The organism is Actinoplanes sp. NPDC049316 (assembly GCF_040677315.1).
Lineage (GTDB): Bacteria > Actinomycetota > Actinomycetes > Mycobacteriales > Micromonosporaceae > Actinoplanes.
Genome location: NZ_JBFAQM010000025.1, coordinates 89,712 through 133,179, shown reverse-complemented (window position 1 = coordinate 133,179; position 43,468 = coordinate 89,712). Strand labels below are relative to the sequence as shown.

The window sequence follows — 43,468 nt, the reverse complement described above, 5'->3', positions numbered from 1 at the left end:
GCCGACGACGAGGGCGACCGCGACATCTCCGTGGACTCCACCACGACCGGCCTGAACGCCTTCCGCAAGGTCGCCGCCGACCCGATGTTCAACGTCACCCTCAAGTAACCCCCCGGGGCATTCGGGCCGGTCTCCACCACGGAGGCCGGCCCGATGTCTATCGCGGCCAGGGCACGGTCAGCTCGCCCCGCCGCCACCGCGCCGGCCCGTCGAGCACCGGCCGGGACGAGCGGAACCGGTCCACGGTCGCGAGCCAGCGCTGCCGCGGCCCGAACGGCGTGGCGCTGGCCTCCCACGCCGCGCCCAGCGTCGCGAGCAGCTCGTGGACGGGATGGCCCGGCACGTTGTGATGGATGAGCGCCTTGGGCAGCCGCTCCGCGAACGTCGCCGGATGGTCCAGATCGGACAGCCGGGCCGACAGCGTGAGCGTCCGCGGCGTGCCGTCCTCGACCACCGCCCACGTGGCGATCCGGCCCAGCTCGTCGCAGGTGCCCTCGACCAGCAGCGCCCCGGTCGCGGTCATCGTGCGCCAGGCCTCGGCCACCTCGTCCTCGGCGTACTGGCGCAGGACGTTGAACGCCCGGACCACCACCGGGCGCAGGCCGGCCAGCTCGAACCCGCCGCGGTGGAACTCGAGCCGGGGCGGGTCCGCGTACGGTTGCGCCGCGGCCACCCGTACCGGATCGATCTCGAGGCCGGCCACCCGCACGTCGGAGCGGACCGCGGCCGCGAGCCGGGCCCGCAGCTCGATCGCGGTGATCGGCGTCGCGCCGTAGCCCAGGTCCACGACGAGCGGCCGCTCCGCGGACGCCAGCAGTCCGCCGCACCGGTACGCGATGAAGTTGTCCACCCGGCGCAGCCGGTTGGGGTTGGTCGTGCCCCTTGTGATCGCGCCCAGCGGCTTGGTCACGGCTACTTCTCGCGGACGACCTTGTGCTGCGCGGCCTGTGCGATCGGCCGGACCACCAGCCGGTCGACGTTGACGTGCTGCGGACGGGTGGCCGCCCACGCGATGCAGTCGGCGATGTCCTCGGCGACCAGCGGCTCGCGGACGCCGGCGTACACCGCGTCGGCCTTGTCCGGGTCGCCGAAGCGGTTGAGGGAGAACTCCTCGGTCCGCACCATGCCGGGGTCGATCTCCACGACCCGGACCGGCCTGCCGGCCAGCTCCAGCCGCAGGGTGCCGACCAGCGCGGTCTGGGCGTGCTTCGCGGCCGTGTACCCGGCGCCGCCCTCGTAGACCGTGAAGGCCGCCGTCGAGCCGACCGTCACGACCGTGCCCGCGCCGCTCGCCTCCAGGGCCGGCAGCAGCGCCTTGGTGACCCGCAGGGTGCCGAGCACGTTCACGTCGTACATCCACTGCCAGTTGTCGACCGAGCCGTCGGCGACGGGCTCCATCCCGCGCGCGCCGCCCGCGTTGTTGACCAGCAGGGTGACCGGACCGCCCAGCCCGTCCACCGCTGCGGCCAGCGACGTGACCGATTCCGCCGAGGTGATGTCGCAGGCCACGGCGGTCGCCGACGCCTCGCCTACCTCCTTGACGAAGGCCTCGAGCCGGTCCGCGCGGCGGGCCGCGGCGACCACGTGGAAACCCTCGGCGACGAGCCGGCGGGCGGTCGCCGCGCCGATGCCGCTGGACGCGCCGGTGACGACGGCGATGTTCTTCTGCACCATGCCTAGATCCTGCCTCATGACCTGAGTCACGCCCGGCCGCCCGAATTGGGTTCGGGCGGTCCGGACGGGGAAGATGAACGACGGCGTAACAGTTCGTCGTTACGTTCGACCGCTTTTGAAGGGACACGACGTGGCTGATCCGTGGGCCGCAGGCCACTGGCCGACTCCCCGGCGCATCGCCACCCTCTCCGTGCACACCTCGCCGCTGGAGCAGCCCGGCACCGGCGACGCGGGTGGCATGAACGTCTACATCGTCGAGGTCTCCCGGCGGCTCGCCCAGCGCGGGGTCGAGGTAGAGATCTTCACGCGGGCCACGTCGAGCGAGCTTCCGCCGGTCGTCGAGATGGCGCCCGGCGTCAGCGTGCGCCACGTCACCGCGGGGCCCTTCGAGGGCCTGTCGAAGGAAGAGTTGCCGTCGCAGCTGTGCGCTTTCACCAACGGGGTGCTGCGCGCCGAGGCCGCGAACCCGCCGGGCTACTACGACCTCATCCACTCGCACTACTGGATGTCGGGCCAGGTCGGCTGGCTCGCCCGGGAACGCTGGGGTGTCCCGCACGTGCACACCGCGCACACCCTGGCCAAGGTCAAGAACAGGCTCATCGCCGACGGTGACCGGCCGGAGCCCAAGGCCCGCGTGATCGGTGAGGAACAGGTCGTCGCGGAGTCCGACCGGCTCGTCGCGAACACCCGCTTCGAGGCGCAGGACCTCGTCACCTGCTACGAGGCCGACCCGACGCGCCTGTCCGTGGTGCAGCCCGGGGTGGACCTCGACCGGTTCCGCCCCGGCGCCGGCCAGGCCGCCGACCGCCGCCGGCTCGGCCTGCCGGAGCGCGGGCACGTGGTCGCGTTCGTCGGCCGCATCCAGCCCCTCAAGGGCCCGGACGTGCTGATCCGCGCGCTCGCCGCCGAGCCGATGCGCGACGCCGACGTCACCGTGGTGATCTGCGGCGGTCCCAGCGGCAGCGGCCTCGACCGGCCCACCTCGCTCATCGAGCTGGCGGCGTCGCTGGGCGTCTCGCACAAGGTGCGGTTCCTCCCGCCGCAGACCGGCGACGCGCTCGCCGCGCTCTACCGGTCGGCCGACCTGGTCGCCGTCCCCTCGCACAACGAGTCGTTCGGGCTGGTCGCGCTCGAGGCGCAGGCCTGCGGCACGCCGGTGGTCGCGGCCGCCGTCGGGGGCCTCGTCACGGCCGTCACGGACGGCGTCAGCGGCGTCCTGGTCGACGGGCACGACCCCGCCGACTGGTCGGCGGTGCTGGGCCGGCTGCTGCGCTCGCCGGCCCGGCGGTTGCGGCTGTCGGTCGGCGCGGTGCGGCACGCGTCGAACTTCTCCTGGGACCGTACGGCGGAAGGCCTGCTGCGCGTCTACCGCGAGGCCGTGTCCGAGCACCGTGCGCTCATCGCCGCGCGTCTGGCAGGCTCCTTCTCGTGGTGAACGACGTCGGAGCCCTCATCGAGCGCGTCTGCGCGGAGCGCGAGCTGCCGTGCGAATCGACCGGCGACTCGTCATGGGTCGTCACGATGCCCGGTACGCACAAGCTCAAGACCGCCTGCAACCTGATCGTCGGTGAGCACGCGCTGCGCATCGAGGCGTTCGTCATGCGCCACCCCGATGAGAACGACGAGCAGCTGTGGGCCTGGCTGCTGCGCCGTAACGCCCGCATGTACGGCGTCGCCTTCTCCATCGACGCGGCTGGTGACGTGTACCTGACCGGCCGGGTGTCGCTGAAGGGCCTCGACGAGGACGAGCTCGACCGGCTGCTCGGGTCGGTGCTGACATACGCGGACGAGTCGTTCGACTCGATGCTGGAGATCGGCTTCGGCACGGCCATCCGCCGCGAGTGGGAGTGGCGGGCCAAGCGCGGCGAATCGCTGGCCAACCTGCAGGCCTTCGCCCACTTCGCGGATCCCTCGACGAGCGACTGACCCCGCGCCGGATAACCTGGTCAATGCAATAGTTAAGAGCATTGCCAGTTGGAGGGCCGGTGCCGAAGGCGCGCGCGTGGTGGTCGGAGGCGGTCGGGGGGTTGCCGCCCACGTACTGGTACCTCTGGACCGGGCTGCTCATCAACCGCGTCGGTGGCTTCACGGTCCTGTTCCTGTCGCTGTACCTGACGGCGCAGCGGGGGGCGAGCACAGCGCTGGCCGGGCTCATCGTCGGCGCGTACGGCATCGGCGGCGTGGCCGGGACCCTGCTCGGCGGCGTCCTCACCGACCGCTGGGGCCGCCGCTCCACCTTGCTGGCCTCACATCTGGCCACGGCGGTGCTGCTCGTGGCGCTGGCGTTGAGCACCGAGCTGCACATGATCGCCTTCTTCGCGCTGCTCCTGGGCCTGGCGCAGGCGATGCCGGGCCCCGCGTTCGTCGCAGCGATCATCGACGTGGTGCCCGCGGAGAACCGTTCCCGCGCCTTCAACCTGCAGTTCTGGGCGTTCAACCTGGGCATGGCGGGCGCATCGCTGCTCGCCGGGGTGCTGGCCGAGTGGAGCTACGTCGGCCTGTTCCTCATCGACGCGGCGTCGACGGCGCTGACCTGCGTACTCATCTTCTGGAAGGTGCCGGAGACCCGGCAGCGCACGACCCTGCCGCAGGCCGAGATCGGCGGAATGCGCACGGCGCTGACCGACCGGATCTTCCTGGCCTTCGTCGGGCTCACCCTCCTGCAGGCGCTGCTCTACAGCCAGACCAACACGATCGTGCCGCTGGCCATGCGCGACGACGGCCTGAGCCCGGCCGGCTACGGCCTGCTCACCGCGCTGAGCGGAGCGTTGATCGTGACCGGTCAGCTCTTCGTCCCCAAGCTCATCGACCGGCACCGCAAGGCCCGCGTCCTCGCCGTCTCGCTGGCTGTGATGGCCGCCGGCTTCGCGGTGCTGGCCGCGGCGGACAGCCTGCCCTTCTACCTGCTCGCCGGAGCGGTCTGGACGATCGGCTCGATGCTCGCGGCGCCGCCGAACGCCGAGATCAACTCCGAGCTGGCCCCGCCGGAGCTGCGGGGGCGCTACCAGGCGGTGTTCTTCCTGACGTTCCCGGCGGCGTCGTTCCTGGCGCCGGCGCTGGGCGGGGCGAGCCTGCAGGCGTTCGGCCCGGCACACTGGCTGATCGTCGCGGCGGTGGGTGCCATCGGGGCTGCGCTGCACCTGGTCGCCGGGCCGGCGCGGGAGCGGCGGGTGGCGGCGACGGCCGCCCGAACCCGCCAGACCACCACCCACTGACCGCCGGCCGGACCCGCGAGGCCCGACGCGGGCGGCGGGTCTCGCGCGAGCCCGGCACGCGGTCGGGCCTGGACACGCGGTCGGGGCCGGGCACGCGGTCGGGGCCGGGCGGGCGTTCGGGCCCGGACATGCGGAAGCCCGGCGCTCCGGCCGGGCTGATGATCACGATTGGCGCCGGCGGCGGCGGGCGACACCCATCCCCATAGGCGTCGCCCGCACATACCGCCGGTCTCGGGTCGCGCCGTCCCCCAACGGCTCATGCCACCCGTCCCCGAACACCGATCCGCGGCGGCCCCGGAGGGCAACCCGTTCCCCGAACTAACGGTTCGGCGTCCATCGACCACGCTAGTTGGGGCCGTCAAGCCTCACAAGCCACTTGGCACTCTGCCATCTGTCGGGACCGTCACACCCGGCAACTCAAACCTCACGGACGATGCCCAACTCGCCCTTAAGGCCAATTGCCCGCGGAACGTGCGGGCGGGCTCAGCCCCTCCGGTCATCGGCCGAACGGGTAGGTGACGTCCCGGAAACGATCTCCAGGAGCAGCCCAGATGGCTCAGTCCTCCGCCCCGCTCGCCTCGGATCCCGTGCTTCAGCAAGCCTCCCTCGCGCTGCTGCTGCACGAGCGTTTGATCGCCACGGTCAACGCCAGGTCCGGCGTGGTGGTGGCGGCCAACGACCGGTTCTGCGACCTGGTCGGCCGGGACGGGAGCGACGTGGCCGGGCAGCGGCTGAGCGAGCTGTGGAACACCTCCGCGAGCGCGGTGGACCGGATGCTGGACGCCGCGCGTGGCGGCGAGTACCTGGAGCAGGTCATCGAGGTCGTCGATCACGCCGACCGGCACAAGTGGCTGCGGCTCAACTGCGGGCCGGTGCCGATGGAGCCGGGCGTACGGCAGGCCGACGGTCAGCTGGTGCTGGTGACGGCGTACGACATCACCGAGGACCGGCGGCACCTCACCGAGCTCAAGGGCAAGAACGCCGCGATCGACCGGACCCAGGCGGTCATCGAGTTCGATCTCAACGGCGTCATCCTGTCCGCCAACGAGAACTTCCTGGAGCTGGTCGGCTATTCGCTCGGCGACCTGGTCGGCCAGCACCACCGCATGCTGTGCGAGGAGCGGTACGCCGACAGCCCCGAGTACGAGCAGTTCTGGGAGCGGCTGCGCACCGGCGAGGCGGAGTCCGGTGAGTACAAGCGGGTCGGCCGGGGCGGGCGGGAGGTCTACATCCGGGCCACGTACAACCCGATCCTCAACCTGGACGGGCGGCCGTACAAGATCGTGAAGTACGCCCTCGACATGACCGGGACGAAGCTGCGCAACGCCGAGTACGAGGGCAAGGTCACCGCGATCGGCCGGGCGCAGGCGGTGGTCGAGTTCGACCTGGCCGGCACGATCCTCGACGCCAATCAGAACTTCCTCAACACGATGGGCTACACGCTCGACGAGATCCGGGGCCAGCACCACCGGATCTTCGTCGACGAGCAGGAGGCGCGCGGCGCCCAGTACCGCAACTTCTGGCAGGCGCTCTCCCGCGGCGAGTTCGAGTCCGGCGAGTACAAGCGGGTGGCCAAGGGCGGCCGCGAGGTGTGGCTGCAGGCGTCGTACAACCCGATCTTCGACCTGGACGGCCGGCCGTTCAAGGTGGTGAAGTACGCGACCGACGTCACCGAGGCCAAGCTGCGCAGCGCCGAGTACGTCGGCAAGGTCACCGCGATCGGCCGGGCGCAGGCGGTCGTCGAGTTCGACCTCGAGGGCCACATCCTCGACGCCAACGAGAACTTCCTCGCCGTGGTCGGCTACAAGCTCGATGAGGTACGCGGCCAGCACCATCGCCTGCTCGTGGAGCCCGAGGCGGCCCGCAGCCCCGAGTACCGGCGCTTCTGGGAACGGCTGTCCCGCGGCGAGTTCGAGTCCGGCGAGTACAAGCGGATCGGTAAGGACGGCAAGGAGGTGTGGCTGCTGGCGTCGTACAACCCGATCTTCGACCTGGACGGCCGGCCCTTCAAGATCGTCAAGTACGCCACCGACGTCACCGACGGCAAGCTGCGCAACGCCGAGTACGAGGGCAAGGTGGAGGCGATCAGCCGCGCGCAGGCGGTCGTCGAGTTCGACCTGCAGGGCCGGGTGCTGGCCGCCAACCGCAACTTCCTCGACGTGGTCGGCTACTCCATCGAGGAGGTACGAGGTCAGCACCACCGGATGTTCGTCGGCAAGGAGGACGCGGCCGGTGCCGAGTACCTGGCGTTCTGGGACAGGCTGGCCCGGGGCGAGTTCGACTCCGGCGTCTACAAGCGTGTCGCCAAGGACGGCCGGGAGGTGTGGCTGCGTGCCACGTACAACCCGATCTTCGACTTGGACGGGCGGCCGTACAAGGTCGTCAAGTACGCCGCCGACATCACCGAGGCGAAGCTGCGCAACGCCGAGTACGAGGGCAAGGACCAGGCCATCAACCGCGCGCAGGCGGTCATCGAGTTCGACCTCGAGGGCACGATCCTGCTCGCGAACGAGAACTTCCAGCGGACGCTCGGCTACTCGGCGCGGGAACTGGTCGGTCAACACCACAGCATGCTGTGCACCCCGGACTACGTGACCTCGGCCGAGTACCGCGACTTCTGGCTGCGGCTGCGCAAGGGCGAGTATCTGACGGGGCGCTTCCACCGGGTCGGCAAGTTCGGCCGCGACGTGTGGATCCAGGCCACGTACAACCCGATCTTCGACATGCAGGGCCGCCCGTTCAAGGTCGTCAAGTACGCCCACGACATCACCGACCAGGTCCAGCTGGAGCAGCTGCTCTCGGCGAAGACCCGGGAGATGAGCCGGTCGATCAACGAGCTGACCGGCTCGATCGACGAGATCGTGGTCAGCGCCCAGCAGGCGAGCCGGCTGGCGGGGGAGACCCAGCAGAACGCCCAGGAGGGCTACGAGGAGCTGCGCAAATCCATCGAGGCGATCGACCTGATCGAGAAGTCCTCCGACCAGATCGCCGCCATCGTCAACGTGATCGGGGAGATCGCCAGCCAGACCAACCTGCTGGCGTTCAACGCCTCGATCGAGGCGGCCCGGGCGGGTGAGCACGGTGTCGGCTTCTCCGTGGTGGCCGGCGAGGTACGCAAGCTGGCCGAGCGGTCGTCGGACGCGGCACGGGAGATCACCACGCTGATCCACGAGTCCGCGCAGCGGGTCGGGCAGGGCTCCACGGTCTCGCACCGCGCGCAGGACGCGTTCGGGCAGATCCTGAAGAGCGTCGCCTCCACCACCGAGTCGATCAAGCGGATCGCCGACTCCACCCAGCTGCAGCAGAGCGCGTCGCGCTCGGTCAACGAGCTCATCAACGACCTGATCGGCACCGACGCCGCGATGGCGCCGGAGGGAACCATGGCCCGGTGATGGCGACCGAGGCCCGGTACGGGGTGTTCCACGCCGGCGGCGTCCGGGTTGCGCTGCCGCTGGACGAGCTCCGCGAAGTGATCATGCGACCGCCGGCGTTCAGCCCGCTGCCGGCCACGGCGCAAGGGCTGCTGGGCGCGGTGAACCTGCGGCACGTCGTGATCCCGGTGCTGGACCTGCGCCGGCTCGCCGGGTACGCCCCGGACGACGACAAGGGCAGGGTGATCGTCATCGTCGCCCGTGGCGACCGGCTGTTCGGGCTGCTCGGCGACGAGATCGAGGGGGTGACGCGGATCCGGACCGAGTCGCTGCTGCCGGTCTCCGTCGGCGGCGAGCGGCCCGCGCTGTTCTCGCACACCTTCGAGCGGCCCGAGGACGGCGCGGTGGTGTCCCTGCTGGACGCCGAGGCGATCGCCGGACTGCCGGGCGTCCCGGTCGTCCGCGACACCGGCCCCCGCGCGTCGATGGCCGGGCTGGGCGGCCTCGACACCGACACGTCGCGGCGTACGGTGCTCCTGCTGCGCTGCGGGCCGGTCGGCCTCTGCATCGACGTGGGTCACGTGCACTCGGTCGTCCCCCAGCTCACGCTGCACTCCTCGCCGCTCGACGGCTCGTCCGTCCGCGGCGTCGTCCACCTGCACGGCAAGGCGGTGCCGGCGGTCGACCCGCTCAAGCTGCTGGGCCTCGGCGCCGTGCCCGACGACGGCAACCTGCGCGGCGTCGTGCTGGCCACGCCGCGGGGCGTCGTCGTGCTCACCGTGTCGGAGATCGCCGACATCGCCTCGGTGCCGGTGGGGGACGTGCTCCCGCTCCCGCCGGTCGGGATGAGCAAGGACGGGTTCCTGTCCGGGGTGCTGCGCACCGGCTCGGGGGATCAGCACCTGCTGCTCAACGGCGAGGCGTTGCGGGCGGATGCCGAACTGGACGCGCTGGGCAGTCTCGGCGTACCCCTGAACGCGGCCGGGGCCGCCGCCGAGCCGGCGCCGGTGGCCCGGAACGCGGGCCGGGACCAGGACCGTCCGGACGGGCGCCAGGTCGTGCCGAGCGTCCGCAAGTTCCTCACGTACAGCGTGGGCATCGAGGCGGCGACGCCGCTGAGCCAGATCACCGAGATCGTCCCGTACCCGGAGAATGCGATCGCGGTCGACGACGCCGGCGCCCTGCTCGGGTTCTTCGCCCACCGCAAGCTCTCCGTACCGTTGATGTTCCTGCCGCAGCTGCTCGGCGTGCCCGGCGTGCCGGACCCGAGGACCGCGCGCGTGCTGTTGGTCGACGGGCCGGGCGGCGAGCTGATCGGCTTCGTCGTCCCCGCGCTGCACGCGATCGAGGACTCGGTCTGGGAGGAGACCGCGCCGAAGGAGACCGCCGACCCCGGCGCGCTGCTGCAGCGCGGCCCGCTGGTCAAGATCGGTACGGAGGCCCAGGGCCGGCTGCTGCCCCATGTGGACCTCACCGCGATGGTGGTCGCCGAGCTGGTGTGAGCCTGCCGAACAGTCGGCGCGGCCGATGTCGATGAGTCACCGGCGCAGGCGGCCGTGTGGTCGGCCGGTCGCCTAACTGGTCCAACCAGTTGACGGGCTGATGTGAGGGCGGGCACACTCCCGGGCATGACTTTCGACCCGCTGTCGCGGGAGACGGTGTCGGACCAGGTGTTCGGCCGCCTCCGGGATGCTGTTGTCGCCGGTCGTTACGGGGCGGGGGAGGCGTTGCCGAGCGAGCGTGAGCTGGCTGCGGCGTTCGGGGTCAACCGGCACGCCATCCGGGAGGCGTTGCGCCGGCTGCAACAGCTCGGGCTGGTGAGGGTCAGCCAGGGTGGTGCCACCCGGGTGCAGGACTGGCGGGCCACGGCGGGGCTGGACCTGGCCATGGCGCTCACCGCGGCCGGTGACGTGCTTCCGGTGGACACGTTGGCACGCGACGTTCTGGAGATGCGTGCGTGCATCGGTGCCGACGCGGCCCGGCTCTGCGCCGAACGGGCCACCCCGGCAGCGCGCGCGGCCATCGCCGAGGCTGTGGAGGCCTATGCCGAGGCGGTTCCGGACCTGGAACGGATGGGTGCGGTCGACCTGGCCGTGTGGCGGCGGATCGTGGAGGGCTCGGGCAACATCGCCTACCTGCTGGCGTTCAACAGCCTGACCGCCGGCGCGCTCGCCGTCGGGCACGTCCCACCGGACCGGCGCACCGCTGAGCTGCTGGACGTCGCCGCACACCGCCGTCTCTCCGCTCTGATCGCCGCAGGTGATGCCTCAGGCGCCGAGACCGCCGCACGGGCACTGCTCTCCACCGTCGTCAGGGAAGAGTCCGTCAAGGGAGTAACGGTCCGGGGAAAGGTGGTCCCGGGGGAGAGGCAGCCGGGGGAGAGACGGTGAGGAAAGAGGGAGTGGGACAGGCCGTCAACAGCACCACCACAACGAGAGGGGAGCCCACCCGGTGATACCCGCAGTCCTCTACGCCGTACCCGCGTTCCTGCTGCTCATCGTCATGGAGGTGCTGTCGTTCCGGTTCCTGCCCGACGACGAGGAGAAGGGTTACGAGGCGCGCGACACCGCCACCAGCCTCTCCATGGGCATCGGAAGCCAGGTCGTCGGCGTGCCATGGAAGCTGGTGACCGCGGTCGCGTTCGCCGGGCTCTACGTGCTCAGCCCGATCAAGCTCGACCCGCACGACTGGTGGGTGTGGGTGCTGCTGTTCTTCGCCGACGACTTCGCCTACTACTGGTTCCACCGGCTGCACCACGAGGTGCGGGTGCTCTGGGCCGGGCACGTCGTGCACCACTCCAGCCAGTTCTTCAACCTGTCTACGGCGCTGCGGCAGAGCTGGACGCCGATGACGTCGCTGCCGTTCTGGCTCGGGCTTGCGGCGCTCGGCTTCCCGCCGTGGATGATCTTCCTGCAGCAGTCGGTCAGTTTGGCGTACCAGTTCTTCCTGCACACCGAGCGTGTCGACAGGCTGCCGCGCCCGGTGGAGTGGTTCTTCAACACGCCGTCGCACCACCGGGTGCACCACGGCTCCAACGATCCGTACCTGGACCGCAACTACGGCGGCATCCTGATCGTCTGGGATCGGCTGTTCGGCAGCTTCGAGCCCGAGGGCGAACAGGTGAAGTACGGGTTGACCAGCAACATCGAGACGTACAACCCGCTGCGTGTCGCGACGCACGAGTACGCGGCTATCTGGCGTGACCTGCGCTCGGCGCGTACCTGGCGGGACCGCGCCGGCTACCTGTTCGGCCGTCCCGGCTGGCAGCCCGCCGCATGACAATGAGCAACTTTGAACCTGACGTCAGGCCTGAAGCCGTCGGGCCCCTGTCCGGCGCCGGCAACCGAGGCCGTCGTCACGTTGGCAAAGGCTTACTGTTCCTGGCTGTCGCCGTGATCGAGATCGTCGCGGTCGCGGCGGACTGGACGGCGCTGCAGTGGATCGCCAAGCCGCTGCTGGCGCCGGTTCTCATCGGATACCTGCTGCAGCGCGGTCGGCGTGACATGGTCGTCGTGGCGCTGTGCTTCGCGACGGCGGGAGACATCGCGCTGCTGGTGCCGGGGGAGGTGGCGTTCCTCGCCGGGATGCTGTTCTTCCTCGGCACACAGCTCTGCCTGATCGCGGCCTTCCCCAAGCCGTCGGGCAGAGCCTGTCTCGCCTACGGTGCGTTCTGGGTGGCTGCCAACGCGATGCTGTGGTCGAAGCTGGGCACTTTGCGCGTACCCGTGCTGGTTTACAGCCTGACGCTGACCGCCATGGCCGCGGCAGCCGCGGGGGTTTCTCGTCGCGTCGCCGTCGGCGGCGCACTCTTCCTCGTCTCCGATCTACTGATCGGCGTGGGCGCGGCCGGGGTGCGCCTGCCCGCACACGACGTCCTGGTGATGGTGACCTATGCAGCCGCGCTCGGCCTGATCGCCACGGGCTGGACCCGCGCGTGTGAACGCGGACCGAGCCCAGCTGGCCAGAAGGCGCCGGTGTAGAGCAGGCGGTTCGGTGAGCCCGAGCCCGATGTAGCTGTCCGGCACTACCTCGGCGCCCGGAACCGCCTGCACGGCTGCCTCCGCGCGCAGGCGCCGTCTGTGCACCCGTCGCCAACCCGAAAACGGCCAGGGCGACAGCCCCGACGACCGCGGCTCCCCGGCGCATGGTTGTTCTCACTCGAACCTTCCGGCATGGGGTGGTCACACAACCGCGTGAGGTGAAGCGGGCAGCACGATCGAAGGTTATAAATGACCCTCAAAGTGGATCAGCGTACGGTTCAGCAGGTGTGGTCGACGGGCTGGGCGGCGAGCTGGTGTGGGCCTGCTAGGTTCTCCGGTACGCCGATGAGCCGGAAGGAGGTCAGAACAATGTCCGATGTTCTGCGCCCCCTCCGCGTCCCGGCGTCCACGCGGAGCTGAGCCGGGGCGTCCGCTCTCCCGGAGGTTCCCCATGACCGACGTGGTCGTCCGCCCGCTCGTCGCGGGCGAGGAAACCCTGTTCGACTCGCTGCCCGACCCGCTGCCCGAGCTGCGGCAGATCCCGTACGCCGACGGCCTCGCCACCGGCGGTTACCGTCCCGGGAACACCTGGGTCGCCCTGCGCGGCGGTCGCGTCGTCGCCCGCGCGGCCTGGGTCCAGCCGCCGGGAGCGGTCGGCGATCCGTGGCTGGAACGGTTCGACGTGGCCGCCGAGCCCGAGGTGGGCGCCGCGCTGCTGCGTGCCGCCCACGAGGCCTTCGGCGGTCCCCGGCCGTACTACGCGGCGGCGCCGGCGTTCTGGCGGCGCCGGCCGGAGGTCAAGGCCGTCGTGGAAAGACCCATGACCGCGGCCCGGCTCGCCGGCCTCGTCGAGCGAGGTGAGCGGTTGCGCTTCACCTGGACCGGTACGCCGTTGCCCGCGGCCTCGGGGCGCCACACGTTCCGCCCGGCCCACGATGCCGCCGAGATCAACGACCTGGTGGCCCGCATCGCCGCGCCGGAGGTGCTGACCGGCGCCGAGACGGCCCGGGCGGTGGCCGGCGTGGACCTCGCCACCGACCCGCTCGCGTGGCTCGGCGGCCCGCCGGGCGACTGGCGCGTGGCCCTGACCGGCGGCGAGCCGGTGGGCCTCGCCGGTACGGCCGGGGACGCCTGCTACCCGCTGCTGGTCTACCTCGGCGTGCTGGACCCGGCCGCCCGCGGTGATCTGCTCGCCGATGCGACCGGGACGCTGGCCGAGGCCGGCGCCCGGGAGGTCGTGGCCGACGTGGACGCGCACCGCGTCGCGACCGTGGCAGACCTCGAACGCACCGGCTTCCGGCGCCTGCGTGCGAGGGTCGTCTTCACGCCCTAGTCGTCCACCGGAACCGGCACCTGCTGCGGCGGAGTGATGTCTTCCTCGTGCAGCGTCTCCGTCGCGGCGGGTGCCGGGGTCGTCAGCTTGCGCTGCGAGAGGCGCAGGGCGGCCGAGCGGCGTTCCCATGCCGGGCCGGACAGCAGCTGGCCGACGGCCACCAGCACGCCGAGCGCCGCGCAGCCCAGCCACAGCACCGCGCTGCCCGCGTGCTGCTGGACGAAGCCGCCGATCACCGGCGCCAGCGCCGAACCCGCCGACCACGACAGCGAGTTGACGCCCTGGTAGCGGCCCCGCAGCAACGAGGGCGACAGCTCGGCGACCAGCGCCGAGTTCGACGGGCTCTGCAGCATCTCGCCTAGGGTCCAGATCACCACGGTCATCGCGTAGAAGGCGGCCGAGCCCGCGAACGCGTTGAGGCCGAAGCCGACGCCCATGATGAGCGTCGCCAGGGCCAGCACCCGGGACCGGTGGTGGCCGTCGATGAGCTTCGGCACGAACAGCTGACCCGCCACGATCAACAGCCCGTTCACCGCGATCACCCACCCGAAGGTGGCCGGGCTGAGGCCGTCCGCGCTCATCGCGATCGGCAGCGTCGACATGTGCTGCATGATCACCAGCACGATCACGAAGTTCAGCGCGAGGAAGCCCACGAAGACGCGGTCGCGGAAGACCGTACCCAGGCCCGGCCCGCCGCGGGCCCGGCGCACCGCCACCCGGACCGGCCGGGTCTCCGCGATGAACACCAGGCTGATCAGCGCCGTGATCAGCGTCGTGCCCGCATCCACCACGAACAGCAGCAGGTAGTCGAACTTCGCGGCGAACCCGGCGAGGATGGCGGCGCCGGCGAAGCCCAGGTTCACCGCCCAGTAGTTCAGCGAGAACGCGCGGATGCGGTCCCGGTCGGGGACCACGTCGACCATCATCGCCTGGAACGCCGGCCGGACCCCCTCGGCGAAGACGCCCAGCAGCCAGGCGCCGGCGAGCAACTGCCAGAACTCCCCGGCGAAACCCAGCGTGAGCATCAGCGTGGCCGCGCCGAACTGCGCGGTGAGCATCGTCGGGCGCCGGCCCCACCGGTCGGTGAGCACCCCGCCGGTCATCGTGCCGATCGCGCCGCCGACGCCGTACGCCCCCAGCACCAGGCCCGCCTGGCTCTGCGAGAAATGCAGGTCCTGGGTGAGGTAGATGGCCAGGTAGATGACGACGAACGCGCCGAGCCGATTGATCAGCGTGCCGGTCCAGAGGAACCAGAACTGCCGGGGCAGCCCACCCGCCGCTTCCCGCACCCACCCGCGCACGCCCGCACCCCCGTGTAAGCACCGGTAGAACCTTCCGGACTTACAACCTAGTGATCCGCCCCGGGCCGCGCAGCCCGGTTTCCACGTGGTGGTCGCCACTCGGGGTCGGCGTACGACCGGTCTCGCGTTGCGGCAGGATGGAGGTCATGACTGGGACCCTTGTGCTGCTGCGCCACGGCGAGAGCGAGTGGAACGCCAAGAACCTCTTCACCGGCTGGGTCGACGTCGACCTGAACGCCAAGGGTGAGACGGAGGCCCGCCGCGGCGGCGAGTTGTTGAAGGAGCACGGCCTCCTGCCGGACGTCGTGCACACCAGCGTGCTGCGCCGCGCGATCCGCACCAGCGAGATCGCGCTGCACACCGCCGACCGGCACTGGATCCCGGTCAAGCGGCACTGGCGGCTCAACGAGCGCCACTACGGCGCCCTGCAGGGCAAGGACAAGAAGCAGACCCTCGAGACGTACGGCGAGGAGCAGTTCATGCTCTGGCGCCGGTCGTACGACGTGCCCCCGCCGCCCATCGACGACAACGACGAGTACTCGCAGTTCGACGACCCGCGCTACGCGGAGCTGCCGCCGGAGCTCAAGCCCCGCTCGGAATGCCTGAAGGACGTGCTCCTGCGCGCCCTGCCGTACTGGTACGACGCGATCGTCCCGGACCTGCGCGCGGGCAAGACGGTGCTCGTGGCCGCGCACGGCAACAGCCTGCGCGCCATCGTGAAGCACCTCGACCAGATCTCCGACGAGGCCATCGCGAAGCTCAACATCCCGACGGGCATCCCGCTGCGCTACGACCTCGACGACAACCTGCGCCCGGTCACCACCGGCGGCGCGTACCTGGACCCCGAGCTGGCCAAGGAAGCGGCGGCCGCCGTCGCCAATCAGGGTCGCTGATTTCTCACTCTGGGGGCTTTTCGGGGGCGGGGATGCCGCACGCAGGGATCAAGCCTGACCGCCCGGAGTGCGGCATCCCCGCCCCCGAAAAGCGTTGTGGTCGCTCTGCTTGCACTACTTGACGCCGGGGCCTGGTGACAGCGACCAGATGTTCTGTGGCAGCGTGAAGCGCCGGATGCGTTCGTGGCATCCGGCGCTTCACCGCGCTGTGGGGTTATGGGTTAACGGGGTGGCCGGTGATGAGGTAGAGCATTTGTTCGGCGGAGTTGACGGCGTGGTCGGCGTATCGCTCGTAGAAGCGGCCCAGGAGGGCACCGTCGATCGCGGTCTCGGCGCCGTACGGCCAGTCGTCGGCGAGTAGGACCTTGAAGAGGTCGCGCTCGAGGTCGTCCATGGCGTCGTCGTCCTTCTCCAGCTCGGCCGCCAGGCCGGCGTCGGGACGGGCCAGCACCGTGGTGATCTTGTCGGCCATCCGGTCGGCGACCTCGGCCATCTGCCGGAAGACCGGACGCAGCTCCGCCGGGACCGCCGGCGACGGGTGCCGGCGCAGCGCCGTCTTCGCCACGTGCTCGGCCAGGTCGCCCATCCGCTCCAGATCGGCGGAGATGTGCAGCGCGGTGATCACCATCCGCAGGTCGGAGGCGACCGGCGCCTGCCGCGCGATGGTGTCGGCCACCTTCGTCTCGACCTGGCGGTAGATGTCGTCGACCTCCGCGTCGCGGGCCATCACCGACTCGGCGGCCTCCCGGTCCGCGGTCAGCAGCGCGGTCGTCGCCTTGCGCAGGGCGGCGCGTACCGCCTCCGCCATCGTCACCAGCAGGCGACTGACCTCGTTGAGGTCCGCCTGGAACTCCTCACGCATGTTCTCGTCCCGGGGTCGAGGCTGGCCGGAACCTGGCCGGCAGCCGGGGTGAGCAGGGCTTGCACGGGCAACGCTAGGAGGGCTCGGCGGCGCGGACATGAACGGCGGTGAACGACGCCGGGCCGGGTGGTGAACATTGTTCGAAGCACGCCGGATTTGTCCGGTTAGCCGTACGGGTCAGGTAAACAATGACCCTACGATCGCTGCGTGGACACGGTGTACGGCCTCGCTCTCATCCTCGTCGCGCTCGCCGTCGGCGTAGCGGCGGGATGGCTGCTGTCCCGCACCCGCGGGCCGGAGCGGCCGGTGACCCGATCCGCGCCGGCCGGAGCGAGCGAGGGGGGACGGAAGATCGACACCGACGAGGAGCCGACCGGCAAGACCGGGCTCAAGGGCCTGGGCCGCAAGAGCCTCGACTCGCTGCGGGTCGGCGTGGTCGTGCTCGACGCGGACGACCACCCGGTGCTCGTGAACCCGGCCGCCCGCGCCATGGGGCTGCTGCGCTCCGGCGGGGCCCCGGGCACCATCGCCGCGCACCCGATCCTGCGGACCCTCGCCGGCCAGGTGCGCCGCACCGGCGTGCGCCGCGAGGTCGAACTCGACCTGCCCCGCGGCAAGGCCGGCAACACGTCGGCGCCGCTCGGGCTGCACCTGCGCGCCGTCGCCCTCAACTCCACCCACGTCGCCGTCGAGGCCGCCGACGTCACCGAATCGCACCGCCTCGCCCGGGTCAGGCGCGACTTCGTGGCCAATGTCAGCCACGAGCTCAAAACGCCGATCGGCGCGCTGCAACTCCTCGCCGAGGCGCTCCTGGACGCCACCGAGCTCCCCGAGACCTCGCTCGAGGCGCAGTCCGAGGACCTCATCGCGGCCCGGCGCTTCGCCGACCGGATCCACCACGAGTCCGCCCGCATGGGCCGGCTCGTCAACGAGCTCCTCGAGCTCACCCGGCTGCAGGGCGCCGAACCGCTGCCCACGCCGGAACCCGTCGCCCTGGACTGGGTCATCGCGGAGGTCATCGACCGCACCCGCACCACCGCGGCGGCCAAGAGCATCGAGGTCGTCTACACCGGCCCCAAGGGCGCCACCGTGTACGGCAGCGACAGTCAGGTCGCCACCGCCGTGACCAACCTCGTCGAGAACGCGATCGCGTACTCGGGCGAGGACACCCGCGTCGCGCTCACCATGCGCCAGGACGACGAGTGGATCGAGATCGACGTCACCGACCAGGGCATCGGCATCGCCCCGCACGACGTCGACCGGATCTTCGAACGCTTCTACCGGGCCGACCAGGCGCGGTCCCGCTCCACCGGCGGCACCGGCCTCGGCCTGGCCATCGTCAAGCACATCGCCACGAACCACGGCGGCCGCGTCGACGTCTCCAGCACACTGGGTGGAGGTTCGACGTTCACCCTGCGCCTACCGGCGCGCCCCCCGGAATCCCCGCTGCCGTTACCGGCGGCGATTGAGATCGAGTCCGGCGCGGCCGGGCTCCCCTCGGCCTGACGGCCGCGGAAAGCACCGAAAGGAACCCCCATTGGCTCGCGTGCTCGTGGTCGAGGATGAGGAGTCGTTCTCCGACGCCCTGTCGTACATGCTCCGCAAGGAGGGCTTCGAGGTATCGGTCGCCCCGACCGGCACCTCGGCGCTGACCCAGTTCGACCGGACCGGCGCCGACATCGTCCTGCTCGACCTCATGCTGCCCGAGATGTCCGGCACCGAGGTGTGCCGGCAACTGCGGCAGCGTTCCGCCGTACCGATCATCATGGTGACCGCCCGCGACAGCGAGATCGACAAGGTCGTCGGCCTGGAGATCGGCGCGGACGACTACGTCACCAAGCCGTACTCGCCGCGCGAGCTGGTCGCCCGCATCCGGGCCGTGCTGCGCCGGCAGGGCGCGGAAGCGGCCGAGGTCACCACCCCGACGCTGGCGGCCGGCCCGGTACGGATGGACGTCGAGCGCCACGTGGTGACGGTCGACGGTGCCGGCGTGCAGCTGCCGCTCAAGGAATTCGAGCTGCTCGAGCTGCTGCTGCGCAACGCCGGCCGGGTCCTCACCCGGGGGCAGCTGATCGACCGGGTCTGGGGCGCCGACTATGTCGGCGACACCAAGACGCTGGACGTGCACGTGAAGCGGCTCCGCTCGAAGGTGGAGCCGGAGCCGAGCGCTCCTCGGTACATCGTTACCGTGCGTGGTCTGGGCTACAAGTTCGAGCCCTGAGTTCGGTTGCGGTGGGGCTTCGGGGGGAGGGATGACCCACTCCGGGCGGTCAAGCTCGATCCCTGCGTGGGGTTGCGGCGGGGCTTGGGGGGCGGGGACGACCCACTCCGGGCGGTCAGGCTTGATCCCTGCGTGGGCCGTCCCCGCCCCCGAAGCCGTTGTGGGCCATCTGGGCGAGTCGGTGCCGGCTTCGTGCCTCCCCGGCTCTTCGGGCGTTCGTCAGCTCATGAGCGCGGTGGGGTTGCGGGTTCTCGGCCGGGGCGCCTTTTGGGCTTTTGGGCGGCTTCCGCGGCGACGGTGGCGGGGTGGGGGGCGACCATCTTCGACTCGAGGCGGGCATCGCAGAGGCGGGCCAGTTCGTCATAGGCCTTCTGGCCGATCAGGGCGGCCAGTTCCGGGCCGTACGAGCGATACATGGGTTCCGTGCCCACGTGGGCGTCGGGGGACGACGTGCACCACCAGTCGAGGTCGTGACCACCCGGGCCCCAGCCGCGCCGGTCGAACTCGGTGAGCGTGGAGAGCAGGTATTTGCTGCCGTCCGGGCGCTTGGACCAGTCCTGCTCGCGGCGTACGGGCAGCTGCCAGCACACGTCCGGCTTGTAGATGAGCGGGTGCACGCCGTCGCGCAGCGCCTGGGCGTGCAGGGCGCAGCCGCCGCCGGCCGGGAAGCTGTCGTCGTTGAGGAACACGCACGGGCCGTCGTCGGGCTGGGTGGCCGTACGCCGGGCCGGTTTCGTCCCGTCGACCGTGTCCATCTCCGTGTAGTTCTTGAACCCGCGACGGTAGTGCTGCCACGTCTCGGGCGTCAGCTTGGCGGCCGCCGCCTTGATCCTGTTCTCGTCGTCCGCGTCGGTGAAGAACGCGCCGTGCGAGCAGCAGCCCTCCTGCGCCCGCCCGGCGATGATGCCGTGGCAGGCCGAGCCGAACACGCAGGTCCAGCGGGAGAGCAACCAGGTCAGATCGGCGCGGACCACGTGCTGGTCGTCGGCCGGGTCGGTGAATTCGATCCATTCGCGAGGGAAATCGAGATCGACCTCGCGGGCGCGGGCGGCTGCCGCGTCGTCCATCACAATGCGGAGCTGGGTGCGGCGACTCACCTGCGACAGCGTACGCGCGCATCCCCCGCGGCGGCGCGCAGCGGGCCGGGTTTGCCCCTTGTATACCGTCCGAGGAACTGGCAGAGGTGGCCGACGGGTCTACCCTTGACGCGTGACTTTCCGTGTCCCCGTACTCCTGTCCAGCTCCTCCGTCTTCCCCGAGCCGACCGCGGCCGCGTTCGAGATGGCGGCGACGGTGGGCTACGACGGCGTCGAGGTCATGGTCTGGACGGACGCCGTCAGCCAGGACGCCGGCGCCCTGCAGGGCCTGGCGAAACACTACGACGTCCCGGTGCTCTCCGTGCACGCGCCATGCCTGCTGGTCACCCAGCGGGTGTGGAGCCCGGACCCCTGGGAACGCCTCACCAAGGCGGCCGAGCTTGCCGAAACCCTCGGCGCGCCCACCGTGGTCGTGCACCCGCCCTTCACCTGGCAGCGCGACTACGCCCGCAACTTCGCTGACGGCCTGGCCAAGGTGCAGGCCCGGCACCCCGACACGACCTTCGCGATCGAGAACATGTACCCCGTACGCATGGCGGGGCGGAACTTCGTGCCGTACGTGCCGGGCTGGGACCCGACCGAGGCGGGCTACGACGCGTACACGCTCGACCTGTCGCACTGCGCCGCGGCCCGCACCGACTCGCTCGAGATGGCCGACCGCATGGGCGCGGGCCTCAAACACGTCCACCTCGGCGACGGCACCGGCGAGGGCCGCGACGAACACCTGGTCCCCGGCCGGGGCGCGCAGCCCTGCGCGGAGCTTCTCAGCTCGCTGACGGGGCGGGGCTTCCGCGGCTCGGTGGCCCTGGAGGTGTCCACCCGCAAGGTGAAGAGCCGCGACGTGCGTGTGCAGGATTTGCGAGAATCGCTGGCATTCGCACGGCGGCACCTGGCCCCGGCGGAATCGAGCACGCCGGCGACCACCGGCGCCTGACCGAGCGGCCTGCGGCTCCCGGGGCCCGGCTCGGCGCTCGGCCCCCCTCACCCGACTACGCCCGGCCGTGGTCTGGCCGGCTCGGCGCCGACCTGGCTGGCCCGGCGCCGACCTGGCTGGCCCCGGCTCCCGGCGGGCTGGCCCCGGCTCCCGGCGGGCTGGCCCGGCTCCCGGCGGGCTGGCCCCGGTCCCCGGCGGGCTGGCCCCGGTCCCCGGCGGGCTGGCCCGGCTCTCGGCGGGCTGGCCCCGGTCCCCGGCGGGCTGGCCCGGCCCCCGGCCCAGGCCCCGGCTGGCCTTGGTTCCCCGTCGGCTCGCTGCTACGCGGGCGTGAGGGTCGCAGCCCGCTTGCGGGCTCGGTGTGCGGCGACGTGCGACCGCGTGGCGCAGCGTTCCGAGCAGAAACGGCGGCAGTTGTTCGACGAGGTGTCCAGGTAGACGTTGCCGCAGCGGTCGTCGGCGCAGATGCCGAAGCGGGCGCTGCCGTACTCGCAGAGCCAGACCGACAGGCCCCAGGCCGCGCCCGCCAGGTATTCCGCGCTGACCGAGGCGCCGCGGCTGGTCACGTGCATGTGCCAGTCGCTCGCGTCGTGGCCCGAGATGCGCGGCTGGACGGGGTGGGCCTCGAGCAGCGCGTTCAGCTCGGCGACCGCCTCGGCGTCGCGGCCGGATGTGCCGTACTCGAAGACGTCGCGCAGCCGGCGCCGGGCCCGGCGGAACGTCGCCAGGTCCTTCTCCGTGACCTCGTCGGCCATCCAGGCGAGGTCCTCACCGAAGAGTGACCTCAGCCCGTCGAGGTCGTCGAGGCCGGCGTTGACCAGCTCCACGGCCGTGCGCGCGTACGCATCGAAGTTCACCGGACAACCGTATCCTCACCTGGCACGCGACGGACATGGCTGTGGACAAGCTCGGCGCGACCGGCGCCCGGACGGGCGATACGCTCGCTGCATGCTCCGATCCGTCTTTCTCGCCGCCGCCGGGTCGTCCCGGATGGAGCGGCTGATCTCCTCCGCTCCGGTCACCAAGGGAATCGTCAAGCGGTTCGTCGCGGGGGAGGGCGTCGGCGACGCGCTGCGCGCCAGCCGCGCGCTCGCCGACGACGGTCTCGGCATCAGCCTCGACTACCTGGGCGAGGACACGCTGACCGCGGAGCAGGCGACGGCCACCAAGGACCAGTACCTGACCCTCCTCGGCCGGCTGAAGGACGCCGGCTTGACGCCGGCGGCCGAGGTCAGCGTCAAACTCTCGGCCCTGGGTCAGAAGGTCGACGACCGGATGGCGTACGAGTACGCGCACGCGATCTGCGCCGCGGCGGCCGAGGCGGGCACCACGGTGACGCTGGACGCCGAGGACCACACCACCACGGACTCGACGCTCGAGATCCTCGCCGAGCTGCGCAAGGACTACCCGACCACGGGCGCGGTGCTGCAGGCGTACCTGCGGCGCACCGAGGGGGACTGCCGGGAGCTGGCCGCTGCCGGGTCGCGGGTGCGGCTCTGCAAGGGTGCGTACGCGGAGCCCGAGTCGGTGGCCTACCAGTCGGCGCTGGACGTCGACAAGGCGTACGTGCGCTGCCTGAACATCCTCATGTCGGGTGACGGCTACCCCATGATCGCGACGCACGACCCCCGGCTGATCGCCATCGCCGAGGACCGGGCGCGCTGGTTCGACCGCCGCGCCGACGAGTTCGAGTTCCAGATGCTGTACGGCGTACGCCCCGAGGAGCAGGCCCGTCTGGCCGGCGCGGGCCACACGGTCCGCGTCTACGTGCCATACGGCGACCAGTGGTACGGCTACCTGATGCGCCGGCTGGCCGAGCGTCCGGCGAACATGGCGTTCTTCGGCAAGGCCCTCGCCAGCCGGAAGTAGGGCGGGCCCCCGCGCAACGGAAAGAGGTCACCTTTCGGGGCAAAGACCGCGTGTCGGCTTGACTTTTTGTGGCCATTTCACGGAACGCATCGCGCTGGTAACAGCCGTCTCGATACCGTACTGATGACACGCGCGCCCGACCGCCGCGGCGCAAGGCCTGACCGGCCGCGGCGGAGGCGCCTGCGAAAGGATCGGTGCGAGGAGATGACGGGTCCAGCCCAAGCCGAGGAGCGCCTCGCCGAGGTGCGTTTCCTGACCGTGGCCGAGGTCGCCGCGCTCATGCGGGTCTCCAAGATGACCGTCTACCGGCTGGTGCACGGCGGGGAGCTGACCGCCGTCAGGGTGGGCCGCTCGTTCCGGGTGCCCGAGCACGCCGTGCACGCCTACCTGCGCGGAGCGTTCTCGCAGACGGCCTGACCGGACCGGCAGGCGCCGCACGCCGCGACTGTGAGGCCCTGGGCCGGGCCGCCACGGCCGGCCCGGAGCGGGCCCGCCGGCCGCCCGGCGAATGAGCTCACCGAGCAGCCCGGGACCGATCGCGGAGCAGTCCAGGACCGATCAGCCGGTGTCGCCGGTGGGCGCGGGCCGGTGTCACCGGCGAGCGCCGGCCTGCTCGGCGGGGAGCGTGGGCGAGCTCGCCAGGGGTCGTGTTGGTCCCTGGGCGGGCGGGCCGCTACGCTGGACCGGTTCGCCCGTGATACCTGTGTGTGCCGAAGGCGCCGGGGTGAGGGGCAAACCGCTGTCAGTCCGGCCGGCGTGTCATCGCGCGCAGCGGCCGGCCCCACATGGTTTCGAGAGGCATTACGTATGGGCTCCGTGGTCAAGAAGCGCCGCAAGCGTATGGCGAAGAAGAAGCACCGTAAGCTGCTGCGCAAGACCCGCGTCCAGCGTCGCCGTCTCGGCAAGTGACGCCCGGCCGGGCCACCGGCCCGGCCGTCCACTTGCCGTCTTCCGCAGAAGCCGCACGTGAGAGGCGCCCGTGGTGTCGTCTGAAGCCGCGGCCCCGCCGCGGGTCGTCGTGGTCACCGGCGTCAGCCGCTTTCTCGGCGCCCGGGTGGCCTCCCGTCTGGCTGCCGATCCGCGGATCGAACGTGTCATCGGCCTGGATCCGCACGCCCCGCCGCCGGCCCTCGCCGGCCTGCTGACGGACGTCGAGCAGATCCGGGCCGACGCGCGCGCCGCCACCGGTGCCATCGCCGAGCTGAACGCCGAGGCGGTCATCCACCTCGCCGTCACCAGCGCGCCCGACCCGAACCACGGCGGTCGCGCGGCGATGAAGGAACAGAACGTCATCGGCACCATGCAGCTGCTCGCCGCCGCGCAGAGCGCGACGCGGCTGCGCAAGCTGGTGGTGCGTTCCTCCACGGCCGCGTACGGGGCCTCGTTCCGCGATCCGGCCGTCTTCACCGAGGACACCGAACCCCGCGCCGTGCCGCGTGGCTCGTTCGCCCGCGACATCCTCGACATCGAGGGGTACGTGCGCGGCTTCCGTCGCCGCCGCCCCGAGGTGGCCGCGACGGTGCTGCGGTTCGCGCCGTTCATCAGCGACACCGCCGAGACGACGCTGACCCGCTACTTCGCTCAGCCGGTCGTGCCCACGGTGCTGGGTCGCGACGCGCGGCTGCAGTTCGTCCACGTCGACGACGCGCTGGAGATCCTGCACCGCGCGGTCGTCGAGGACCATCCCGGCACGTTCAACGTCGCCGGCGCCGGCGTCCTCGCACTTTCCCAGGCCGTACGCCGGGCCGGCCGCGTCGCCGTGCCGCTGCCCGAGGCCGCCCTCTCCTCGGTGGCGGCGCTCGCCCGCAACCTCGGTGTGGGGGAGATCGGCCTGGACCAGATCGACCTGTTCGTGCACGGCCGCGTGGTCGACACCGACCGGCTCGTCAAGGAGTTCGGTTTCACGCCGCGCAGCACCGCGGCCGCCTTCGACGACTTCATCCGGGGCCACAGCACCGGCTCGTCGCTGACCGCCGACCGGCTCGCCGCGGCGGAGAACGCGATCCTCGAGGGCATCCGCCGCGTCCGCGCGGCCGCCACCGGCGAGCGGGCCGGCGCGGGGCGCGAGCGGGCCGACACCGCCGGCGAGCAGGGCGGCGCCGCGGGCGAGCGGGCCGACACCGCCGGCGAGCAGGGCGGCGCCGCGGGCGAGCGGGCTGACACTGTCGGCGAGCGGGCCGACACCGCCGACGACCATGAGGCCGTGACGTCATGAGCGACGACTTCCACCCCGCGCTGCCCGGGCACGCCGACTTCACGCTCCCCCAGGCGGCTGCGCCGAAGCCGGTCAACGGCAAGCGCCCCATTCCGATGCCGGATCCGCCGCCGGCCGCCAAGCGCCCCCGCCGCCGTGCCGCAGCCGCAGCCGAGAAGGCCGATGCGGCGCAGAGCAGCGAAGCGGTCCAGCCCGACGAAGCCGTCCAGCCCGACGAGTCGGTCCAGCCCGACGAGGCGGTCCAGCCCGACGAGTCGGTCCAGCCTGGCGAGGCCGTCAAGTCCGGCGAGGAGGCCCGCCCCGGCGAGGCCGGTCAGGCCGGCGACGTGGATCCCGCCCCCAAGGACGCCGCGGCGCGGAGCGGCGAGGGCGGTCAGGCAGCGGACGCTGCATCCGCCGAGGTCGCCGCGGGCGAGGCGAAGAAGCCTCGTCCCCGCAGAACCGTCAACCGCTCGAAGTCCGCAGGCCTGCGCAAGACGACACCACCTGCGCCCGCGGCCGAAAAGCCCGAATCGCAGGACAAGCCGGAACCGCATCACCAGCCGGACCTGCGACAGAATCCGGATCCGCAGCCCGAGGTCGCGCCGCATCCGGTGGACATCTGGGATCAGCGGGTCGCCCGGGGCCTGGCGTTCCTGCGCCGGCGGCTCGCCGGGGCGTACGAGGTGGACGAGTTCGGCTTCGATCCCGAGCTGGCCGACACCGTGTTCCACCCGATGCTGCGGGTGCTCTACCGGGACTGGTTCCGTACCGAGGTGTTCGGCATCGAGAACGTGCCGGATGTCGGTGGCGGGCTGATCGTCGGGAACCATTCGGGGACCTTGGCGCTCGACGCGCTGATGCTCACCACCGCGTTGCACGACCAGCATCCGCGCGACCGTCATCTCCGGTTGCTCGGCGCCGACCTGGTGTTCCGCATGCCGGTGCTGTCCGAGCTGGCCCGCAAGGCCGGGGCCACCGTCGCCTGCAACCCGGACGCCGAGCGTCTCATGAGCGACGGCGAGCTGGTGGGCGTCTTCCCCGAGGGGTTCAAGGGCATCGGGAAGCGCTTCTCCGAGCGTTACAAGCTGCAACGGTTCGGCCGGGGCGGGTTCGTGTCGGCCGCCCTGCGCACGGGTACGCCGATCGTGCCGGTCGCGATCGTCGGCGCCGAGGAGATCTATCCGATCCTGGCCGATCTCAAGCCGCTCGCCCGCCTGCTGGGGCTGCCGTACTTCCCGGTGACGCCGACGTTCCCGTGGCTCGGCCCGCTGGGGCTCGTGCCGCTGCCGAGCAAGTGGCTGATCCAGTTCTGCGAGCCGATCCCGACCGCGCACCTCACCGAGTACGCCGACGATCCGCTGGTCGTCTACAACCTCGCCGACGAGGTGCGCGAGACCATCCAGGCGACGCTGCACTCGTTGCTCGAGAAGCGGCCCGACCCGTTCGGACCCTGATTCGGGTCTTTTTCCCGGCGCCGATCGGAAGCTACAGTACGCATTGAGGGGCGGCCCCGACTCTTGAAGTCGGCACCGCCCCTCGCCATGTCCGTACGTGTTCCCGCTTCGACGAGCCGATGGCCGCCGAGCTCACTTGCCTCCGAAGATGCCGCCCAGCAGGCCGCCGAGCAGCCCCTTGTCGTCGGCGGTCGGCGGGTTCGCCGGGTCCACGGAGATCATCGGCTCGGGGTCGGCCGTCGCCGGGGCGGACGCGTCACCCGCGCCGGCGACGGTGCCGGTGACGTCCGGCTCGTCCGACGGCCCGCTGCTGACCGTGGGCTTTCCGCTCTTCTTCGGCTCGCCGTTCTTGCCGAGCGGGGCCTTCTTCTCGCTCTGCCCCTGACCCTGCCGCCGCTCCGACGTGGTGGAGTCGGAGGCGCCGGCCTTGCACGACTTCAGCTCGGGCCCGAGCGCGTCGCTGCGCGACTGCGTGATCGTGCTGCAGCTGAGCCCGTCGCGGACGTTGTCGGCGCGCCGTTCGACCGCGTCGAGCAGGCTCACCGACTTCTGCGCGCGTTCGGCGTTGGCCGGGCTCAGCCCGTCCAGGGCCGGCGTGATGACCCGGCGCTGGCTCTCGACGAACGAGTCGACGGACGCCAGGTCGGTGGCTTGGCGGCGGGTGACCGCGGCCGAGGTGAGCAGCTTGACGCCCTGCTTGGTGTCGGCGTCCATGTCGTCGAGGGCGTCGGCGAACCGGCTGTCCTGGCCGTTCATCGCGGCCGCCTCGGCGAGGCGGTTACGGGCGAACGTCAGCGAGAGCTGGCCGCGGGTGATGTCGGAGCCGGCCATGGCCAGCTGGGCGCGTTCGGTGGAGCGCTTGACGCCGTACAGGGCGTCGCCGGGCGCGGCGTTCTCGCTGGCGGCGGAGATCCCGGAGACCGCCATGGCACCGGCGGCGACGCCGATCACGATGGCGCCGCGGGCGCGGATGCGTCGGCTGGTACGGCCGAACAGCTTCCGGACCGGCTCGGCGACGTCGGGCTCCGGGTCGGGCGCGGTGGCCGTCTCCCCGATCCCGTCGCGTTCGGCGGTGGCGATCAGCATGGCCCGCAGGCCCATCCGGAACTCGGGATCGACCTGGACTGCGGGCCGTGCCGCGGAGAGGCTGTGCCCGATGGCGACCAGCTCGGCGAGTTGCTCGTCGGCCTGGCCCCGGGCGTGGTGGCGACGGCCGCCGCTGGTCTCGTCGAGAAGCTCCGCGAAGCGCTCGGCGCTCCGGCGATCGAGGAAATCGAAGCTCACCGAGGGCACCTCCCTTCGCTCGTGAGTGACCCGCCGGCGAGGTTGCCGGCAGGCGCGACGGAACCGGTGGAACGCAGGCCCACCACGGGTCGCACCCGGACAAACGCTCGACCGGCGGGGCCGGTTACGGGTGCGAGCTGGGCAACAACGCCATGAGAGATCGACATCGGGGAAATCGGCGTCACCACTGGAACCCTTCGGGCAGCAGGCGGGCGAGCGCCCGGACGGCCCGGTACTGCAGCGCCTTGATGGCGCCTTCGTTCTTGCCCATCGTCCGCGCGGTCTCGGCCACGGAGAAGCCCTGCAGGAAGCGCAGCACGATGCACTCCTGCTGCTCCGGGTTGAGCTGCTTGACCGCGGTGAGAAGGGCGACGTTCGTGATGTGGTCGACCACGGCGGCCTCGGGGCTGCCCTCGGGCCCGCGGTCCTCGCGGTCGGCGTCGAGCACGTCGCCGGTGGTGACCTCGAGCCGGTAGCGGCCCGACTTGAAGTGGTCGGCGACCAGGTTGCGGGCGATGGTCACCAGCCACGCGCCGAGGTCGCGTCCCTGCCAGGTGAAGCTGCCGATGCGCTTCAGGGCCCGCAGGAACGTGTCCGACGTGAGGTCCTCGGCGAGCTGCCGGTTGCCGACCCGGAAGTAGACGAACCGGAAGACGGTGTCCACGTACCGGTCGTAGATCAGCCCGAACGCCGCGGCGTCGCCGGCCTGTGCCCGCTCCACCAGCGCCCACACCTCGGCCGCGGCGTCGCCCGGGTCGGGGCGCGCCGGATATTTCGGTGGCTCGGTCTCGCCGGGCGGCCCGGTCGTGCTCTGTGCCGGCACGACCACGGCCTGCTCCCCGTCGGTTGCGCCGGTCCGTCCGGGTCCCGCCTGCTGCGGGGGCTGCGGCCGCCCGGGTACGGCGACCCGCCCGCCCTTGGAGTTGCCGGTGGGTGGCAGGTGCCCCAGCGGCGACTCGTTGATGTGCGGACGGTTGCGGGTGCGCTTGGGGCTGTCGCCACGGATCGCGTGGGCGACGCCGTCGCGCAGCGCGGTCAGCCCCTCCGGAAGGCTCGGGTAAGCCGCGAAGAGCTCGCGGCTGTACGGATCGCCGGCGTACACATGACTCACTGCGCCTCCTTGACCCGGCGGGCCGTCGATGAGGGGTGTCCGAAAGCGGTCCACAACAAAAGGGGGTGAAGCGGACCCGATCACCGGGCCGGCCTCACCCACGGACTGTGGAATCCGTTACACAGACGGGAAGTATTACGGAGCTCAAGCACAGCGAGTCGCACACCGTGTGCGCTGCGCGAAATTGGCCCGAAGTGGCGCAGAGGCGACATGGCGCACCTCTGTCACCATGTGGGACTCTCTGTGATCGAACGCGGACAGACTGTCCGACGCTCCCCGTACGGGTGGCCGGTGTGCCAGACTCGGGCGTCGTGGGAGATCTCACCGCCGAACCGGCCCGTGACCCCGTCCGCGATGCGGCGCGCCGACGTCCCGGCAGCCCCGCGCTGATCGCCGGGGACACCGTGCTGACCTGGGCGGACCTGGATGAGCGGGTGGATCGCGCAGCTCGCCGGCTGGCCGCCGGGACGGCGCCCGGCGACCGGGTGGCGATCATTCTCGGCAACACCCCGGAATTCGCCGTCGCCTATTTCGGAACACTGCGCGCGGGGCGGGTCGCCGTGCCGCTCAATCCCGGGTACGCGGCGGACGAGGTGACGTTCGCGCTGACGGACAGCGGCGCGGTCCGGGTGGTCGCCGATGACGCGGTGCTGGGTGCTCTGCGGTTGTCGGAGGGGGTGGCCGTACCGTCATCGGATCTTTCGGGGTCTTCGTCGGACGAAGCCGTGCCCGCGGCGGCGGCGCCGGCCGCGACGGACCTCGCGGTGCTGCTCTACACGTCCGGGACGAGCGGCCGGCCGAAGGGCGCCATGCTCACGCACCGTGCCCTCGCGGCGAACAACGACCAGCTGCAGCGGATCGAGCCGGCGGTGGTCGGCGACGACGACGTGGTGCTGCTGGCGATCCCGTTCTTCCACGCCTACGGGCTCAACACCGGCCTCGGCGCGGTCGCTCACCACGCGGCCTGCGGCGTTCTCGTCGACCGTTTCGACCCGGTCGAGACCGTCTCGCTCATCGCGAAACACCAGGTCACCGTCGTCATCGGGGTTCCGTCGATGTATGCGGCCTGGTCGCGCACGCCCGGCGCCGACTTCCGGCGGGTACGCACGGCGGTGTGCGGCGCGGCGCCGCTGGACCCGGCCGACGCGGCGCGGTTCACGGCCGCGACCGGGGCCGGCATCCTGATCGGGTACGGCCTGACCGAGGCTGCGCCGGTACTCACCACGACTGCGGTGAGTGACCGCACGAAGGTCGGATCGATCGGCCGGCCACTCCCGGGGGTCTCCCTGCTGCTGCGCACCGCGGACGGTGCCGTGCTGTGGCGCGACGGGCCCGTCGCCGAGCCGGCGACCGACGAGCTGGACCTCGACCTGGAGGTTTCCGAGGGCACGGACCCGGGCGAGATCGTGGTGCGCGGCGACAACCTCTTCTCGGGATACTGGCCCGACGGGCACGGCGGCCCGGACGCGGACGGCTGGTGGGGCACCGGCGACATCGCGTACGCGGACGCCGACGGCGACCTGGTGCTGGTCGACCGGATCGGCGAGCTGATCCTGGTGAACGGCTTCAACGTCTACCCCGCCGAGCTCGAACGCGTCCTCGACGAGCACCCGGGCGTGGCCGAGGCGGCCGTGGTCGCCGTCGCGGACGAGCGGACCGGGCAGGCGCCGTACGCCTACGTCGTGCCCGCCCTCGACCCGGCGCCGACCCCCGCGGAGCTGGAGGCGTTCTGTGCCGCCCGGCTCGCGCGGTACAAGCTGCCGGCCGGCATCGAGGTCGTCGACGAGCTGCCGCACTCGGCGATCGGCAAGGTACGCAAGGGAGAGCTGCGATGACCCGCCTGACGTTGATCAGCCGCACCGGCTGCCACCTCTGTGAGGAGGCGGAGCAGGTGCTGGACCGCATCGCCGCGGGCGAGTGGACCCGGGTGGAGGTCTCCGACTCGATCGACCTCGAACGCGACTACGGCGACCGGGTGCCGGTGGTGCTGCTGGACGGCAAGGAGCACGGCTACTGGCGGATCGAGGAGGAGCGGCTGCTGCGGGATATGGCTCGACCGCCGGGGGCTCCTCGGCTGTAGCCTCACGGCCGTGGCGCGTACGCATCTTGTCTGGGACTGGAACGGCACCCTGCTCGACGACCTCTCGCTCGTCGTCTCCTCCACGAACCACACGTTCGCCGCGGTGGGCGGGCGCAACGTGGACTCCGACGAGCACCGGCGGCGCTTCCGCCGGCCGGTCAGCGAGTTCTACGCCGAGATCCTCGAACGGGCGATCACCGACGAGGAGTTCGAGGAGCTCGACCGGATCTTCCACGACGCGTACCGGATGGGCCTGACCACGATCCCGCTCGCGGCGGACGCCGAGGCGGCGATCAAGGCCTGGCCGGGCACGCAGTCGTTGCTGTCGATGTGGTTCCACGACGAGCTGATCCCGGCGGTGGAGTCGCGCGGGCTCGCCGGCGTGTTCGCGCGGATCGACGGCCGGCCCACGGAGGTCGACGGCGGCCTCAAGGCCGGCCACCTGGCACGGCACCTCGACCAGCTGCAGGTGGCCGGCGACCAGGCCGTTCTCATCGGCGACTCGATCGACGACGCGGACGCGGCGGCCTCCGCCGGGGCGCTCTGCGTGCTCTACACGGGCGGATTCACCGAGCCGGCGCGGCTGCGCGCGTCGGGTGTGCCGGTGGCCGACTCGCTGCTGGAGGCCGTGGCCCTCGCCAAGGCGTTGTGACGCTCGCCGGCGGCGTTGTGATATCCGTCGTCGGTATGCCGACGGCGCTGGTCGATGGCCGCGTAAAGCGGTAATACTCGGACAGGTGTCGGCGTGCGAATAGCACGCTGGCTTGATCTTTGTCCAGTTCCGCTATCAAGATCGCGATTTGTGCACGCCTTCACAAGCGCCTACTCTGTGACTCCGACGAGCCCCGCTACCACAGCCGGTCCATCCAGGCCACAGAGGGCTCACCGCAGGTTCGCCACCTCGTCGGCACGGAGTCAGATGAGTCAGCAGCGTCAAGGAAACGCGCCCGGCAATGCCGGTGCAGTGCCCGCCTTCCCGGACCTTCCGGAGGCGACGATCGCGCGGCTACCGGAATACCTCCGCGCTCTGCACAACCTCGCCGAGAACGGTTCGGACACGATCTCCAGCGAGGGTCTCGCGGCAGCGGCCGGCGTCAATTCGGCCAAGCTCCGCAAAGACCTCTCCCACCTCGGTTCGTACGGCACCCGCGGCGTCGGCTACGACGTCGCCCTGCTGGTCGACCAGATCGAGTACATCCTCGGCCTCGACCAGCGCCGCGCGGTCGCCCTCGTCGGCGTCGGCAACCTCGGCCACGCGCTGGCCGGCTACGACGGCTTCGCCAGCCGGGGCTTCCGCATCGTCGCGCTCTTCGACGCCGACCCCGCGCTGGTCGGCGAGACGATCAACGGCCTGGTCGTGCGGCACATCGACGAGCTGTCCCGGGCCGTGGTCGAGGAGGGCATCGCCATCGGCGTCATCGCCACCCCCGCCGGCGCGGCCCAGGGTGTCGCGGACGAGCTGGTGGCCGCGGGGGTCACCAGCATCCTCAACTTCGCGCCCTGCGTGCTGTCCGTGCCGGCCGGCGTCGACGTGCGCAAGGTCGACCTGGCCATCGAGCTGCAGATCCTGTCGTTCCACGAGCACCGCAAGGCGTCGCTCACCGCGCTGCCCGGCGGGCGCGGTGCGAGCACCGTCGAGGGCGCCAACCAGGAGGCGGTCGGATCGTGAACCTGCTCAGCGTCGGCGCGTCGTACCGCACCGCCGGGGTCGGCACGCTCGAACGCCTCACCATCGCCGGCCCCGAGATCCCGGCCGTGCTGCAGAAGCTCGTCGCCCAGCCGTACGTCGGCGAGGCCGTCGTCCTCTCCACCTGCAACCGCGTCGAGGTGTACGCGGCTGTCTCCGGCTTCCACGGCGGGCTCGGCGACGTGTGCGCCGTGCTGGCCGAGGAGTCCGGCATCAGCGCCGGTGACCTCGCCGGGCACCTCTACGTGCACTACGACGAGGCGGCGGTGCGTCACTCGTTCCGGGTCTCCTCGGGCCTCGACTCGATGGTCGTCGGCGAGGCGCAGATCCTCGGGCAGCTGCGCGACGCGTACCACGCCGCGACCGAGGCCGACACCGCCGGCCGGCTCCTGCACGAGCTCATGCAGCAGGCGCTTCGCGTCGGCAAGCGCGCCCACGCCGAGACCGGCATCGACCGCGCCGGGCAGAGCGTGGTCACCGCCGCCCTCGAGGTCGCGGCCGGCTCCTTCGGCGGCGACCTGACCGGCCACCCGGGCCTGGTGATCGGCGCAGGCGCGATGGGCGCCCTGTCCGTCGCCACCCTCACCCGCTCCGGCGTGGGGCCGGTGCAGATCACCAACCGTGGCGCCGAGCGGGCCGCACGGCTCGCGGAGGCGTACGGCGCCACCGCCGTGCCCTTCGCCGACCTCGACGCCGCCCTGCGCGACGCCGACCTGGTCGTCTGCGCCACCGCCTCCACCGAGCCCGTGCTCACCGCGGACCGGCTCGCCGGCCGGGAGCGCCCGCTCGTCGTGCTGGACCTCGCCGTGCCGCGTGACGTCGCACCCGAGGTCGCCGAGCTGCCCCAGGTGACCGTCGTCGACATCGACGGGCTCGCCGCGAACCGCCGCGCCCTGCCCGCCGCCGCGGAGACCGCCGCCGTCGAGCAGATCGTCGCGAGCGAGGTCGATCACTTCCTCGCCTGGCTGCGGGGCGCCGAGATCGCCCCGACCGTCGCCGCGCTGCGCACCCGCGCCGAGGACGTGGTCAGCGCCGAGCTGCGCAAGCTATCCGCGCGCCGGCCGGAATTCACCGAGGAGCAGCGGGCCGACGTTTCCCGTACCCTGCACCGGGTTGTCCAGCAACTGCTGCACTCGCCCACCGTGCGGGTCCGGCAACTTGCGGCCGAGCCCGGCGGCGACCAGTATGCGGCTCTGTTGCGCGAGCTGTTCGACCTGGACGTTCCGCATGCCACCCAGGCCGACGCCGTACCCGAGATCGGAGGACAAGCGTGAGCACCCCGCTGCGCCTCGGCACCCGGGGCAGCGCCCTCGCCCTCGCCCAGTCACAGATGGTCGCTTCCGCGGTCACGGCCTCTTCCGGCGTGCCGGTCGAGCTGGTGCCCATCGTGACCCCGGGGGACCGTTCCTCCGCCCCGGTCGCCCGGCTCGGCGTCGGCGTGTTCGTGTCGGCCCTGCGGGACGCACTGCTGGCGAATGAGATCGACTTCGCCGTGCACTCGTACAAGGACCTGCCCACCGGGGAGCACCCCGGACTGCACATCGCCGCTGTGCCACAGCGTGAGGACCCGCGCGACGCGCTCGTCGCCCGCGACGGGAAGACGCTCGCGGAGCTCCCGCCCGGGGCCACCATCGGCACGGGGGCGGTGCGCCGAATCGCGCAACTGCACGCTTTGGGCCTACAGTTGCAGGTCACGCCGATCCGCGGCAACGTCGACAGCCGCATCGCGCGAGTGCTCGGCCCCGAGGCCGACCTCGACGCGATCGTGCTGGCGCGGGCCGGCGTGGTGCGTCTCGGCCGGGCCGCCGAGATCACGGAGACGCTGGACCCGATGCTCATGCTGCCCGCCCCGGCCCAGGGTGCGCTGGCGGTGGAGTGCCGGTCCGGCGACGCAGACCTGGTCGAGCTGCTGGGGGCGCTCGATCATGCACCGTCCCGCGCCGCCGTCACGGCGGAACGGGCGATGCTCGCCACGCTCGAGGCCGGGTGCTCCGCCCCGGTCGCGGCACACGCCGAGCTCGCCGAAGGCGAGCACGGCGACGAGATCTACCTGCGCGGTGCGGTGATCAGCCCGGACGGGGCCCGAGCTGTCCGGCTGTCGCGCACCGGAACGCCCGCCGACGCGGCGGAGATCGGCAAGGCGCTCGCCGCCGATCTCCTCGAAGCCGGCGCCGACACCCTGATGGGGAGCACAGAATGACCACCCGCACCGCCCGCAACCGCGCCGGACGCATCGCGTTCGTCGGCGCCGGACCCGGCGACCCGGGGCTGCTGACGCGCCGGGCCCACGACACCCTCGCCGACGCCGACCAGGTCGTCTACGACCGTGGCGTCCCCGAGTCGCTGCTCGCGGCGATCAAGGCGGAGGCCAAGGACGACACCCAGTTCAGCCCCGCCGAGGGTGCGCCCGGCGACGTCGCCAAGGTGCTGCTGTCCGCGGCCAAGTCCGGCCTGTCCGCCGTGCACCTGGTGGCCGGCGACCCGTTCGGGCACGAGGCCGTGGTCCGGGAGGTGCAGGCGGTAGCCCGCACGGCCGTGCACTTCGAGGTGGTCCCGGGACTGGGCCAGGCGGAAGGCGTCGCCACGTACGCGGGCGTGCCGCTGCCGGGCGTCCGCACGGTGGCCGACGTCGACGACGTGGCGGCCCTCGACTTCGACGCGCTCGCCGCGTCGGCCCAGAAGGGCTCCTTCGCGGTGGCGGTGGACGCCGGCGACCTCGCCGCGGTCCGCGACGGGCTGCTCGCCGCGGGCGTCGAGCCCGGCACGGCGGTCGCGGTGACCGGCGACGGCACCGGTGAGACCCAGTACACGACCACCTCGACCGTCGACAGCTTCGTCGCGGCGGCGCTCGGCTTCACCGGCCGCGTGGTGCTCACCGTCGGCTCGGAGGTCGCGGAGCGAGACAAGCTGAGCTGGTGGGAGAACCGCCCGCTGTACGGCTGGAAGGTCCTCGTGCCGCGCACCAAGGAGCAGGCGGGTGCGATGAGCGCCCGGCTGCGCGCGTACGGCGCCATCCCGTGCGAGGTCCCGACGATCGCTGTCGAGCCCCCGCGCACCCCGGCGCAGATGGAACGCGCGGTCAAGGGCCTCGTCGACGGCCGCTACGCCTGGGTGGTCTTCACCTCGGTCAACGCGGTCCGCGCGGTCTGGGAGAAGTTCGCCGAACACGGCCTCGACGCCCGCCACTTCGGCGGCGTGAAGATCGCCTGCATCGGCGAGGCGACCGCCGACGCGGTCCGGGCGTTCGGCATCCAGCCCGAGCTCATCCCGGCCGGCGACCAGTCCAGCGAGGGCCTGCTGGCCGAGTTCTCCCCGCACGACGAGATCCTCGACCCGGTCGGCCGGGTGCTGCTGCCCCGCGCCGACATCGCCACGGAGACCCTGGCGGCCGGCCTGATCGAGCGCGGCTGGGAGGTCGACGACGTCACGGCGTACCGCACGGTCCGCGCGGCCCCGCCGCCGGCCGACATCCGCGACGCCATCAAGTCGGGCGGCTTCGACGCGGTGCTGTTCACGTCCTCCTCGACGGTCCGCAACCTGGTCGGCATCGCCGGCAAGCCGCACGCCCGCACGGTGGTCGCCGTGATCGGCCCGAAGACGGCGGAGACGGCCACGGAGTTCGGCCTGCGCGTGGACGTCCAGCCCCAGCACGCCTCGGTGCCCGACCTCGTGGAGGCCCTCGCCTCGTACGCGGTCGAGCTCCGCGAGAAGCTGGCCGCCATGCCGGCCAAGCAGCGGCGCGGCTCGAAGGTACAGGGACCGACGGCTCTCCGGTTCCGCTGATTCCGAGGTCCGGGCCGGGCGCGACGCGTCCGGCCCGGTGTTGTTGCCGGGTTGTCTCGCGTGGGGTCGGCTCGGGGTTTGTTGCCGGGTCTCCTCGCTGAGGCGGGCTCGGTGCGTTTCCGCCGGTCTGTGGTGCGGCCGGCCTGGCTGAGGGAGTGACGATGTCGTTTCCGGACATTCGCCCGCGCCGGCTGCGGCGCACGGCGGCCCTGCGCCGGCTCGTCGAGGAGACCCGGGTGTCCCCCGCCGAACTGGTCCTGCCCCTGTTCGTCAAGGAAGGACTCACCGAGCCGCGGCCGATCTCGTCGCTGCCCGGAGTCCTGCAGCACAGCCGCGACTCGCTGCGCAAGGCCGCCCACGAGGCCGTCGGCGCCGGAGTCGGTGGCCTGATGCTGTTCGGCGTGCCGGCGAGCGAGAACAAGGACGAGACCGGCTCCGGCGGCATCGACCCGGACGGCATCCTCAACGTCGCCATCCGGGACGTCATCGCGGAGGTCGGCGACTCCACGGTCGTGATGAGCGATCTGTGCCTCGACGAGTTCACCTCCCACGGTCACTGCGGCGTCCTCACCCCCGACGGTGCGGTCGACAACGACGCCACCCTGGACCTCTACGCCCGGATGGGTGTGGCCCAGGCCGAGGCGGGCGCCCACGTCGTCGGCCCCTCCGGCATGATGGACGGCCAGGTCGGCACGATCCGGCGCGCCCTCGATCAGGCCGGCCACCAGGACGTCACGGTCCTGGCGTACGCGGCCAAGTACGCCGGCGCCTTCTACGGCCCCTTCCGCGAGGCCGTCGAGTCCACCCTTCAGGGCGACCGCCGCACCTACCAGCAGAGCCCCGGCAACATCCGCGAGGCGCTGCGCGAGGTCGACCTCGACGTGGCCGAGGGCGCGGACATGGTCATGGTCAAGCCGGCCTTGCCGTACCTCGACGTGATCGCGGCGGTCCGCGACCGGGTCACAGTCCCGGTCGCTGCCTACCAGGTCTCCGGCGAGTACGCGATGGTCGAGGCAGCCGCGGCCAACGGCTGGATCGACCGCGAGGGCGTGATGCTGGAGACGCTGACGTCGATCAAGCGGGCGGGCGCGCAGGTCATGCTGACGTACTGGGCGACCGAGGCCGCTCAGCTCCTGCGCAGCCGGTACTGATCGACCCGTGGGTCCTTCCTGACCAGGTGGACGCCACTTTCCGCCTCGGTGGGATGCCGCTGATCGACCGGCAGCCCTCTGCGCGCAGCGGCGGCTGAGCGACCCCCTATCCTCGACCGCCGCCTCGGCGGGTGGTGCTGATCGACCGGAGGCCCTCGGCGGTCCGGCTTGTCGAACGGCATCAGTCCGAGGGCTCGGTCTTGGCTGGTCCGGGTGTCTCGCCGTCCTGTTCCGGGCGGTCGCTGTAGGGCTGCTCGCCCGGCTTCCACGGCTGGCCGGGCGAGCCTTTGTTCTCGCGGCCGCCGGCGCCTTCCTCGGCTGCGGAGTCGTCGGCCGGTTCCCGGGCTGCCGCGGGGGCCGCTGCTTCTGGGCCTGCCGGGTCGCCGGCGGCCTGTTCCGCCTCGACGGGCAACGGTTCGTCTGTCATGCGAGGCACGCTACCCATCCGGCGAACGGCGAATCGGGTTGTCCACAACGCGCGAGTATCCACAGGACCGTCTGCGGGACCCGGCCGAATCCGGCATCCTCGGCGCGTGCTCAGAGGCGTACGAGTAAAGAGAACTGCCGGGCCCGCGCGAAGCGGACCCGGCAGCGGTGGATCGTGCCTGTCAGTCGTCGTTCTTGATGGTGCCCGTGGCCGACGGGTCGGTCTGGCGGACGTCGCCCAGGCCGGCCACCACGAGCGTGAGCGTCTCGTCCGGCTCGCGGAAGCGGTCGCCGCGCACCTTGACCGTGAACGTCACGCCGGTCCCACCCGCGGGGATCGACTTGCACCCGAAGTAGGGGTCGAAGTCGACGACCGGCCACGCGGAGCCGGGCACCGCGGTCGCGCACACGGTGAGCGGCTTGCTCAGCGGACGCGACAGCGTGACGGGGAAGTTCAGCGCCGTCGTGCCGCTGTTGCCCTCGGCCACCGCGGCGTCGGCCGTGGCCAGCGCCGCCTTCGACTGGAAGCGGGCGATCTGCGGGTCGTGGTCGCTCGAGCCCTTGGAGCCGTTGGCCTCGTCCTCGGCCGCCCAGTCCGCGTTGATGTGTGCGGCCCGCATCTCGATCAGGTCGCCGTGCAACGCGTCGTTGACGAAAAGGTTGTCGAGGGTCTGTGCCTGGCCGTCGAAGACGTACGAGTACGCCGACGCGGGCGCGTCCGTCACCAGGTCGTCCCAGAGGTTGTGCAGCCCGGCGTCGTAGAGCGGCCCCAGCTGGTCGCCCGGCTTCGCGGGGACCGGCTCGTCCGGGCGTGGGAAGACGTTCAGGTCGCCGCCGTACGCGATCCGCGCGTGCGCGTGGGTCGCCTCGATGGCCGTGGTGATCGCAGCGCCGTAGGCGGCCTGTTCCCGGCGCTGGCCGACGCGGCTGTCCGGTCCCGAGCTGTAGTGGTTGCTGATCGCCCACAGCTGGAAGTGCTCCGACGCCCCCGGCGCAGCCTGCACGTCGAAGAGCGCCACCTGCGGTGCGCGGGTGAAGACGTTGGAGCCGTCGACACCGGTGGACCGGTCCACGTCCGCGGGCAGCACCGCGTTGAGCGCCTTCGGGTTGGACACGTCGGCGTTGCTCGCGAGCGGCGTGCCCCGGTATTGCACCTGCGGGGCCGAGCCGAGGATCGGGTCGTCCGCGGACGCGGTCGCGAGCGACAGCCGGTCGGTGCGGTAGAGGAACGCCGCCGTGATGCCGCGTGCGTCGGCCCCGGTGCGGTCGAACGCCGCCGCGTAGGCCGGGCCGCCCGCGTTCTTGATCGTCAGCGCGAGGTCCTGCAGCGTGTCCGGCTGCCCGTCCGCGTTGTTCGTGTCACCGCAGCTGAGCGTGGCGCCGGAGACCGTGCAGATGTCCTGGTCCTCGGCCTCCTGCGCCAGGATGACGTCGGGCGAGTGCATGCTCTTCACGATCTGGTCGGCCAGGTTACCGAGTTTCTCGGTGTACGCGGCCTCGCTCGCCGGCACGTAGTCGAACGGCGGGCTGACCCCGGGGCACCCAGAGTTGCCCGTGAAGTCGCAACCGTCGAACGGGTCGTCGCGGAAGTCGTACAGATTCTCGACGTTGTAGGTCGAGACCGCGAACTCGGAGCCACGCTTCGCCGGCTTCGGCGGGTTGTTCTTCGACGGGTCGGCGCCCGGCGTGAACTCCGCGGTCGAGGGCTGGATGCCGTACTTGTTGAAGGCGTAGTAGACGCCCCCGACCGCGTCGGCGGACAGCGTGTCGAAGGTCTTCACCGCCGGCAGCAGGGTGGTGTTGTCACCGGCGGTCGCCTTGACGCCCATGGGGCCGAGCAGGATCCGGTCGCCGTTGCCGTTGTCGAAGCGGGCCGGGTCGTCGTCCAGCGGGTGGGCGTCGCGGAAGACCCGGCGCGCGTACGGGTCGGCGCGGTCCAGCAGCGGATCGTCCTTGTCGACGACCCAGATCTCGGCGTCGGCCGTGTCGCTGAAGACGTTGCGGCCCGACACGGCGCCGGAGCCCGCGCGTACCCGCAGCTGCATGCCCTCGTGCCGCTCCCAGAACAGGTCGGCGGCGGCCACATCGGCCGGCGGCGTCGCGTCGTCGGCCTGGACCTCACTCATCGGTACGTCCGAGGCGAGCTTGGTGACCAGCGAGGCGCTGGAGAGCTGGGTGAGCGAGAAGTACTCGGCCACCCGCGCCTTGACCACGATCTCGTCGCCGACCGTGGGCACATAGCCGCCGATCAGGGACGTGAACGAGCCCATGAAGACGAAGATGCCGTCGGAGCTCGTGGGGTCACCGTCCTCGGTGCCCTTGCGGCTCTGCAGGAAGAAGCCGTTCTGGTCGGCGCCCGCGGCGGTCCGGGCCAGCGTGCGTTGCGTGACGACGCCGCGGACCTCGTACTGGGCGCTGCTGGCGCCGTTGCCGGACGGGTTCGCCAGCGGGGAGCGGTGCGTACGGGGCGAGGACGTGGTGCTGCCCTGCACCGCGCCGATCGACAGGGGTTCGTCAGCGGCCCGCGCGACGCCTGGGATCAGCACAGCCGTCAGGACGGGGGCAACAATGATGGGCAATATGCGTGGGTAGCGCACGAAGCCTCCACAGCGGAGCTTGAAAAGGGGTACGCCGACCCTAAAGGCCCAGGTCAGTTCGTGGGTTCCAGTCTCTGTACCAGTTGCGCAACGTCGGCGATGTATTCGTACCAATCCCGGTCGGACTGGAATCCCAACTCGGCGTTAACCTTCAGCATCGACTCGCTGTGCTGGGCGTTCCAGGTCTGGACCTCGCGCAGGCCGGGCTCCGCCGTCCGCAGCTCGAGCAGCATCCGGGCCTTGATCGCCCGGTCGATCCCGTAACCGCGATGTTCCCGCACGACGATGGTGTCGTACTGGTCGGCGCGTTCCGGGTGCTGCGCCGGCACGACCAGCTCGGTCAGCCCTGCGACCGTCCCGGTGGTCTCGTGGATCGCGAGCACGATGTACGGCTTCAGCCCACGCCGGTGCAGCGTGTCGAGGCTGTCCCGGAGCCGCTGCGGATCCGACGAGCTCGGGCGCAGGTCCAGGTCGTTGTCGTCGCCGTCCTGACCTTCGAGCTTCGCCTGCGCGTACGCCTCCAGCAGGCTCTCCGGCGGGCCGCCCGGGTGATACTCGACGCGGTAGCCGGCGCTGATGCCGCCGGCCATCGTGCTCAGCGCGCTCCAGTCCACGCTGGACAAAGTCAGCACGTTGCGCGTCTCCACGTACTCCTTCTCGAAGCCCAGCGACTCGTAGAAGGGGATCGCCGGGGTGTCGCCGATCGCCTCGACGCCGATGGACGAGAAACCCTCGAGGTATGCCCGGCGGGCCGCGACGGCGACCAGCTGCTGACCGAGGCCGCGGCGGCGCAGGTCGGGGTGCACCAGCACCTCCAGCACGCCGATGTCACCCAGCAGGAGCAGGGTGACATGGCCGAAAACCTTGCCCGTGCCCTCGGGCAGCCGGTCGTCCTCGGCCACCCAGCTGATCCGGCGCTCGCCCGGCATCGTCTCGGCCAGGTACTCCCTGACCTGCACGTCCTGCCACGGTGGATCGTCCGGGAGGTCCGCTGCGAGTACCTCGTTCAGCGTCTCCACGAGCGATCGGATCTCCTCGTCCGACGCGGACCGGGGATCCCATTCACGCACCCTCACCCGTACAGCTTGCCGGTATCTCGACATTCAGGGAAGTGCCGGGGGAGCAAATGTACGCGACCCGTCACTGTGGGTGGATCGCTAGAGGCGGCTGCGCTGGCCGTACTCGTTGGCGGCGTCGAAGACCTTCTGCGCGTACGGGCGTACTGCGTTGTAGGACAAAATGGCGTCCCACCAGGCGTCCGCCTTGGACAGGTCCCGGCCGCCCCGGCAGAGATAGACCGCCGCGGCGAGCGAGGCGTCGTCGATGTCGTTCGGGTCCGATACACCGTTGTTGTCGGCGTCCACGGCGTTCCCGGCCGAGATCTCGTTCCACGTCTGCGGGATGAACTGCAGCGGGCCCATCGCACGGTCGTACTGGTTGTCCTTGTCCAGCACGCCCTGATCAGTGTCGCGGATCAGCTGACGGCCACCCTTGCCGTCGAGCGGCAGACCGAGGATGGGTGGCGCCACCGTGCCGTCCACTCCGAGCACCGCGCCGTTCGCGCTGCCGTGCGCGGACTCCACTTTCGCGATGGCGGCGATCGTGGTCCAGCTCAGGTGGCAGCTGGGGGCGGTGCGGCCGACGACCAGCTCGGCGTACCCGTAGGCCTGCACCGCGACCACCGGGATGCCGACCCGGGTGCCGGTCTGCTGGGCCCACCCCGCGAGCACATCGGCGGGCCGCCCCCCGGCCACTCCGGCGGGCGCCGTCGTGGGCAGGCCGCCGGGCGCGGTGGCCGCGGAGCTGACGCCCGGCAGGCTCGGCACGCCGCCCCCGCTGGGCGCCGGGGCGGCCGATCCGCCGGCGTCCAGACCGAAGTTCGGCGTCGCGCTGGGCGACGGCACCGACTGCAGAGCCTGCGGTACGAGGTAAGCACCGGCCGTACCCGCGGCGCCGAGCAGCAGCACGGCGATGACGGCCGGCAGGATGAACCGGCCGGACGGGCGCTTGGCCCACTCCGACGTGCTGCGAGCCACGCGTGCGGGGTTGGCCCTGCGCAACACCCGGGTGGTCCGGCCGCGCGACGCAAGCGCGACGGCCGTTGCCGACGGCGCCACCGAGCGATCACCCGGCTGCTTGTCCTCGGCCTCGGTCGTCTCGTCGCCGGTCTTGGCCTTGTCTTCGATCTTGGCCGTCTTGTCGTCGGCCCTGGACGCCTTCTCGATCGCAGCCGTCTTGTCGTCGGTCTTGGCCGTCTTGTCGTCGGCCATGGCCGTCGCTGGGGTGGCCGGTCCGGCGGAACTCGGCTCGGCCGTCTTCGGCTCGGCCGACTGACCGGGCTCGGCCGACTGACCAGGCTCGGCCGGCTTGGCAGGTTCGGCCGGCTCGACGGGTCCGGTGGGCTTGGCGGGTTCGGCGGACTGGGCCGGCTCGGCTGGTTCGTTCGGCCCGTCGACGGTCCTCTGGAGCGCATCGCTCGGGCTGGGCGTTTCCGCAGCTACAGCCGGCTGCTCCTCGGGCGCCGCACCCGAGCTGCCGAGGGGTCCGCCGAGGTGCGGCGCCGCCGGTCGCTTCGAGGGTGTGTCGTGCCCGTCTACCACTCGCAGAAGACTACCGGGCGCGGGCCACCGCCGGTGGCCATGGACCCCGGGCTATGTGTGGTCAACAACTACGCACCTGCGATGCAGCGCGAGGCCCCGTCCAGGCAATACGCTGTCCGGATGCCGCGATACGACTTCCGTTGCCGCGCCTGCGGCGACACCTTCGAACTTAATCGTCCGATGGCCGACGCCTCGGCCCCGGCGGCCTGTCCGCAAGGGCACACGGACACGGTCAAGCTCCTCTCCACGGTCGCCGTGACGGGCCGCAGCGGCGCTGCGCCGTCCCTCCCGGCCGGGGGCGGCGGCGGCTGTTGCGGTGGCGCCTGCGGCTGCTGACGCCCGCACGGCGTT

At 71.7% G+C, this 43,468-nt stretch carries 37 protein-coding genes and 2 pseudogenes; 27 read left to right on the top strand and 12 right to left on the bottom strand.

What is annotated here, in order from left to right:
- Positions 1-157 precede the first annotated feature (157 nt).
- The gene (locus tag AB0K03_RS30380; RefSeq protein WP_364691694.1) at positions 158-910 is read right to left on the bottom strand and encodes a class I SAM-dependent methyltransferase; all 753 of its coding nucleotides are present in this window, start codon (positions 908-910) and stop codon (positions 158-160) included.
- Between the two features lie 2 nt (positions 911-912).
- On the bottom strand, positions 913-1,674 hold the full coding sequence (locus AB0K03_RS30375; RefSeq protein ID WP_364691691.1) for an SDR family oxidoreductase: 762 nt from the start codon (positions 1,672-1,674) through the stop codon (positions 913-915).
- Positions 1,675-1,747: 73 nt separating this feature from the next.
- Here AB0K03_RS30375 and mshA point away from each other — a divergent pair, with 73 nt between their 5' ends.
- From mshA to AB0K03_RS30330, 9 genes are all read left to right on the top strand, one after another.
- On the top strand, positions 1,748-3,109 hold the full coding sequence (mshA, locus tag AB0K03_RS30370) for a D-inositol-3-phosphate glycosyltransferase (RefSeq protein WP_364691688.1): 1,362 nt from the start codon (positions 1,748-1,750) through the stop codon (positions 3,107-3,109).
- Complete coding sequence (locus tag AB0K03_RS30365) at positions 3,106-3,600, top strand: YbjN domain-containing protein (protein ID WP_364691729.1); 495 nt, start codon at positions 3,106-3,108, stop codon at positions 3,598-3,600. The genes mshA and AB0K03_RS30365 overlap by 4 nt, the downstream gene beginning before the upstream one ends.
- 59 nt (positions 3,601-3,659) lie before the next feature.
- Positions 3,660-4,889: an MFS transporter gene (locus AB0K03_RS30360; protein WP_364691685.1), complete on the top strand. Its 1,230-nt coding sequence runs from the start codon at positions 3,660-3,662 to the stop codon at positions 4,887-4,889.
- 551 nt (positions 4,890-5,440) lie between these two features.
- A complete protein-coding gene (locus AB0K03_RS30355; protein WP_364691683.1) occupies positions 5,441-8,281 on the top strand; it encodes a PAS domain S-box protein in 2,841 nt (946 codons plus the stop codon).
- On the top strand, positions 8,281-9,762 hold the full coding sequence (locus AB0K03_RS30350) for a chemotaxis protein CheW (protein WP_364691726.1): 1,482 nt from the start codon (positions 8,281-8,283) through the stop codon (positions 9,760-9,762). Before AB0K03_RS30355 ends, AB0K03_RS30350 begins: the two co-directional genes overlap by 1 nt.
- A 126-nt stretch (positions 9,763-9,888) precedes the next feature.
- Positions 9,889-10,650: a GntR family transcriptional regulator gene (locus AB0K03_RS30345; protein WP_364691680.1), complete on the top strand. Its 762-nt coding sequence runs from the start codon at positions 9,889-9,891 to the stop codon at positions 10,648-10,650.
- Between the two features lie 61 nt (positions 10,651-10,711).
- Complete coding sequence (locus tag AB0K03_RS30340; protein WP_364691677.1) at positions 10,712-11,539, top strand: sterol desaturase family protein; 828 nt, start codon at positions 10,712-10,714, stop codon at positions 11,537-11,539.
- 113 nt (positions 11,540-11,652) lie between these two features.
- On the top strand, positions 11,653-12,240 hold the full coding sequence (locus tag AB0K03_RS30335; RefSeq protein ID WP_364691675.1) for a lysoplasmalogenase: 588 nt from the start codon (positions 11,653-11,655) through the stop codon (positions 12,238-12,240).
- A gap of 451 nt (positions 12,241-12,691) precedes the next feature.
- A complete protein-coding gene (locus tag AB0K03_RS30330) occupies positions 12,692-13,573 on the top strand; it encodes an acetyltransferase (RefSeq protein WP_364691672.1) in 882 nt (293 codons plus the stop codon).
- Here the strand turns inward: AB0K03_RS30330 and AB0K03_RS30325 are convergent.
- Positions 13,570-14,874 (bottom strand): MFS transporter, encoded by a 1,305-nt coding sequence (locus AB0K03_RS30325; protein ID WP_364691669.1) that lies wholly within the window; start codon positions 14,872-14,874, stop codon positions 13,570-13,572. The genes AB0K03_RS30330 and AB0K03_RS30325 overlap by 4 nt on opposite strands.
- 146 nt (positions 14,875-15,020) lie before the next feature.
- Between AB0K03_RS30325 and AB0K03_RS30320 the strand changes: the two genes are divergently transcribed.
- Complete coding sequence (locus tag AB0K03_RS30320) at positions 15,021-15,767, top strand: phosphoglyceromutase (RefSeq protein ID WP_364691666.1); 747 nt, start codon at positions 15,021-15,023, stop codon at positions 15,765-15,767.
- A 214-nt stretch (positions 15,768-15,981) separates the two neighbouring features.
- On the opposite strand, the gene phoU is transcribed toward AB0K03_RS30320, so the two are convergent.
- Positions 15,982-16,629, bottom strand: coding sequence for a phosphate signaling complex protein PhoU (phoU, locus tag AB0K03_RS30315; RefSeq protein WP_364691663.1), 648 nt, complete (start codon positions 16,627-16,629; stop codon positions 15,982-15,984).
- Between the two features lie 207 nt (positions 16,630-16,836).
- Here phoU and AB0K03_RS30310 point away from each other — a divergent pair, with 207 nt between their 5' ends.
- Positions 16,837-18,135, top strand: coding sequence for an ATP-binding protein (locus AB0K03_RS30310; RefSeq protein WP_364691660.1), 1,299 nt, complete (start codon positions 16,837-16,839; stop codon positions 18,133-18,135).
- Positions 18,136-18,166: 31 nt separating this feature from the next.
- The gene (locus AB0K03_RS30305; RefSeq protein WP_041832944.1) at positions 18,167-18,850 is read left to right on the top strand and encodes a response regulator transcription factor; all 684 of its coding nucleotides are present in this window, start codon (positions 18,167-18,169) and stop codon (positions 18,848-18,850) included.
- Positions 18,851-19,074: 224 nt separating this feature from the next.
- Here the strand turns inward: AB0K03_RS30305 and AB0K03_RS30300 are convergent, their stop codons facing one another.
- Complete coding sequence (locus tag AB0K03_RS30300; protein WP_364691656.1) at positions 19,075-19,947, bottom strand: hypothetical protein; 873 nt, start codon at positions 19,945-19,947, stop codon at positions 19,075-19,077.
- Positions 19,948-20,059: 112 nt separating this feature from the next.
- Here AB0K03_RS30300 and AB0K03_RS30295 point away from each other — a divergent pair, with 112 nt between their 5' ends.
- Positions 20,060-20,881, top strand: a complete 822-nt coding sequence (locus AB0K03_RS30295; protein ID WP_364691654.1) for a sugar phosphate isomerase/epimerase — start codon at positions 20,060-20,062, stop codon at positions 20,879-20,881.
- Positions 20,882-21,198: 317 nt separating this feature from the next.
- Here the strand turns inward: AB0K03_RS30295 and AB0K03_RS30290 are convergent, their stop codons facing one another.
- Positions 21,199-21,735, bottom strand: a complete 537-nt coding sequence (locus tag AB0K03_RS30290) for a CGNR zinc finger domain-containing protein (protein ID WP_364691651.1) — start codon at positions 21,733-21,735, stop codon at positions 21,199-21,201.
- 91 nt (positions 21,736-21,826) lie between these two features.
- On the opposite strand from AB0K03_RS30290, the gene AB0K03_RS30285 reads away from it, so the two are divergent.
- The 5 genes and pseudogenes from AB0K03_RS30285 to AB0K03_RS30265 all read left to right on the top strand — a co-directional run bounded on the left by AB0K03_RS30285 (position 21,827) and on the right by AB0K03_RS30265 (position 26,398).
- A complete protein-coding gene (locus tag AB0K03_RS30285) occupies positions 21,827-22,747 on the top strand; it encodes a proline dehydrogenase family protein (protein WP_364691648.1) in 921 nt (306 codons plus the stop codon).
- 204 nt (positions 22,748-22,951) lie between these two features.
- Entirely contained in the window at positions 22,952-23,164 is a 213-nt protein-coding gene (locus tag AB0K03_RS30280; RefSeq protein WP_199510420.1) for a helix-turn-helix domain-containing protein, read from the top strand.
- Between the two features lie 390 nt (positions 23,165-23,554).
- A complete protein-coding gene (locus tag AB0K03_RS30275; RefSeq protein WP_007465623.1) occupies positions 23,555-23,656 on the top strand; it encodes a 30S ribosomal protein bS22 in 102 nt (33 codons plus the stop codon).
- A 70-nt stretch (positions 23,657-23,726) separates the two neighbouring features.
- Positions 23,727-24,800 (top strand): annotated as a pseudogene (locus AB0K03_RS30270) (NAD-dependent epimerase/dehydratase family protein); the annotation flags it as partial.
- A gap of 629 nt (positions 24,801-25,429) precedes the next feature.
- Entirely contained in the window at positions 25,430-26,398 is a 969-nt protein-coding gene (locus AB0K03_RS30265; RefSeq protein ID WP_364691723.1) for a lysophospholipid acyltransferase family protein, read from the top strand.
- Between the two features lie 132 nt (positions 26,399-26,530).
- On the opposite strand, the gene AB0K03_RS30260 is transcribed toward AB0K03_RS30265, so the two are convergent.
- Together AB0K03_RS30260 and AB0K03_RS30255 are read right to left on the bottom strand one after the other, a co-directional pair.
- On the bottom strand, positions 26,531-27,682 hold the full coding sequence (locus AB0K03_RS30260) for a DUF5667 domain-containing protein (protein ID WP_364691644.1): 1,152 nt from the start codon (positions 27,680-27,682) through the stop codon (positions 26,531-26,533).
- A 181-nt stretch (positions 27,683-27,863) separates the two neighbouring features.
- Positions 27,864-28,646 carry an ECF subfamily RNA polymerase sigma factor, BldN family gene (locus AB0K03_RS30255; protein WP_364691720.1) on the bottom strand — a complete coding sequence of 261 codons (783 nt, stop codon included), beginning with the start codon at positions 28,644-28,646 and terminating at the stop codon, positions 27,864-27,866.
- Positions 28,647-29,104: 458 nt separating this feature from the next.
- Here AB0K03_RS30255 and AB0K03_RS30250 point away from each other — a divergent pair, with 458 nt between their 5' ends.
- From AB0K03_RS30250 to hemB, 8 genes are all read left to right on the top strand, one after another.
- A complete protein-coding gene (locus AB0K03_RS30250; RefSeq protein WP_364691641.1) occupies positions 29,105-30,628 on the top strand; it encodes an AMP-binding protein in 1,524 nt (507 codons plus the stop codon).
- On the top strand, positions 30,625-30,873 hold the full coding sequence (locus tag AB0K03_RS30245; protein WP_364691638.1) for a glutaredoxin family protein: 249 nt from the start codon (positions 30,625-30,627) through the stop codon (positions 30,871-30,873). The genes AB0K03_RS30250 and AB0K03_RS30245 overlap by 4 nt, the downstream gene beginning before the upstream one ends.
- A gap of 10 nt (positions 30,874-30,883) precedes the next feature.
- Entirely contained in the window at positions 30,884-31,525 is a 642-nt protein-coding gene (locus tag AB0K03_RS30240; RefSeq protein ID WP_364691635.1) for an HAD hydrolase-like protein, read from the top strand.
- Positions 31,526-31,792: 267 nt separating this feature from the next.
- On the top strand, positions 31,793-32,542 hold the full coding sequence (locus AB0K03_RS30235) for a redox-sensing transcriptional repressor Rex (RefSeq protein ID WP_364691633.1): 750 nt from the start codon (positions 31,793-31,795) through the stop codon (positions 32,540-32,542).
- Positions 32,539-33,834, top strand: a complete 1,296-nt coding sequence (locus AB0K03_RS30230; protein WP_364691631.1) for a glutamyl-tRNA reductase — start codon at positions 32,539-32,541, stop codon at positions 33,832-33,834. Before AB0K03_RS30235 ends, AB0K03_RS30230 begins: the two co-directional genes overlap by 4 nt.
- Positions 33,831-34,760, top strand: a complete 930-nt coding sequence (gene hemC, locus AB0K03_RS30225) for a hydroxymethylbilane synthase (RefSeq protein ID WP_364691629.1) — start codon at positions 33,831-33,833, stop codon at positions 34,758-34,760. The genes AB0K03_RS30230 and hemC overlap by 4 nt, the downstream gene beginning before the upstream one ends.
- Positions 34,757-36,343: a uroporphyrinogen-III synthase gene (locus tag AB0K03_RS30220; protein WP_364691626.1), complete on the top strand. Its 1,587-nt coding sequence runs from the start codon at positions 34,757-34,759 to the stop codon at positions 36,341-36,343. The genes hemC and AB0K03_RS30220 overlap by 4 nt, the downstream gene beginning before the upstream one ends.
- A 161-nt stretch (positions 36,344-36,504) precedes the next feature.
- The gene (gene hemB, locus AB0K03_RS30215; protein WP_364691623.1) at positions 36,505-37,494 is read left to right on the top strand and encodes a porphobilinogen synthase; all 990 of its coding nucleotides are present in this window, start codon (positions 36,505-36,507) and stop codon (positions 37,492-37,494) included.
- Positions 37,495-37,675: 181 nt separating this feature from the next.
- On the opposite strand, the gene AB0K03_RS30210 is transcribed toward hemB, so the two are convergent.
- The 4 genes and pseudogenes from AB0K03_RS30210 to AB0K03_RS30195 form a co-directional block, all read right to left on the bottom strand.
- The gene (locus AB0K03_RS30210; RefSeq protein ID WP_364691620.1) at positions 37,676-37,921 is read right to left on the bottom strand and encodes a hypothetical protein; all 246 of its coding nucleotides are present in this window, start codon (positions 37,919-37,921) and stop codon (positions 37,676-37,678) included.
- Between the two features lie 181 nt (positions 37,922-38,102).
- Positions 38,103-40,427, bottom strand: a pseudogene (locus AB0K03_RS30205) (endonuclease); the annotation flags it as partial.
- Between the two features lie 143 nt (positions 40,428-40,570).
- Entirely contained in the window at positions 40,571-41,620 is a 1,050-nt protein-coding gene (locus AB0K03_RS30200) for a GNAT family N-acetyltransferase (RefSeq protein WP_364691617.1), read from the bottom strand.
- 54 nt (positions 41,621-41,674) lie between these two features.
- Positions 41,675-42,787 carry a murein transglycosylase gene (locus AB0K03_RS30195; protein WP_364691615.1) on the bottom strand — a complete coding sequence of 371 codons (1,113 nt, stop codon included), beginning with the start codon at positions 42,785-42,787 and terminating at the stop codon, positions 41,675-41,677.
- 450 nt (positions 42,788-43,237) lie between these two features.
- Between AB0K03_RS30195 and AB0K03_RS30190 the strand changes: the two genes are divergently transcribed.
- A complete protein-coding gene (locus AB0K03_RS30190; RefSeq protein WP_364691612.1) occupies positions 43,238-43,453 on the top strand; it encodes a zinc ribbon domain-containing protein in 216 nt (71 codons plus the stop codon).
- The last annotated feature ends 15 nt before the right edge of the window (positions 43,454-43,468 follow it).

Coding starts and splice junctions, on each gene's coding strand:
- AB0K03_RS30375 (WP_364691691.1), bottom strand. CDS start 1,674: ATGGTGCAGAAGAACATCGCCGTCGTCACCGGCGCGTCCAGCGGCATC.
- mshA (WP_364691688.1), top strand. CDS start 1,748: ATGAACGACGGCGTAACAGTTCGTCGTTACGTTCGACCGCTTTTGAAG.
- AB0K03_RS30355 (WP_364691683.1), top strand. CDS start 5,441: ATGGCTCAGTCCTCCGCCCCGCTCGCCTCGGATCCCGTGCTTCAGCAA.
- AB0K03_RS30350 (WP_364691726.1), top strand. CDS start 8,281: ATGGCGACCGAGGCCCGGTACGGGGTGTTCCACGCCGGCGGCGTCCGG.
- AB0K03_RS30345 (WP_364691680.1), top strand. CDS start 9,889: ATGACTTTCGACCCGCTGTCGCGGGAGACGGTGTCGGACCAGGTGTTC.
- AB0K03_RS30330 (WP_364691672.1), top strand. CDS start 12,692: ATGACCGACGTGGTCGTCCGCCCGCTCGTCGCGGGCGAGGAAACCCTG.
- AB0K03_RS30320 (WP_364691666.1), top strand. CDS start 15,021: ATGACTGGGACCCTTGTGCTGCTGCGCCACGGCGAGAGCGAGTGGAAC.
- phoU (WP_364691663.1), bottom strand. CDS start 16,629: ATGCGTGAGGAGTTCCAGGCGGACCTCAACGAGGTCAGTCGCCTGCTG.
- AB0K03_RS30285 (WP_364691648.1), top strand. CDS start 21,827: ATGCTCCGATCCGTCTTTCTCGCCGCCGCCGGGTCGTCCCGGATGGAG.
- AB0K03_RS30280 (WP_199510420.1), top strand. CDS start 22,952: ATGACGGGTCCAGCCCAAGCCGAGGAGCGCCTCGCCGAGGTGCGTTTC.
- AB0K03_RS30275 (WP_007465623.1), top strand. CDS start 23,555: ATGGGCTCCGTGGTCAAGAAGCGCCGCAAGCGTATGGCGAAGAAGAAG.
- AB0K03_RS30245 (WP_364691638.1), top strand. CDS start 30,625: ATGACCCGCCTGACGTTGATCAGCCGCACCGGCTGCCACCTCTGTGAG.
- AB0K03_RS30235 (WP_364691633.1), top strand. CDS start 31,793: ATGAGTCAGCAGCGTCAAGGAAACGCGCCCGGCAATGCCGGTGCAGTG.
- AB0K03_RS30220 (WP_364691626.1), top strand. CDS start 34,757: ATGACCACCCGCACCGCCCGCAACCGCGCCGGACGCATCGCGTTCGTC.
- hemB (WP_364691623.1), top strand. CDS start 36,505: ATGTCGTTTCCGGACATTCGCCCGCGCCGGCTGCGGCGCACGGCGGCC.
- AB0K03_RS30210 (WP_364691620.1), bottom strand. CDS start 37,921: ATGACAGACGAACCGTTGCCCGTCGAGGCGGAACAGGCCGCCGGCGAC.
- AB0K03_RS30200 (WP_364691617.1), bottom strand. CDS start 41,620: ATGTCGAGATACCGGCAAGCTGTACGGGTGAGGGTGCGTGAATGGGAT.
- AB0K03_RS30195 (WP_364691615.1), bottom strand. CDS start 42,787: ATGGCCGACGACAAGACGGCCAAGACCGACGACAAGACGGCTGCGATC.
- AB0K03_RS30190 (WP_364691612.1), top strand. CDS start 43,238: ATGCCGCGATACGACTTCCGTTGCCGCGCCTGCGGCGACACCTTCGAA.